Raw genomic sequence first — 43300 nt, forward strand, 5'->3', positions numbered from 1 at the left:
CCGCGACGACGCCGCCCGGCCGCACGACGCGGCGCATCTCAGCGACTGCCTTGCCGGCTTCGGGCACGAAATGGAGCACGAGCAGGGCTAGGGCGCGGTCGAACGCGCCATCCTCAAAGGGCAGGGCGCAGGCATCCGCCTGACGGATTTTTATCCGCGGATCGGTGTTGCGCCGGATTGCCTCCTCGACGAAAACGGCCGAAAAGTCGATCGCCGCGACCTCACCGAGGTCAGCGGCCTTGACGAGCGCGAAGGTCAGACTGCCGGTACCGCAACCGACGTCGAGGATCTTTTCGCCGTCGGCAAGCCCCACGAAGTCGATGAACAGCGGCGCGAGTCTTTGGCTCCAGCGGCCCATGAGCTGCTCATAGCCGGCAGCATGATGAACGTTGAAACTTGAAGTCATCGAAGCCTCCTCCCAAAGCCGTATGCTAGACTTCGGCAGCCGCTGACGAAAGCCACTTTTGGCGCGTGTTGGTTCGGCAGCCCGGAGCGCGCGAAGACATCGCCGGCCGGATTTGATGGCGCCGGCCAGCCAGCCTCCGTGGCCTCGACCACCTATTCGGCGGGCAACCCGCGGCGCTTCCATTCGCTGCGCGGCACCGGATTTCCAACACGAAAGGCAAACGACACGACTCTCATCGCGTCCGGATCGACCTCGCAGCGAAAGCTCAGATCGTACCACTGCCCGTTTGCAGGGAACGGCGCACTGGCGACGTTCATGACCGTGCCGGCCTTCAGCCGATACTCAAGCAGGCTGTTTGGGAAATAGGGGGGCGACGCGTGCACCAATTGCTGTGCGAGTTCCGTGTTGCAGAGCTGACCGATCCGCACGGCGCGCGGCACATTTTTCATCGCAGTTGTCGCTACCGGATCACCGCTTGCTGATTTTGAGAACAATCTCTTCGCTTCCTGAAGCTTCAAGGGCCTTTGCACTTTGGCGACATCCGCTGGCTTGGGCTTCGGCGGCGGTGATGCGCCAGGCGACGGAGCCTGGTCTTTCCCCTCAACCGCTGTCACGGCAGGTGGCTGTGCAAGATCCTGGCTACTGGGAACTTGCGGCGCTGGCGGTTGTTCCGAACCATCCTCCGCACTGTTGCCGTCCAGAGACTTGCGAGGACCGGCGTCCTTCTCACCGAATTGGAAGACAGGTCTCTGCGCGGCGACCTCACGGCTCGCCGGGGTCTCGACCTTGGCTTCCGGCTGCTTTTCCGGCTTGGGCGGTTCAGCGGGGGAAGGAGGTTTGGTTTTTTCCGGCGGTTTAGGCGGCGGCACGATATCCACTGCGATGGCCTGCTCCTTCTGCGGCTGCGGGGGCGACAGCGGCAGTGCGGACAAAAGAAGCGCGGCGGCGAGCAAATGCACGACCGCGGAGGCAGGCAAGGCCCACCCGAATACCCGGCGCTGATCCCGTATGTCGTCTCTCATTGTGACCGGTGTGTGGAATGAAATATTGGCGGCATCAAGCATCGATGCCGCCAGACGTCGAAATAACCCGTTGCGAATCGAAAGTCGGCGGCTGCAACACGGCGCGGCATCCAATCGTGTGGCGTCGGCGTCCGCGCAGGGGACCGGGCCAGCAGCGCATGCAGCAAGTCGTCATTTCAGGCGGCTAGCAGGCACGCCCTGCCGGCACGGTGTCGCCGGTTGAAATCACAGGGAAACCGATAGCCCGCCGTCAACCGCCAGCACGTGCCCGTTGACGTAAGCGGCAGCGTCGGAGGCGAGAAACACCACGGCTCCGCCGAGCTCCTCAGGCTGGGCCCAGCGGCCCGCGGGGGTTCGTGCCTCGACCCATTTGGTGAAGGCCTCGTCGCGCATAAGTGCGGTGTTGAGCTCGGTGGCGAAATAGCCGGGGGCGATCGCGTTGACGGTGATGCCGTGACGGCCCAGCTCAGCGGCAGTGGAGCGTGTCAGCCCGTGCAGGCCCGCCTTTGCCGCCACATAGGCGTGAATGGTGGGACGGCCAAGGATCGCTGCGACCGATCCGGTGTTTATTATGCGCCCGAACTTGTTTGGCAGCATCAGGCGCACCGCGTCGCGCATCATGCGGAAGCAAGCCGACAGATTGACGGCAACCACATGGTTGAAATCCTCGTCCTGCCATTCGACCAACGGTTTCCGATGCTGGATGCCGGCGTTGTTGACCAGAATATCGAGGCGGCCGTGGCGTTCGACGATTCCTTCGAGCGACGCCCTTGAGATCGCCGCGTCGGTGACATCGAACGGCAGGGCTTCTGCACCGATCCTTTCGGCGGCCGCGGAAAGGGCGGCCATGTCGCGCGCATTGACGATCACCGTCGCGCCGTTTTCCGCAAGTGCCTTGGCCATGGCAAAACCAAGACCACGCGAGGCACCCGTGACCAATGCGACACGGCCCTTGAGCGAGAACAATTCCGGCATTGAGATCCCCTGTGAAAAGGGCGGGAGTTTCCTCCCGCCCAAAAGCACTATTTGGCGACGCAAGTGTCGGCTGTCTCCGGAGTGCAGACATCGAGGCCCGTGTAGGTCGGGTCGGCCGGCGGAGCCTTGCCCTCCTTCATTTCCTTCAGCGCCATCATCGTCTTGTAGCCCATCTCGAACGGCCGCTGGCCGACCTGGCCAAGCGAGAAACCTTCCTTCATCTGGTCGATCTGTACCGGAAGCGTGTCGGCAACGACAAGGGCCAGGGCTTTCGAGGCGATCTTGTCCTTGTACGGTGCGACCGCGGCGCGGTTGGCATCGGGAATGAACTGCGGGAAGCCACCGGTTGGGACGAATGCGTCGAGGTTCGGGTTTTTCGCCATGATATCCTCGAACTGTTGCACCGAAAGCGGGAAATCATCGTTGGTGTAGAGCGGACAGCCTTCGATTTCGGTCCAGCCGTTCTGGCCCGTCAGCCGATCCCCGGGCGAGGCCGCCGATTTGGTGCCCGAAAGTGTATCGCGAATGCCCTGCATGCGCTCGTTGTGGTTGGCCGCCGCGGCGCCGCCGGACTGGATGCAGATCGTGCCGCCTTTGGGCTTGATCTGCATGACGAGCTTGGCGAGGTTCTCGCCGATCTCATAATTGTGCGTGCCGATATAGGCAACGCGCAGATCCTTGTTTTCGGGCAGGAGATCGGAGTCCCAGGTGAGGACCGGGATGCCGGCTTCCTTGGCGGCCTGCAGCGCAACCGCCATCGCCGCGGCGTTCGATGGCGACACGGCGATGCCGTCCACCTTCTTGGCCACGAGATCCTGCACGATCTGCACCTGCTCGTCGCCGCCGCCATGTTCGCCGGGGCCGATATACATGCACTCCACAGCGCCTTTGGATTCGGCTTCGGCCTTCTTGCAGCCGTCGCGTGCCTGGTCGAAGAAAGGATTGTTCATGTTCTTCGGCACGAGGGCGAAGGTGTATTTCGCCTGGGCGCCGGAAACGGCGAGCACCATTGCGCCAAGCGCGACGGCGGCCGTGAGCAGATGTTTTTTCATGTGACGTTCTCCTCCTTGGTGTGATGTCCCGCAGGCCTCCCGCCGGCGGGTTTCTAGCGGCGTTTTTTGGGCATCAAGACTGCCAGCGACGCGGCGAGAATCGATTTGCCGCCGGTTTGCATGCCCAAGAGAACCGCAAGAACGATGAAGGCGCCGACGAAGGCACCCTGCCAGTTTGAATCGATGCCGGCCATCAGCAGCGCATTCCTGATCACCTCGAGAAAGGCCGAACCGATGATTGCACCGAAGGCCGTGCCGGCGCCGCCCATGAGGCTGGCGCCGCCAATGACTGTCGCAGCGATCACCCGCAGCTCATAGCCTTGGCCCATGGCATTGATGGCCGAGCCGTTATAGCCGAGGAGCAGGAGCGAGGCGAGCGCGGCGGTGAAAGCCGAGAAGACATAGGCCTGGAATTTAATCCAGTTGACCGGAACGCCGGTGAGCCGTGCCGCCTCCTCATTGCCGCCGATGGCGAAGAGATGCCGGGCCCAGGCTGTGAAGTTGAATACGAAGCCGACAATCAGGGCCAAGATCACCATGGTCCAGAATTGCGACGACAGTTCTGGTATCCAATGCGGTGCCCAGTCGTTCGGACCATGCCGCGGCCATTTCCACTGACCGATCGCCTTCACGATCGGAGCATCGGGCCCGAACTGGTAGAGCATCTGGTTGGCCGAGAATACGACCGCCAGCGAGCGCGCGACGGACAGCATGCCGAGGGTGACCACAAAGGACGGCATCCCGACATAGGCGACAAAGAATCCGTTGACCGCGCCGCAGGCCAGACCGGAGAAAAGGCCCATGGCGAAGGCGACGTACCAGGGGTAATGCCAGGTGAGGAACAGGCCGGCGACGATGACCACGAGGCCCATGACGGAGCCGACCGACAGGTCGATACCGCCGGTTATGATGACGATCGTCATGCCGAGCGCCATGATACCGAAAGGTGCGAAGTTGCGCGTTACATTGGCGACGTTTTCAGAGGTGCCGAAGCTCGGCTCCATCGCAGTCATCAACATGACGAGCGCGATGAGCGCGATCGTCACCCAGAAGGGCTGACTTGAAATCACACGTTGGAGAACTGTTTTTTCCTTGGTCGGGACGAAATCCGATATGGCCGGCCTGCCATGTTCTTCGACTGAGCCCTGAACGCCAACTGACTCCTGAACACTATTCGCCACGGATGGCCCCCGTTATCAGTCCAGTGATTTCCTCGGGCGATGTTTTGTCGGCTGGCTTGTCGGCAACTTTCGAGCCCCGCCTGAGGACGATAATACGATCTGCCACGGCGAACACGTCAGGCATTCGGTGACTGATCAGCATGACGCCGACTCCTTGTGCTTTGAGGCGTCGGATCAGTTCGAGTACTTCCGCCACCTGACGCACTGAGATGGCGGCCGTTGGTTCGTCCATCAGCACCAGCTTGGCATTTGAAAGCCGGGTCCGCGCAATGGCGACCGCCTGGCGCTGCCCACCCGACATCTTCCTGACGAGGTCGCGCGGCCGGGTTTCCGATTTGAGTTCCTTGAACAGTGCTGCCGAGCGATCGATCATCGCCTGCTTGTCAAGAATCCTGATCGGCCAGAAGCCTTTCTTGATCTCGCGCCCCAGAAAGACGTTCTGCGCGGCCGTCAGATTATCGGCGAGCGCCAGGTCTTGATAAACGACTTCGATCCCCTTGGCGCGGGCCTGCACGGGCTGGTGGAAGTGGCACACCTCGCCTTCGACTACAATTTCGCCGTCGCTCGGAGGAAAATTCCCGGCCACGGTCTTGACTATCGTCGACTTGCCGGCGCCGTTATCCCCCATCAGACCTACGACCTCGCCTCGTTCCACCTGGAAGCTGACGTCGGTCAGGGCCTGGATGGCCCCGAAATTCTTGGAGACGTGGCGAACCTCAAGCACCGGCATCGCGGTCCTCCCGGGACAACATTTGTCTGTCTTGTCCCTGGTCTATGCACAGCAGCTAATCAGCGAAACGTATTCAACACAATCATTTATTAGGTCCGGCATTTATCAGGTCAGGCCTCCCGGCAGTGACACGCGTCGTCTTAGACCGCGACCTTGTAGCTGCTGCAGAACAGCGAGGCGCTCGGCCGGGCCTTAAGACAATCACCAGGCGATCCTCAGGCTTGCGCCGCTTCATATCCGTTTCGGGTGAAATGAGTGGGCATTTTGCGAGCGGTGCCAACGCCTCGGGTATGGAGCGCGGCAGAACACGTCATTCAAACACACGAGGACAGTGGCCAAGCCTGTCCCTAGCGTGCGTCGGCCAGAGCGCATGTCAGGAGATGAACCCGCATCCGGGGGAGGCGAGGATCAAGTGTTGAAAGTCCGCTCCTTAACGGCGCTGCACGAGAGGGATATTCAGTCATGAATTTCAAAGGTTTGATCAAGCGTGCCGAGACTGTGGAGAGGGCGTTCAAGGAGCTCGAAACCGATTTGGCGGATGCGTTTAGCGAATGTCTCAACGTGGACGATCAGTCGCCGTTGAACGACGTCACTGTCCCGGATGAGACTGTGTCGGATGGGAATCTCGCGGCAATGGATGACAGCTCGCAACTTGAGGCCAATGCGGATGCCTTCGAGACCGCGCGACGGCTGACGCCCCACACGCAAACCCGGCTCGCTGCCTTAAGTGCGGTCGATGGGCTCTTTCACGACGCGCAGGAGTATCTTGGGGAGATCCATGCGAAACTGTCGGAGATCGCGACCTCGCATCATCTGACAGGCGAATTCCTGAAACTCCTCCACGGCGACATTCTTCGCGCCAACGAATTGGAGCTGGCAAATACCAGCTTGACCGCGCAACAAAGAGCACTATCCGAACAGCTCCACGATGCAACCAGAAAGCAGCGCGAGCGCGACAGCGCTATCGAGGCGCTGCAGCAGCATGAGGCGAGCCTGGTCGAGGACAAGGAAGCACTTCGCGGCGCGCTGGCTGCAGCAAGGCTGGAGCTCGTCGTGGCAGGCAATGCGAGCGCAAAACGCGAGGCCGAGTTCGGCGAGCTTGTCAAAACGCTCTCGGCCAGAGCGGTCGAGGCCAACAGACGCTCGCGCGAGAACGAGATGCTGCGGGAGAAACATGTCAGCCTGTCGATCGACCTCGACAAGGCGCTGAAACGGGAGGCCGAGGCCCGGCACAGGCTGGACGAACTCTCGACTGTCCACGCCAATGACGCCGCACAGGTTTCGGAACTGCTGGCCGCGCTTGGCAAGAGCGAGAAAGAGGAAATGCGGCTGCAGAAATCGCTCGACATGGCGCAGGCCAAGCTGTCGGAAATGACGGAAGCGGCCCGCATCAGGGACGGGGACAGGGAAGCCGAACTTGCACGCGGTGTCGCGGAGATGACCGGCTTGCGTTCTGAGATCGAGGATCTCCGATCGCGACTGGAAGCCGCCTCGAACCACAACAGCGAAGCCGTCAGCGAGATCGCCAGGCTCAAGGCTCAAGCGAGCGACGCGGTGGCCGAAAAGCAAATCGCCGAGGAAAAATTGTCTGCTCTCATGAAGGAGAGCGAAAGCGACAAGATGAACCTTTCCGCGGTCAGCGCGAATTTTTCGCAGCTTTCCCTGCAGCAGGCATCCGAACAGATACAGTTCGACGTCCAGCGGCAGGAATGCGAGGATCTGCGTGCCGAAGTCGCGTCGCTTCAAGCCCGGGTCAAGGAACTGTTGCCCTATGAGCGGCTCCACAAGGTCACCAACGCCAGACCGCGTGAAGACGGCGTGGTCGAGATCACCGCTGCGGTGGCGGAGAAGGCCCGCGCCAGCAGGCGGCGCCTTCGCCTGCGCGCGGCATCCTAGCTCAGGCGCGGCTGTCTGAATTTCGACTGGTGCGAAACCGACATCCGTCAATGGATGGCGGGTCGAGCGTGAGGCTGGCCTTCCCTGCGTCGGCCTGCAATAGTGCACGCCGGTGAAGCGGAGGGGGCTGAGCATGCGGCTATTCATAAAGCGGAACCACCTCCGTTGGAGGATGTTGGCCTTCATCGCTATCATGGTGCTTTTGCCGAAAGCGGCGTCGGCCGATACCATCCCACCCGACAGGATCGCCGCGGCCCTTGCGAAGCTCGAACTACTTGCCGAAGGCGTCGTCGCGGATGGTAGCGTGCCCGGTCTGGCCATCGGCGTCGTGCATGGCGACGAGGTGATCTTCCTCAAGGGGTTCGGGCATCGCGAAGCCGGAAAACCGGAGACCGTCGATGCGGACACGGTCTTCCAGATCGCCTCCCTCTCCAAGCCGGTCTCCGCCACCGTCGTGGCGGCGCTGGTCAGCAACGGGGTCGCTTCCTGGGATTCGAAGATCGCCGACCTCGATCCGGCTTTCCGGCTCGCCGAGCCCTATCCGACCAGCGAACTCACGGTCCGCGACCTGTTTGCGCACCGCAGCGGGCTTCCCGGCACGGCGGGCGACGACCTCGAGGACATTGGCTATGACCGCGGGGAGATCCTGCGCCGCCTGCGGTTCGTGTCGCCGTCGTCGAGCTTTCGTGCCGGCTATTCCTACAGTAATTTCGGACTGACCGAGGGTGCCGTCGCCGCCGCGAAGCCGACGGGCAAGCCCTGGGAAGAGGTCGCCGAAGAGAAGCTCTATCGTCCGCTTGGAATGGCCTCGACCAGTTCGCGTCATTCGGACTTCATCAAGCACGCCAACCGCGCCGAACTCCACGCCAAGATCGATGGCGCCTGGGCCGCGAAGGTCCAGCGCTATCCGGATGCGCAGGCGCCAGCAGGCGGCGTCAGTTCCACCGCACGCGATCTCTCTCAATGGATGCGCCTTGTGCTCGGCAACGGGGCCTACGCCGGCAAGAGACTCATTGCCGCCGATGCGCTGGACCAGACACATATTCCCTTGATGGTTCGCGGCAAGAACCCCGTCTCCGGAGGCGAGGCCTTCTACGGCCTCGGCTGGAATGTCGAATTCGGCCGGCACGGGCTGGTCTGGGGTCATGCGGGCGCCTTCAGCACCGGCGCACGCAGTCTGGTGATGCTCTTCCCCGAGGAGAAGCTTGGCATCGTCGTCATCGCCAACGCCTTTCCGACAGGCGTGCCGGAGGGACTGTCCGACAGCTTCGCCGATCTCGTCTTCGACGGAACGCTGGGGAAAGATAAGGTAAAGGCATGGAATGATATCTATGCAGGCATGTTCGGGCCGGTGATTGCGGCGGCCAAGGCCACCTATGCCGTGCCGCCCTCTCCGGCAAGTCCGGCCGGGCCAGCCAGTGCCTATGCCGGCCGTTACTTCAACGACTTCATCGGCGATGCTATTGTGTCGGGCGAAGGAGAGGCTCTTGTCCTCAAGGTCGGGCCCGCCGGTGCGCGGTCCTATCCACTGAAGCATTTCGACCGCGACCTCTTCGTGACCTTCCCCGATGCCGAGATGCCGGACAGGCCCTCGGCCGTCAGCTTTGTCATCGACCCCGACGGCAAGGCGTCGGCCGTGACCATCGAGTTTCTCAACGACAATCATCTCGGCACGCTGCAGCGCGAGGGTGATTAGCCGTCGCGGGGCGGGCGAGCCTTTGCCGGTTCAGGATGCCGGGCCGAACTGGAGCAATTTGAAGCAATCGCCGCTGCCCGGCGTCGCTTGCGTCAGGAAGGGTTTCGACCGGTCGATCCATTCTTGGTGCGACCTGGCATCGGCTTCGATCTCATTGGCCGGTGCAAGCTTGACGAAACCGCGCCCCTTGCTGAACAGCCAGCATGCGCGGCCGAGAAACCGCCTGCTGCGCTGGCGCAGGAGGTCGGCATCATAAAAAATGTCGAGCACCTCCTGCTTGATCTTCCGCTCCTTTTCGGGATTGGCGATCGCAACCTCGATCGCCTCGCCGCCGATCGCATCCTGCAGGTCCTTGTAATCCAGGGCGATCTGAGTGGTGGCATATTTGATGTCGCTCTCGTCCCGGACGATGTTGAACCATAGCGTTGGGTTGAGCTCGTTGACGACGAACGATGCTTCGAAATCGCGTGATAAATTCAGGGTATCGAACCCCTGAACATCGACGTCGCGTTCGACCAGAAGGATCTGCGAAACCTGCTTGGCGAGCGCCGTCCCGTGGGCGCTGACCGCGGCATTGTTGCCGCCGAGTTCCGGACTGACATAGGCGCCGCCATCATCCAGCAGCGCATCGAATTCGCCAAGGGCCTCCACGACGGCGCCGCCGCGGGCAATACGCGCCGCCAGTTTGGCGAGAACCTGCTGGAGCTCCGTTTCGCGTTTACGCTGGTCCTGATAGTTCTGCTGGAAAAAGAAGATGAACAGGGACACGCCAATGCCGATCAGGATCACGCCCAGCTGCGAAAAGATGTTGCGATAATATTCCAGCAGCTTTTCACGATGGCGTACGTCGTCACGCACACTGTGCGCCACACGGAGATTGACGATCAGCGAAACGACCAGGAGCCCGGCACCGACCAGGATCAGGCCGCCGATCAGCAGGTAGCCGTAGCCAGAGTTCAAATCCATTCTTTGCCGCGCTCCCGAAACCCCAGACAGCGCAGACTAATACCGTTCGGCTTCAACACCTACGTTTTCATAGGAGCGCCGGCGAAGGATTCCCACCATTCGGCCGCTGTTCTTACAGCCAGGTCTATGCTCGCCGTCCGCCTCGTTTCGTAGCGGTCTTCTCGCAGCCGAATTCAGGCCGCGTGCTTGGAACCAATGACGGGCGAGACTGTTCAGCTATGACTTTGATACGACGCCGATGTGCCCGGTCGGCTGGGCATGCGGCGATCTTGAGGAGTTCTCATCATGAAGATTTCGTCCAGATTTCGTTCAGTCGCGGTTGCCGTCATCGCCGCCGCGGCAGTTAGCTTTGCCAGCGTCGCGCATGCCGACAGCGGTACGATCCGCTTCGCCATCTACAAGGCGGCCTTTTTCATCGGCGGCTCCGGAGGCGAGGGCACACTGACCTTCCATGGTCGCCGATATCCCATCTCGGTCGGCGGCATCTCGGGCGGCCTCGCCTTCGGCGCCTCCAAGACCTATTTCAAAGGTACCGTGCGCCACATACGCCGCGCCCGGGATGTGACGGGGGTGTACGGTGCAGCGGGCGGTGGCGGCGCGCTTGGCAAAGGAGCCCAGGTGATCGTCATGACCAATGACAAGGGTGCCCAACTCGAACTCACAGGCAGGCAGGTAGGTCTGCAAGTCAACGCCGATCTCAGCGGTATGAGCATCTCGCTGAAATAAGGGCAGTCATTGCATTCGTCATTCCCTGGATGGGCCGGATTTGGCCGCTCCAAACCGCAGCCCATCCATCAGCAGCGACACCAATCGGCGCGAGCGGTCGCGCCAGTCCTTGGTGTCCGGGGCCGAATAGATGCCGCCCAGCGCATGCAGCACGTCGGAGGCATCGACGTCGCTGCGGATCGAGCCGTTGGCGACCGCGGCATCGATCAGCCGCCGCAAAGCCAGCGTCACCCTGCCCGAAACGTCGGAGAACAGGGTGGAGTTGGTTGTGAGCAGGATGCGCAGGCTTGTCGACAGCCCGCGCTTGGTGGCGATGTAGTCGACGAAGCGCTGCATCCATTGTTCGAGCGCGACGTCGGGCACATGATCGTGGGCGAGTTCGTCGGCCGCCTGGCACAGTCCTTCCACTTCGCGCCGATAAACCACCTCGACCAGATGCTCGCGCGTTGGGAAATGCCGGTAGAGCGTGCCGATGCCGACGCCGGCCTGACGCGCAATCTCCTCCAGCGAGGCATCGACGCCATGCGCGGCAAAGGCTTTCGCCGCGACCTCGACCAGTGCGTCGCGGTTGCGCTGCGCGTCGGCGCGCAGCGGTTTTGCAGCGGCGGCTTCGGCCTTGTCTCCAGATATGACGGGCGGCTCTGCGGCCAATTTTTTCTCCAGTGTTGATCCGAATAGGGCAGGCCCCGTTTCAACAACGGAGACGCCTCCAACTTCGTTACGCCTCCGACAAATATAATCGCAAGTAAATACAATCACAGGATCGAGTCTGGGCCGGCGTTCCGCATCTTGCCTGTCCCGGTGGATGACGACGGAGGATATTTCCTGGCGCGGCCGGCACTCCTCATCTGTTCGGCCGATGCCCTGAGGCAAAAATGAGCCGACATTGAGCACGATCCCCTCAGGATCATTGGACTGTCCTGCCCCTACAGACAGTCCAGAGAGCACCACCGGCTTGGGCCGGTGGTGCTTTTTTACCACCCCCTTCGGCGCCCCAATGGTCCGCTCGTTGCTCTGTTTCGAGTGTTGCGGCTGAATCCGAGCGATTGTCGGCGCGCGAGCGGTTGCCGCGGCGGCTTCAGGCTTGGCATGACGGCTGCTGCCCTGCCAATTTTTTCAATTTCGATCGATTTCGATCCGGGGCTTGAACAGGGCAGAGCAGGTCCCTACGTAGTAAACGGAGGCGCCTCCGATTTGTGGAGCGCCTTTATCATGTAATCACGGGATCGGGTATGTCACGTCTTTCGACCTCGCAAGCTGCAGCCTTCCCAGAGGTCGCGCCAAGTCGAACCGAGCCCTTCCGCCCTGCCGGGCATCTGCCCCGCAAGGGGGAGATTAGCCTTCACCTAGCCATAAGCTGACCTTGCCGCTCGCCGGCCGGGCACCAGATCATCCCCTCCCGCGTCAAGCAACTGGAGCCAGACGCCCCATGACAAGCATAACCCGAACTCCAATCCAACTTCAAATCAATGGACATCGACGTGAACTGGAGGTCGAGCCGCGCGTTACGCTGCTCGACGTCTTGCGCGACCATCTCGGCCTGACCGGGACCAAGAAGGGATGTGACCAGGGCCAGTGTGGCGCCTGCACGGTCCATATCGACGGCCAGCGCGTGCTGGCCTGCCTGACGCTTGCCACTCAGGCTGAAGGCAGGGACATCACCACCATCGAAGGGCTTGCCGGGGAGGATGGCACGCTGCATGCGGTGCAGGCCGCCTTCCTCGAACAGGACGCCTTCCAGTGCGGCTATTGCACGCCGGGCCAGATCATGTCGGCGGTCGCCTGCATTCGCGAGGGCCATGCCGGTTCCGACGAGGAGATCCGCGAATACATGGCCGGCAATCTCTGCCGCTGCGGCGCCTATCCGCATATCATCGCCGCCGTGCGCCAGGCGGCCGTGGAGGCCGCGTCATGAGGGACTTTTCGTATCTCCGCGCCGGCTCCGTCGATGCAGCCCGTGAGGCAGCAGCACTTCCCGGCGCCATGCTTTTGGCCGGCGGCACGACGCTTGTCGATCTCGCGAAATGCGGCGTTGCCGAACCCGAGACCGTGGTCGACATCACCCATCTCAAGGGACTGGACACGATTGCCGTTGATGACCGGGGCGCCACGATCGGCGCGCTGGCCAGGATGAGCCGCGTCGCCGACCATGCCGATATCAAGAGTCGGTTCCCAGCCGTCTCGGAAGCATTGTGGCAGGCCGCATCGGCGCAGTTGCGCAACATGGCGACGATCGGCGGCAATTTGATGCAGCGTACGCGCTGCCCCTATTTCCGCGATCCGGCGAATTTCCCCGCTTGCAACAAGCGCTCGCCCGGCAGCGGCTGCTCGGCGATCGGCGGCGTCACCCGTGGTCATGCCGTGCTCGGCACCAGCGAAGCCTGCATCGCCACCTATCCCGGCGACCTGGCGGTTGCGCTCGTCGCCTTCGACGCGATCCTCCATCTCGGCGACCGTCAGGTCGCCGTCGATGATTTTTTCCTGCCGCCGGGCAGCACGGCCGAACGGGAACATGCGATCGAACCCGGCGAGATGATCACCGCGATCGGCATTCCCGCTTCGGCCGCCGCCCGCCGCTCGACCTATCTCAAGGTCCGCGACCGCCAGTCCTATGAATTCGCCGCGGCAAGTGCCGCGGTCGGTATCGAGTTCGAGGCCGACGGAAGGACGATCCGCGATCTGCGCGTCGCGCTTGGCGGCGTTGCCACCAAGCCATGGCGCGCCCGCGCCGTCGAAGAGGCGCTGAAAGGCAAGGTGCTCGAGCCGGAGGTCGTCAGGCAAGCCAGCCTGCTCGCCGTCGAGGGCGCCGTCGACCATGGCGCCAACCACTACAAGATCGAACTGGCGCCGCGCGTCGTCGCCCGCGCCATCCTCAAAATGGGAGAAACGGCATGACCGTTCACGAGTTGAGAACAAGACCTGGCGATGCCAAACGCGGCGACGCTTCGGACGGCGCCGTCCTCGCGGATCAGGTCGGCGGCCGGCTGTCGCGCGTCGACGGACCGGCCAAGATCACCGGTGCCGCCAAATACGCCGTCGAGCAGCAGCTCGAGGGGCTCACCTATGCGGTGCTGGTCGAGAGTACCATTGCCGCCGGCCGGGTGCAGTCGATCGACACGGCAGCGGCCGAAGCCGCGCCGGGCGTGCTGCTGGTGCTGACGCCCGACAATTTCCTGCCGCTGAGAACCGCCACGGACTGGCTGGGCACGCCGCCGCCGGCTGTTGCCTATTGCCCGCTGGCGCGCAGCATCACCTTCAGCGGCCAGCATATCGCGGCGGTGGTGGCCGAGAGCTTCGAACAGGCGGTCGCAGCCGCGGCGCTGGTCAAGATCGCCTATGACGAGGCGCCGGCGATCGTCGACCTCAGCGATCCGAAAGCCGGCGACGGCATTGCGGTCGATGCGATGACCAAGGAGTGGGGTGAGGCGGAGACCGCGTTCGCCTCGGCTCCGGTCAGGATCTGCAACGCCTACAACACGCCGCGCGAATACCAGGCGCCGATGGAGCCGCATGGCCTGATCGCAAAGTGGCAGGACGACCAACTCACGGTCTGGGAGCCGAGCCAGTGGCTCGACGGCATGGCGCGGACCTATGCCGAATGGTTCGGCGTGCCGTTCGAGAATGTGCGACTGGTCTCGCCCTATATTGGCGGCGGCTTCGGCTCCAAGGCGTTCGCCTATGGCTACGGCGCGGTGGCGGCAGTCGCCGCGAAAATGCTGGGACGGCCGGTGAAGCTGGCGGTCAGCAGGCCGCAGACCTTCACCGCCTATGGCGGACGGGCGGCGACGCGCCAGACCGTGGCGCTCGGCGCCAACGCAGAGGGTCAGATCCAGTCGATCGTGCATCGCGGCGTCAACGAGACCTCGGTCGACGGCATGTGGGTCGAGCCGCTCGGCTCGGTCACCTCGGTCATGTACGCGACGCCGAATTTCTCGTCGCGGCAGAACGTCGTGCGGGTCAACACGGTGGTGCCGGGGGCATTGCGCGCGCCGGGCGAGAACCCGAGCGCCTTCGGCATCGAAAGCGCGATCGACGAGCTCGCCTATGAGGTCGGTATCGACCCGCTGGAAATCCGTCTCAGGAACTATGCCGAGCAGGATCCGCATGCGAAGAAGCCGTGGTCGACACGGCAGCTGCGCGAGGCGTTCGCGGCCGGCGCTGAAGCCTTTGGCTGGTCGAAGCGGGCGCCCCAGCCGCGTTCGATGCGCGACGGCAACCAGTTGATCGGCTGGGGCGTCGCCGCCGGCACCTACCCGGTGCGGCGCGCCTATGGCGAGGCGGTCGTGCGCATTCTCGCCGACGGCTCGGTTGAGGTCGAAAGCTCGTCGATCGACATGGGGCAGGGCACCTACACGATCTTGGCGCAGACCGCCGCCGAGGTGCTGGGCGTGCCGGCGGAAAACGTCATCGTCAAGCTCGGCGATTCCCGCTATGCCCGTGCCGGCGTCACCGGCGGTTCGCGGCTGGCCGGGGTGATGACCGGCGCCGTCCACAAGGCGGCGAGTGCCGCGCTCGACCAGTTGGTCGGGCTCGCCATCAGTGATCCGGCTTCGCCGTTCCATACGCTGCAGGCCAACACGCTCGTCGTCGCCAATGGCCGCATTTCGTCGCCGCGCGGCAACGGCCCTGAAGTTTCCATCGCCGAACTGCTCAGCAGCGTCGGGCGCCAGCATATCGAGGCCAAGGGCGACACGATGCCGGCCAATTCGACGGTCGAGGACCGCTACAAGAACTACACCACCATAGCCATGGCGCTGCCGCACACCGAGGGCGACTATTCCCGCCACAGCTGGTGCGCGCATTTCATCGAAGTGCGCGTCGACGAGGACTTTGGCACGGTTCGTGTGTCGCGCGTGGTATCGGCGCTGGATTCGGGCCGGCTCTATAACCCCAAGCTCGCCGAAAGCCAGTGGAAGGGCGGCATCATCATGGGCATCGGCCAGGCGCTGCTCGAGGAAGGCATCGTCGACCGCCGCCACGGCCGCATCGTCAACAACAACCTCGCCGACTATCTCATCGCCACCAATGCCGACATTCCCGACATCGAGGTAATCTCAGTCGGTATTCCCGACCCGCATTCCTCGGTGCTTGGCGGCAAGGGGGTCGGCGAGCTAGGCATCGTCGGCGTGGCGCCGGCGATCGCCAACGCGGTATTCCACGCCACCGGGAAACGGGTGCGGGATCTGCCGATCACGCTGGAGAAGCTGATTTAGGCGGACGCGGTGGAACTGCCAATCTCCCCCTCGTGGGGGAGATGCCCGGCAGGGCAGAGGGGAGCGTGAAGGATCGCCAGCGTTCAGTTCAACTTTGATGAGCTGAGAACCTTACGTGGGTGCGCGAACTGCTTGATAGGCTGGAGGGACAGCGCCCCTCTCTGTCCTGCCGGACATCTCCCCCACGAGGGGGGAGATCGGCAGCTTGAACGCCCTGCCTTTTCAGGCTCACCACGACAGACTGAACGCAAGCTTGCCGAAATGCCGGCCGCCGGCCGCCATGTGGGCGTAGGCCTCGGTCGCCTGGTGCTGGCTGTAGATTGTGTCGATGACCGGATCGATACGGGCGGCGCCGATAGCGCGCGCAGCGTCGCGCAGGTCGGATACCGAACCGGTGTTGTTGCCCACCACCTTGAGTGCCTTGATGATGATCGGTAGCAGGTTCGTGGTGGCCTCGGCGCCGGTGACGAAGCCGATGGCGAACACCGTGCCGCCGGGCGCCGCGGCATTGATGGAGCGGGCGAAGGTGGCCGAGCCGCCGGTTTCGACGATCAGATCGGCGCCGAGGCCGTCGGTCAACTCGAGCACCTTGGCGTCCCAGTCCGGCGTCTCACGATAATTAATGAGATGATCCGCACCCAAGGCCTTGGCGCGCGCCAGCTTTTCGTCAGACGACGAGGTGATGATGACCGTGGCGCCGGCTGCCTTGGCCAGCTGCAGGGTCAGGATCGAGACACCGCCGGTACCGAGCAGGACGACGACCGACCCCGGCCCGGCATCGGCGGCGCGAAGCGCATTCCACGCGGTGGTGCCGGCGATCGGCAGCGTCGCTGCCGCTTCGAAGGACAGATGCGCCGGCATCGGCACGACGGCATTGGCCGGCAGCGCGACATATTCGGCGAGCGAGCCGGGCAGTGTCAGCCCGCGCATCTCTCTGGTCTCATAAGGCCGCGGACGGCCGCCGATCCAGCGCGGTTTTGCATGGGCGATGACGCGGTCGTTGATGGCGAGCCTCGACACGCCCTCGCCAATGCCGACGATCTCGCCGGCGCCGTCGACGACGGGAATGAGCGGAAAGCTCGGACCTGGATAGTTGCCGCTCGCTATCGCGACATCGACAAAATTGAGGCTTGCGGCGCGCAGGCGGATCAGCACTTCGCCGCGTTGCGGTTCAGGCGTGGGAACGGTGGCCGCGCGAAACGCGTCCAGTCTCGGGGCAGTCAGTTCGATCGCTTTCATGTCTCACTCCGGTTGATGGCCGATTGACGGGCCGGGATTGAGTGAAACTAGCTGCTGCGCTATTGGTATATAATCCTTGGCTTTTACATTTGAGCTCTGCACCTGATGCAGCAATCGCACGAACCGGCAGCATTGGTCGAAATGGCCGCCTTCGCGGCAATCGCTGAAGCACGCTCCTTCACCAGGGCGGCTGCTCGCATCGGCCGCGACGCGACGATCCTGTCGCGGCGCCTTGCCTCGCTGGAAGAGCGGTTGGGCGTGCGCCTGCTGCACCGGACGACACGAAGCGTATCGCTGACCGAGGCGGGTTCGGAATTTCTCATCCGGGTCCGCGCCATCCTGGCTGCGGTCGACGAGGCCGAGGCTGCCGCGTCGGCGCATGCCGGCGGCGGGCCGCGCGGCGTGCTGCGGCTGGCGCTGCCCGGCTCGTTCGGGCGCATGTGGATCGGCCCGCTGCTGCCGCAGTTTCTCGCCGAATTTCCCGATGTCCGTATCGAGGCCGAGTTCTCCAACCGCTTCGTAGATCTCGTCGCCGAGAATTTCGATGTCGCCGTGCGTCTCGGCGCGCTGGAGGATTCGCGGCTGGTGGCGCGCAAGGTCGCTACACGGCGGCGGCTGCTGTGCGCCGCGCCGTCCTACCTCGCCCGCCGGGGCACGCCGACTGAACCTGAAGCACTGCTGGAACACAGTTGCCTGGGCTTCTCAGGCTTCCAGACCTTTCCGGCCTGGGAGATGACCGACAGTTCGGGCCGTCGCGTCAGTATCGAGGTCTCCGGGCCGCTGGTCACCGATGATGCCGAGGTACTGGTCGAAGCCGCCGTGCAAGGCGTCGGACTGATGATGAGCACGGATTGGCTGGTCGGACGCGAGCTCGCCGACGGCCGTCTGGTGCCAGTGCTGGAGGACTGGACGCTTGCCGACGAGGGCGCCGTCTATGTCGTCATGCCTTCGGCCAAGGGGCAAGCCGCCAAGACACGTGCCTTCGCCGACTGGATCGGCAAACGCTTTGCGCCGGTCCCGCCGTGGCGGAGGTGAGGGTGGGTCGCGGCGCGTGGAGCGTCAGCGCCGTCTCTCGTAGAGGAAGGCGTCGGCGATCTATGTGAGACGACCCCCTCTGGCCGCTTCGCGGCCATCTCCCCCTCGAGGGGGGAGATTACGCGCTCAGCCGCCTCCGCCTCCACCACCCTGCTTGATGAAATGACCGAGCAGATCCATCGGCACCGGAAACACGACCGTCGACGAGCGTTCACCGGCGATGTCATGGAGAGCCTCGAAATAGCGTAGCTGCATGGCTGCGGTGCTTCGGCCAGCATCTTGCCGGCCTCGACGAGCTTTGCCGCCGCCTGCTGTTCGCCGTCGGCATTGATCACTTTCGCACGCCGCAGCCGTTCCGCCTCGGCCTGCTTGGCGATGGCGCGGACCATGTTCTCGTTGAGGTCGACATGCTTGATCTCGACATCGGAGACCTTGATGCCCCAGGCATCGGTGCGCTGGTCGAGAATCTCCTGGATATCGCTGTTGAGCTTGTCACGTTCGGCCAGCATTTCGTCGAGCTCATGCTTGCCGAGCACCGAGCGCAACGTGGTCTGTGCCAGCTGGTTGGTGGCGGTCATGAAGTCTTCAACCTGGATCACCGCCCGCTCGGCGTCGACGATACGAAAATACAGCACCGCGTTGACCTTCACCGAGACGTTGTCGCGCGAGATCACGTCCTGCGGCGGGACGTCCTGGACCACCACTCGCAGGTCGACCTTCACCATCTGCTGCACGAAAGGGATGAGGATGATAAGGCCGGGGCCCTTGACTCCGGTGAAGCGGCCGAGCGTGAAGACCACGCCGCGCTCATATTCCCGCAGGATGCGAATGGCCGCGGACAGGAACATGACCACGACGAGCGCTGCTGCCAGATAGGCCACATAACCGATGATCATTGCCTTGCTCCATCGCTTCTCACATTGCGGCGCCGTATCGTCAGCACGAGATCCCTGACATCGGCCACCTCGACGCTGTCGCCCACTGCAAGCGGTTCGTCGGCTTTTGCCCGCCAGCGCTCGCCCCGGGCGAGCACGTGGCCCTCGCTGCCCTGCCAGTCGAGGACCTCCGCCGGCAGCCCTTGCATGGCCTGTGCGCCAACACGCGGAACGTTCTTGCGGGCCGCCCACAGATAGCTGCCGGTCAACAGCGCCAGGCCGAGCGTCAGGACGGCGGCGGTGCCGATAACGGCCCACGACATCTCGAAGCCGGGCCCCTCGATCCTGAGCAGCATGGCTGCGCCCAGCAGAAACGCAGCCACGCCTCCCAGCCCAAGGACCACAGTCGGGTTCAAGGCTTCGACGACCAGGAAGATGATGCCAAGCAGCATCAAGGCAAGGCCGGCATAGCTGATCGGCAAGAGATTGAGCGCATAGAGCCCGAGCAGAAGGCAAATCGTGCCGATCACGCCGGGCGCGACCGCGCCCGGGCTCGTGAATTCGAAGACGAGGCCATAGACGCCGACCAGCATCAGGATGACGGCAATATTCGGGTCCGTGATGACGGCGAGAAGCCGGATGAGCCAGCCTGGCTCGAGCGTTTCGACCGGCAGCCCCTTCGTCGCCAATGCCTCTTTTTTGCCGGCGATCTCGACGGTCCGGCCGTCGGCCAGTTGAAGCAGTTCGGTGGTGTCGCGGGCGACGAAGTCGATGACATGCTGCTGCAGCGCCGCGCCGGCCGACAGGCTGGCCGCCTCGCGCACGGCCTTTTCTCCCCATTCGGCATTGCGCCCGCGCAATTCAGCCAGGCTGCGGATCAGGGCAACGGCGTCGTTCGTCGCCTTGGCGATCATCGCATCGCCCGCGGGTGCGTTCTTCTTGTCCTTGTCCGCCTCCGGGCCATCGTTCTTGCCGCCGGGAAACGATGGCAGCGGCCCGCCCATCTCGATCGGCGTTGCCGCGCCCAGATTGGTGCCGGGCGCCATCGCCGCCAGATGGGCGGCGTAGAGGATGTAGGTTCCGGCGCTCGCCGCATGCCCGCCGGCCGGCGCGACATAGCCGATGACGGGAACCGGCGAGGCGAGAATGCCGGCGATCATCTCGCGCATGCTGGTGACCAGCCCGCCGGGCGTATCCATCTGCAGGATGAGAGCCTGGGCATTTCGGTCCGCGGCCACCGCCAGCGCTTCCTCGAGCTGCCTGGCACTCGCCGGACCGATGGCGCCGTCTATCTCGACGCGCAACACAATTTTCTCCCGGCCGTCCGCCTCTCCGGTTGCTGAAGAGGGACAAACGGCCGCAACAGCCACGAAAGCCGCGGCAAGCAGGACCGCACGCGCGAGTTTCACGCTCAAAGCTCCACATCTAGGAATATGGGCTGGATTTTGCCGAAATCCATGATGCTTCGCGGCGGGTGACGCATCGCACCGTCCTGCTGGGCGTCGGCCTGCTCAGCGGCGGCTACCGCTCCGAGGAGCTCCGCCAATCGGGCGCGTTTCGCGTCTATGAAGATCCCGACGACATGCTGCGCCATGTCGACGAAGTCGGCGGCCGCACATGAAGGCGACCGGCGGGCTGTCGCCGTCATTCGATCACACCTATGTTTTGCGCATTGGAGCCATCTCTGGCGGGCTTCTATTGCGCGGCGTCCTCCTGGATTGTCTGTTCCTGGATACGGGCGGGTGCCCCGAGACACTGATCGTAGCCGATGGTGCAATTATTCAGACATTCGTTGCGCCCCTGGATGGATTTGACGCTGTTGTAGTCGATCGGCACAGCCTGGCATTTCTTCTGGCACGCCTGGTCCTTCTCGGCGCAATTTGTGCCGTGGCCCTTAGGGTACTTCTTCGTGGTCGCTTCAGCGTTCAATGGCATGACGGCCAGCAGCGCCAGCAGCGTCGGTATCAGTCGGAGCATACGCATGGATCCTCCCTTGCGCGTTAGACCCTCTACACTTGGAGGCAATGTTAGCGCGCCACTTCCGCTGGCCACATCACCCGTGCGGGGGATGGACGGCAGCGGGGCCGCCGCTAGCCCAGGCAATTTCCCCGTGGTCGGTTCTGATCGTCATCGCTCCGGCCGGCAGCCGATCACAAAACGCGACGACGTTCAGGCAGTCATATCGCGCGCTGGGCACGATCAGACCGTCATAATCGAGGAAATGCGCGGCCTCGCCGATGTCTTGCGACCTCGGATATTCGGCGTGCTTTTCCTGATACGAAAGCTGCCCGTAGCGCGCGGTGTCGAGGCCAAGGGTCTGCAAGGCCGCCAGGTCGAGCAGTCTGAGCGTCCGGTCCAAAGCAAGATCGATCTCGAAGAGATTGTATCTGACGCGCGAAGGGACCACTGGCTGCCCCCGCGTCAGGTGGAATCTCATCTCGCTCAAGGCACCTTCGCGCTCTTGCGAAGTGTAGAGCACGTCGAACGTTCCATCGTCCCAACGGCCACCGGAGCTCGAGCACTGGATCGGGCTGCGGCCCTGGCGCACCACACGCCAAACCGTCCCGGAGTATTCGACCGGAACTATTGCCTCGATAGCGTCGATGAGCCGGCTATCGCGTCGTTTCCGCCCGGCGATCGCCAACTAGAGAAAGACCTCGTTCTCAAGCCGATCGATGACTTTGAGCACGTCGAGAGCACGGTCGTCGTGAATGAGATCTATCGCCCTTTCACCGTTCAATTGCGGGTGGCGAGCGTAAAGCCAGGTGCGGATATCACTTGGCTCGTAGAACTCCTGCAGACGGCCGACGATATAGTGCAGGTCCGATAGAATGAGCTCGCTGCGCGGCTGGGGCTTGATGTCGCCGGCCTTCCACCTCGAAACCGTGGCCTTGGACACGTCGGTGATGTTTGCAATATCGGTTCCCTTGAGGCCGCCAAACGTACCCAATTCGTCCAGGAACCTGGGGACCGCCCGCAACGCCGTGCTCATGCTTTTCTCTCCGGCTGCCGAGCCACTTCGCGTCGGACCAGCCCTTCAATTGCGCTGTCGCATTTCGGTTTCATAAAAGGAAAATATGAAACAGGAATGTTAATGTCAATCACCCGTTCGGTGCGAAGGCCCCTGGAGCCAGCACTTCAGGCCTGAAGTAGCGCCAGCTCTTCCGCGCTCAGATGGCGTGCCTTGCCTTTGGCAAGCTCGCCGAGCTGCAATTGGCCGATCGCCACCCGCACCAGGCGCAGCACCTCGATATCGTAGGCGCCAAGCAGCCGGCGGATGTGGCGGTTGCGGCCCTCGTCGAGCACGATCTCCAGCCAGGCGGTGCTGGTGCCGCTTCCACTCGATCGAAAATCAATCGCCTGAATTGCTACAGCGCCCTGGTGTCGCCGGTAATGCCACGGGACAATTTGTTTTGTATAGTCCTTGATGCCACGTGGCCGACGATGGTTCGATGACTTGGGAAGGGAAGATCATGCGAAGCGCATTGGCGAAATTCGTCGTGGCGGGTTGCGTCGCCGCTCAGGTCGTCCTGCAAGCGGCGCAGCCGGCGTTTGCCGCGCCGTGCGGCTGGACGGCGAAACTGGAGGAAGAGGAGGGCGGCAAAGTGCTGATGGCGTCGGTCTGCGGCGGATCGAATGGCGGCGCCCAGCTGACGCTGGCCTGTTTCGGCAAGCCGACGCTGAGCTATGATTTGGGCGACAGCGGTCCGCAACTGGAACCCGGCATCGCTTCGTTCGCGTTCAAGGCCGGCGGCAAAGCGGTGACCAAGACGCTTCAACTCGAAGAAATGTACAACACCTTCACCGTGGAATTGAGCAGCACCGACCCGCTGTTGGCCCTGCTGCGCTCCAAGGGCGAGGTCACGGTCGCCTCGGGCAAATATGGCGAGAACAGCTTTCCGCTTGCCGGCTCATCCGCCGCCATCGGCAAGGTGCTGGCCCAGTGCGGCAAAGCCAAGGCTTCTGCCGACAATGACAACTGATGAACCCCTTACATTTCAATTTGAATCGCGCGAGACGTTGGTTGCGAAGATAGAGCGTGATCCCGCTAACCTCGATCCCTGGACAGGGCTTGTCGAACTGGAGGCCGAGGAAAGCAGCCTGGACACCGCGGTGTCGGTTCTCTTGCGGGCAATTGATGCTGTATCCGACAGGGAACAGCTTTGGCGGGCAGCTGCCTGACTGTCGAGTCGCCGCCTGCAGCTCAGGCCTGAAGCAGCGCCAGCTCTTCCGCGCTCAGATGGCGTGCCTTGCCTTTGGCAAGGTCGCCGAGCCGCAGCGAGCCGATCGCGACCCGCACCAGGCGCAGCACCTCGATATCATGGGCGGCGAGCAGCCGGCGGATATGGCGGTTGCGGCCCTCGTCGAGCACGATTTCCAGCCAGGCGGTGCTGGTGCCGCCGCGCAGCAACTCGATCGAGCGGGCCGCCAGCAATTCTCCGTCGACGGTCGCGCCGGCGCGCAACCGCGCCAGCATGGCCTCGTCGGGCAGCGCGCCGATCTGCACGTGATAGGTCTTGGCGACATGCGAGGCGGGATCGAGCAGGCGCTGCGCGAAGCGCGTGTCGTTGGTCATCAACAGCAGGCCTTCGCTGGCCTTGTCGAGGCGGCCGACGGGCGAGACGAAAGGCAGGTCGAGGCCTGCCAGGCAATCATAGACGGTGCCGCGGTCCTGCGGGTCGTCACGGGTGGTGACCAGCCCGCGCGGCTTGTTGAGCATCAGATAGACCTTGCGCTCGGCGGCGACGCGGCGGCCGTCGACCTCGATGCGATCGCGGCCTGGATCGACGCGAATCGAGCCGTTGCGCACGATCTTGCCGGCGACCCGCACGCGCCCCTCGGCAACCAGAAGCTCGGCCTGCTTGCGCGAGCACAGGCCAAGCTTCGACAGTGCACGACAGAGGCTGACGCCGGGAGGCTGGGCCCCGGGGGCAGGGCGTTGCCGGGCAATGTTCGGTCGCGGCGACATGATGTTGCCTGTGGATTCTTGTATACGAGCATCCCACTATAGCCGGCCGCCGGCTATGTCCACGGAAGGGAACTGCATATCGTTTGCGTCGTGCGCAGCGGCTGCGAGGACTTGCATGAAAACAGCCATTCGCCTTTGCCTGCTGCTCGCCTTCCTGCCGACATCGCCGGCGCATGCCGGCTGGCAGGCGGTCGAGAAGGTCGAGACCTATGCCATCTCAGGGCAATCCGGGCCGGAGCTCTACGCCTCGATCGGCGGGCGCGGGCCGCTGCTCGGCGAACGCCGCGTCATCGCGCATACCAATTTCAAGCTGACCTGGGTGAGGGACTACCAGCCGCAAGGCGACGCCTGCGTGCTGGTGTCGGCGCGGCCGAAGCTGATCATCACCTACACCTTGCCGAAGCCGGCCGCGCAGCTGCCGGGCGCAATCCAGAAGAACTGGGAGGTTTTCGCAGCCGGCCTCGCAGCTCACGAGAAGGTGCATGGCGCCAGCATCGTCGACATGGTGCACAAGATCGAGGCGGCCACGATCGGCCTGACCGTCCCCGACGACCGCGGCTGCAGCAAGATCAGGACGGAAGTGACGAGACGGCTCGCCGGAATTTCGCAGGCACAGCGGCAGGCGAGCCGCGATTTCGACCGGGTCGAATTCGGCCCGGGCGGCAAGCTGCGGCAGCTTGTGTTCACGCTGATGACCGGGGGATGATGCTGCGGGGCGGCGCAGGGCACCATATCTGTCGGCCAAGCTCATGCCTGCTCGGTCGGATAGAGCGTCAGGATGTTGACGTTGACCCGTGGCGGCTGCGTCACCGCATACTGGATGGCGGCGGCGATGTCCTCGCTTTCCAGCTGCTCCATGTCGCCAAGCCTTAGCTCGACCGCCTGGCGCACATCGGCGCGCATATTCTGGGTGAACTCGGTCTTGACGGCGCCAGGCTCGATGCAGGTCACGCGGATGCCGTCCTTGCCGATCTCGCGGCGAAGCGATTCCGCCATCGCGCTTACCGCGTGCTTGGTGCCGGAATAGACCACCGAAGGGTGGATATAACGGCCGGTGCCGGAAGAAACGACGACGATGTGGCCGGCGCCTTGCCGTTGCATCGACGGCAGCGCCGCATGGATCGGATAAAGCAGGCCCAGAATGTTGACGTCGACCATCCGGCGGTATTCTTCCGGCGTCGTATTGCGGAACGGCGCGGCGACGCCGACGCCGGCAACCGCAAGCAGAATGTCGAGCCGGCCGTACTCCTGCAGGACCCGTTCGACCATCGCCGTGGCTTGCGCTTCGTCGGTGACGTCGACGGCAATCGGCAGCGCGGTGCTGCCGGTCTCACGGATCCGCCTCGCCAGATCGTCCAGGCGCTCAGTGCGCCGCGCGGCAATCGCCAGCGTGGCGCCCTCGGCCGCCAGCGCCAAGGCGGTGGCCTCGCCGATGCCGGAGGAGGCGCCCGTCACCAAGGCGATCTTGCCGCTCAGTTTTCCTGTCTGCATCGTTTTCTCCTGACGCTTTGAACACGCCCTGAAGCTAGGGCGCAGACATTCTGGGAACAATGCTGGGAGTTCTTGGGCATGATACTCCGCAGCGCCGCATCCCGCGGAGTACCTCAAGGCATGCGGGACAGCGCCCTCCAGCAAGCCCATGTCTGCGCAATTTTCCTTGAGCGAACGAGCGGGGCTTGACGCGACTGGAGGTGTTGCGTCTTGATATGGGGCTGCGGGGCTTCGCATGAAAACAGCTGATCGACTATGTCTGCGGGTGGCTTGTTTGCATGCGACGCGCTTGCATGCAGCACCGCGATCCTCTGGCGACCGACCGGGCTGAGCGCAAGATGAAGGTCCTCGTCGTCTATTGCCATCCCTGCACCGACAGCTTCAACGGCGCCGTGCGCGATACGGTGCTGGAGACGCTTGCCGAAAGGGGGCATCAGGTCCACCTGCTCGATCTCCATGCGACCGGCTTCGATCCAGTCATGCGCACGCAGGAATGGCGCGGTTACCACGACAAGGCGGCGAACCTGCAACCGGTGCACGAACATGCGCAGGAGCTGATCTGGGCCGAGGCGGTCGTCTTCATTTACCCGACCTGGTGGTATGGCGTGCCGGCGATGCTGAAAGGCTGGCTGGAGCGTGTGCTGGTGCCGGGCTTCGCTTTCGAGATGCCGACCGCACGACGCGGTCCGCGGCCCAAATTGCGGCACATACGCCGGGTGGTGGCGATGACCACATGCGGTGCCACGCCGCTGATGTCGTGGATCATGGGACAGCCCGGCCGGCGAACCCTGCTGCGCGGCTTCCGCTCCGTCTGCCATCCGCTGTGCCGGACCAAATTCCTGGCGCTCTACCGGATGGACAGCGTCTCGGCCGCCGGACGCCAGGCGCATCTGCAGCGGGTCAGGAAAGCGGTTGCCGGTCTTGGCCGCGCTGATGCCATTGCCGCCACGGTGCCTGGCTGATTTGGTCGAGCGAGCCGCCGAGGGCTGCTGGCATCGCTTCGATGTGTCGGATACGATCAGTTGTACAAGTCGGCGCCGCCCCTCATCGCCCTGCCGGGCACTTCTCCCCGTATAGTGACGGGGAGAAGGGGCTGGCCGCAGCGTTGGCGTCGTTTCTGCACCGCCGATGTTTGGCGAAATCACCGATGACGAGGCCCCTCTCCCCGTCACTATACGGGGAGAGGATGCCGGCAGGCAGGTGAGGGGCAACGCAAACGCTTAGAGGGCGAATTCAAAACTGAGAGATTGCCTTGGGTCGCTGGCAGAGGCGCGTTGACTCTCTTCGCCATTTCTGGAATCCTGGAATTATGGACAAGACACTCGCCCTTTCGGCGCTTGCCGCGCTCGGCCAGGAAACCCGGCTGGACGTTTTTCGCCTTTTGGTGCGGGCTGGAGCCGACGGCGTGCCGGCGGGCGAGATCGCTTCGCGGCTCGCCGCGTTCCCGAATACGATGTCGGCCCATCTCAAGATCCTGTCGCATGCCGGCCTGGTGCGGACCGAACGGGAGGGCCGCAGCGTGCGCTATTTCGCCGATATGGCCGGCTTTCGCGATCTGCTGGCCTACCTGATGGAGGACTGCTGCAATGGCGCGCCGGAACTTTGCCAGCCTGTGATCCAGGCTGTGACCTGCAACTGCTAGAAGGGAGGTGCGCGATGAGCGAGCCATACAATGTTCTTTTTCTCTGCACCGGCAATTCGGCAAGGTCGATTCTCGCCGAGGCGATCCTGAACCGCGTCGGCGCAGGCAAGTTCAAGGCCTATTCGGCTGGATCGCATCCGAAGGGAGAGGTTCATCCTTACGCCCTTCAGCTTTTGAAAAGCCTCAACTACGACACGTCGTTCGCCCGTTCGAAAGACTGGCAAGAGTTTGCGGAGCCAGGTGCCCCAGAGATGAATTTCGTCTTCACGGTCTGCGACAATGCCGCCAACGAATCCTGTCCGGTCTGGCCCGGGCAACCGATGACGGCGCATTGGGGCGTACCTGACCCTGCAGCCGTCGAAGGCACCGAGGCGGAAAAGCATCTCGCCTTCGCCGAAGCCTACCGCATGCTCAACAACCGAATTTCGATCTTTGTCAGCCTGCCGATCAATGCGGTCGACAGACTTGCGCTGCAGAAGCGCCTCGACGAGATCGGCCGCAATCTGCCGAAGGCCGGCTGAGGTGGTTCAGCTTTCCCGACGCCTTGTTGCCGAGGCCCTCGGCACGGCTCTGCTGGTCGCCACTGTGGTCGGTTCCGGCATCATGGCTGACAGGCTGAGCAACGATGTCGCCGTCTCGCTGCTCGGCAACACCTTGCCGACCGGGGCGATCCTGGTCGTGCTCATCACCATATTCGGGCCGATCTCCGGAGCGCACTTCAACCCGGCGGTGACGCTGGTGTTCGCGCTTCGGCGTGAAATCGAAACGAACGCAGCGCTGGCCTACGTCGCCGCCCAGATTGCCGGCGGCATCGCTGGAACGTTCCTGGCGCATGCAATGTTCGAATTGCCGATCCTGGAAGTGTCGGCGACGGTGCGGACCGGAGGCGGCCAATGGATTGCGGAGCTGGTCGCCGCCTTCGGGCTGGTCTTCACCATTCTTGCCGGCCTGCGTTCGCGCCCGGATTCTATCCCTTGGTTGGTTGGGCTCTATATCACCGCCGCCTATTGGTTCACCGCGTCGACATCCTTTGCCAACCCGGCCGTCGCCATCGCCCGCGCGTTCTCCAACACTTTTGCCGGGATCCGTCCCACCGATCTGCCGGGCTTCATCGCCGCCGAGCTTTTGGGCGCGTTGCTCGCCATGGCATTGGCAGGGTGGCTGCTCGCCCAACCGAAACCAGTCGGACAGATGAAAGCTGCGCAATGACCGTCACCATCTACCACAACCCCGATTGCGGCACCTCGCGCAACACGCTGGCCATGATCAGGCAGTCCGGCGAGGAGCCGAAGGTGATCGAATATCTGAAAACCCCGCCGTCGCGCGAAAAGCTCGTCGAGCTGATCGCCGCAATGGGCATGACGCCGCGCCAATTGCTGCGCCAGAAGGGCACGCCCTATGCCGAACTTGGCCTGGGCGACCCGAAGTGGAGCGACGACGAGATCCTCGATTTTATGCTGGCGCATCCGATCCTGATCAACCGGCCGATCGTGGTGACGCCGCTCGGCACCATGCTCGCCCGACCCTCCGAAGCGGTGCTCGATATCCTGCCCAATCCGGATATCGGCCCCTTTACCAAGGAGGACGGCGAGGTCGTCGTCGACGCCAGCGGCAAGCGCGTCGCCTAGAGTATTTCGACATTTCTCGAAATTTGCTTTGACGCCACGACGGATCGCGCCTACCTATTTCGATGAAACTCGAAATAAGAAAGTTTTGAAGCCATGAAACCAGTCGATCACGCAGGGTCCCTGCCAAACATAGAGATATGGAGCAACTCCCGGCAATCGATGCATCTGCGCTGTTCGATGTGGCCGCGTCGGTCCATAAGCCTCGGATCTTGATGCTCTACGGCTCCTTGCGGGAGCGTTCCTATTCCCGCATGGCCACTGAGGAAGCCGCACGTATCTTGACCTGGCTTGGCGCTGAAGTCCGCATCTTCAACCCTGCCGGTTTGCCGCTGCCGGATTCGACGCCCGCCGATCACCCCAAGGTGAAAGAGCTGCGTGAGCTGTCGCTTTGGTCCGAAGGCCAGGTCTGGTGTTCGCCTGAACGTCACGGTTCGATGACCGGCATCATGAAATCGCAAATCGACTGGCTGCCATTGTCGTTGGGTTCGGTGCGGCCCACCCAGGGCCGGACGCTTGCCGTCATGCAGGTTTCCGGCGGCTCACAAAGCTTCAATGCCGTCAACCAACTGCGTATCCTGGGCCGCTGGATGCGTATGTTTACGATCCCGAACCAATCGTCGGTGGCAAAGGCATTCAACGAATTCGATGCGGCCGGGCGCATGAAGCCCTCGCCCTACTACAACCGCATAGTCGACGTGATGGAGGAGCTGATGAAATTCACGCTTCTTCTGCGCGAATCGGTCCGCCTATCTCACCAACCGCTATTCCGAACGCGTCGAAAGCGCGGAAGAGCTTGCCAGACGGGTAAACCAGCGGTCGATTTGAGGCAGACGATTGGCGCAAAGGGGGACGGCGATTGCCCGGTTATTCGATAATGTTCGAAATAAACGTTGACGCCCTGTCTTCTTGGAAGTATGGTATTTCCATGAAACTCGAAAAAGCAGCTGCGCAACTTGAAGCCCTCGGCAACCCGACGCGGTTGCAGCTCTACCGCACCCTGGTGCGGGCGGGCGATGAAGGGCTGCCGGTCGGGCGCATCCAGGACAGGCTCGGCATCGCCGCCTCGACGCTGTCGCATCACCTCAAGCGGCTGGTCGACACCGGCTTGGTGACGCAGGAGCGGCAGGCGACGACGCTGATCTGCCGGGCCAACTATTCCGCCATGAACGGGCTCATCGGATACCTCGCGGACGAATGCTGCGCCGACGCCACCTGTGCGCCGGCATCGGTGAAAGCGACGGCCAAGACGGCGGCGTAATTTTTTTGGCATTGTAATTCGAAACTACCGGAAGGATGGAAGATATGGATATGATCGAAAGGCTTCCCGTTGCGGTGATCGGCGCCGGGCCGGTCGGCCTGGCGGCAGCGGTCCACCTCATCGCGCAAGGTATTCCTGTCAAAGTCTACGAAGCCGGCAATGCGGTTGCATCCAATCTCAGGGATTGGGGCCATGTCCGGGTGTTCACGCCTTGGCGCTATTGCGTCGATCAGGCGGCTAGAAACCTGCTCGAGGTGCATGGCTGGCGGATGCCGGAGCCCGAGGCATTCCCGACGGCAAACGATCTCGTCGCGGACTATCTCGAGCCGCTTGCAAAGCTTCCGCAATTGTCACCGTCGGTCGAAACCGGCGCCCGCGTCGTCGGCATTTCGCGCTGGGGCGCCGACAAGGTGCTGAGCAAGGAACGCGAAAACCGGCCGTTCATGCTGGTGGTCGAAACCGCCAGTGGCACGCGGCGCGACAGCGCCCGCGCCGTCATCGATGCGTCGGGAACCTGGCAAATGCCGAACCCGCTCGGCGCCGGCGGAATTCATGCCGTAGGCGAAGCGCAATTTGCCGACCGCATCGCCTACGGCATTCCCGACATCCTCGGCCGCGACCGCAGCCTTTATGCCGGCAAGACGACGCTGGTCGCCGGCTCCGGCCATTCGGCCGCCAATGCCTTGCTGGATCTCGCCAGGCTGGCGGATATGGAGCCCGGCACGGCCTTCATCTGGACAACGCGCGGCACCGACCTGGTGCGCATCTATGGCGGCGGCGATGCCGACCAATTGCCGGCACGCGGCGAACTCGGCGCCGAAGTGCGCGAACTCGCCGAGAGCCGCGGCGTCAGACTGGTGACGGGCTTTGCAGCCGTTTCGATCCGCGATGCCGACGGCCGGCTGGTCGTCGAAGGCCAGACCAAGGACGGCTTGCAGCGGATTGGCCCGGTCGACCGCATCATCGCCGCGACCGGACAGCGCCCCGATCTGTCGCTGACGCGCGAGCTTCGGCTCGAACTCGATCCGTGGCTGGAAAGCGTCAAGGCGCTGGGACCGCTGATCGATCCCAACGAACATTCCTGCGGCGACGTGCCGCCGCACGGTCACCGCGAGCTCAGCCATCCCGAGCATGGGTTCTACACAGTCGGCATCAAGAGCTATGGCCGCGCGCCGACCTTCCTGCTGCTGACCGGGTATGAGCAGGTGCGCTCCGTCGCCGCGGCGATTGCCGGCGACATGGTTGCGGCCGACAATGTCCAGCTCGTGCTGCCCGAGACCGGCGTCTGCACCGTGCCGAGGATCGGCATTGTCGACAAGGGTTGCTGCGGCGGTCCGGCGCCGGCGGCTTCGGGCGCCTGCTGTGTCGCCGACGCCGAGGCGAAGGCGGTCGGCAAAAGCGGCTGCGGCTGCAGCGTCGCGGCATGAGCCTTCTGGCGCCTTCGCCCACCATCTTGCGCAGCCGCGGCGCGATCATCACCGCGCTTGGCCTGACGCAGATCATGGCGTGGGGGTCTTCCTACTATCTTCCCGCGGTCATCGCGCCGGCGGTCTCCTCCGATACCGGCTGGCCGCTGGCATGGGTTGTCGGCGGCCTGTCCCTCGGCTTGCTCACGGCAGGATTGATCTCGCCGCGCGTCGGGTCGTCGATCGAGCGGCATGGCGGCCGCAACGTTCTGGTGTTCAGCGCCGCATGCATCGGGCTCGGCCAGATCGGGCTGGCTCTAGCCCCTAATCTTGCGGCCTATATCGCAGCCTGGCTGGTCATCGGACTGGGCATGGGGGCTGGGCTCTACGATGCCGCTTTCGCGACGCTTGGGCGCCACTACGGCCACGGCGCGCGCTCCGCCATTACCACGCTGACGCTGTTCGGCGGTTTTGCCAGTACGATCTGCTGGCCGATTTCGGCCTGGCTTCTTGGGGAGGTCGGCTGGCGCGGCACCTGCCTGGCCTACGCTGTCTTTCAGCTGGTGATTGCGCTTCCGCTCTATCTCGTGATCCTGCCCCGCGAGGCGCCGCAACCGGCAGTCGGGCCAGGATTGCCGGTCGGGCCAGGATTGAAAGAGGTGACGCCGGCCGGCGAAGGCAATCCCGATCCGTCGATCATGATCGTGTTGGCCGCCACCCTTACGCTTGCGGCGGTGATCTCCTCGACGGTGTCGGTGCATCTGCTCACCATCCTGCAAGGCAGCGGCATGGCGCTGGCCGCGGCCGTCGGGCTCGGCGCGCTGGTCGGCCCGTCCCAGGTGGCGGCGCGCGCGATCGAGATGACCATCGCGCGCTACCACCATCCGATCCTGACCAAGTTCGCCTCGGTTACGTTTGTGGCGATCGGCGTTTCGGCGCTCTGGGCCGGCATGCCAATCATCCCGCTGGCGCTCGGCTTCTATGGCGCGGGCATCGGCCTGGAATCCATCGCGCGGGGGACGTTGCCGCTCGCGCTGTTCGGCTCGAACGGCTACGCGAAGCTGATGGGCCGCCTCGCCATGCCGAGCCTGATCGCCCAGGCGGCGGCACCCTCGGCCGGCGCATTGCTGCTGGAGCGCTTCGGCCCGCATGGGACGTTGGCCGCGCTTTCTGGTCTGGCGCTGGCCAACGTCATCCTCGCATGCGGCCTGGGCTGGCGGATGCTCCGCTGGCGGCAATCGCAGGTTCAAACCCGATAGGATTTCGACCCGCGTTCAGCGCCGTCAACTGGAGAGCGGGAGATCTTCCACGGGATCGACAAGGAAGGATGCGGCAATCAGATCGTCCGCATCGAGGCGCAGTGAGCCTTTGGCGCCGCCCATGATGGCGGCAACCTTTTGAAACGTCTTGATTTCGTGCTCGGTAATCTGGGCAGTTTGCATTCTGGATTTGAGGTCAGCGACGCGCAGCCCCAAACTGTGGGACATTCCGATTTTACGGTTCGACATGGTAAGATGCTCCTCCCCGGCCCATGTTTGTTTTGCCACCCGCCCTTATTCGCATATCCTCCGCCTGCCTAAATATGAGGCAGCGCGAATACAGCGCCCGAACGCCCGATGCAAGGGAAGGTTCCGGCGCGCAGCGGTCACGAAATAATAATACGAAGGAAGCACGGCCGATGGTCCGGCCGGAGGTAGGACTTAGGTAGGACGCCCCCCGGACAGAGGGCTCCGGTGGCTTAGCGGCTGGCGAGGACCATGCGGTTGCCTTCGCTGTCGCGAAACTCCGCCACCGTGCGCCCCGGCTGCCACGGCGCCTCATGCGGATCGGTGATGATTTCGACGCCGCCCGCCTTCAACGCCGCGCTCATTGCCCCGACATTTTCGTCGACCAGCACCAATACGGGCTCCGCGCCGGGGGCGTCGTCGGCGCGCCTGATGAAATGCAGGTTCGTCACGGCATGCGGAAATGCCAGCTCGATCCAGCGCCAGCCGCCATCGCCCATCTTCTGGTCGGCCAGGACCTGACAGGCGAGATGCCTGGTGTAGAACGCCTTGGCGCGGTCCTGGTCGAATACCGGAAGCTCGGCAAACTGGATATGCATGATCGTCGCTCCTGCTTGATGGCTGCCGCGCAGCCGCCCACGCGGGAAAGACGATGCGGGCAACCGAAAAGATTCTTCCACAAGGAGAATCTTTTCAGCGCAGCCGGTCGTCCTTCGTTCATACCAACCAGTCAGGAGACGACAATGGACTACGCGCTCATTCGATACGGTGTGAACCAAGCCGACCTGGAAGATAACCGCGCGCTGGTCGAAAAAGTGTTCGAAGCGCTGGGCGAGGCGGCACCGCCGACGGTGCGCTATCTCGTGCTCGAGCTGGACGACGGCTCGTTCGTCCACATCGTCGGCCAGAACGGCGATTCGTCGGCGCTGACCGGGCTTGCCGCCTTCAAGGCATTTGCGGAAAACCACGCCGAACGCCGTTCGACCCCGGCAATGCGATCGCCTGTCAAAGTCATCGGCAATTACCGTATGCTGGCGGATCAGGAAGCCGGGTAGCGCCTGCCATGCCGCTCGCGCAGAAACGGGATGCTACGCCGAAAATGAACAGGGCGACGTTGGAGGCGATGCTCGTCGGGTTGCGGCCAAGGCTGCATCGCTACTGCGCGCGCATGGCCGGCTCGGTGATCGACGGCGAGGACATCGTCCAGGAGATGCTGATCAACGCGCTGCAGGCGATCGACGGCGGTGCGATGGTCGAACGGCCGGAGCAATGGCTGTTTCGCATCGCCCACAATGCCGCGCAGGATCATCTGCGGCGGCGCAATCGGGAAAGGTCGCGCATGACCGAGGCCGACATGAGCGTCATCGAGGATCCCTCCGGCAGCGCCGACAGCCGGCTCGCCGCCCAGACCGGCCTGCGCTCCTTCATGCAGCTTTCGGTGCCGCAGCGCAGCGCCGTGATCCTGGTCGACGTGCTCGGCCTCAGCCTGCATGAGACCTGCGAGGTGACCGGCGCGACGCTCGCCGCCACCAAGGCCGCGCTGCATCGCGGGCGGGCGCAGCTCAAGCTGCTGGCGCTGCAGCCCGAGCAGGCGCTCGCGCCGAGGCTCGACGCCGATGACGAGCGCCGGCTGCGGCGCTATGTCGACCTGTTCAACGCGCGCGACTTCGACGCGGTCAGGGCACTGATCGCAGAGGACGTCCGGCTCGATGTCGTCAACCGCGTCCGCCTGCGCGGCAAGGCCCAGGCGTCGACCTATTTCGGCAATTACGATCGTATCAGCGACTGGACATTGTCGCTCGGCTTCGTCGACGGCAGGCCGGCGATCCTCATCCGCGACCCGCAAGCGGCCGACGGCGCCGTGCGCGGCTTCGTGCTGGTTGAATGGGCGGGCGAGGAGGTCATCCAGATCCGCGACTTCCGCTATGCGCCCTGGTGCCTGGTCGACGCGGAGATCAGGGCCGTGGAGAGGTGAGCAGAAGGCTGGAAATGGTGCGGAAATGGCGCGCGAAGGCGACATGGCCAAGGTTGCGCCACCGGACAAGTCTGCCATCGCCTCGATCACTAAGCTGAAGGGCTCCGCCCCCGATTTCGGGGACCGGTATCGTCGCGAAGAGGATCTACGGCCTACACCCGTCATGCTCGATACAGAGCGGTGCCAGCTTTCGGATCAGGCAGCCTCCTCCTGGGTGACCCAAACGCAAATTGTCACACGGCAGCAAGTTCTTAGACTGGTTCCGGTTCTCTGGAACCGGTAACCCGCTCTAACTATCTGTTTTGCCGCATTTATGCGGACGCCAAATGATTCCATTTGGCTGCAAAATGCGCTAGCCGATACGCACGCGGCGCGTCACCTGGCCATTGCTTTCCCAGTATGTGTGTTTCTTGGCAATCAAGGGATCGTCCATCGCCGGTTGAATTTGTCCCGTGGTGCTGACCGCGCGCGAGGTCACCGTGTGTTCTCCAGGAGAGGGATTTGCCCAATCCAGGGACCAAATTTTCCAGGCGTGTTCTGCCTCCTCACTGTGGTCAATGGTCGCTGGTGCCCAAGGCCCCTGATCGATTTGCACTTCGACCCGTTCGATCGGCGCCCCCCAGCCTGCTCCAATGATGGAGTAATCTGAATCTTTCCGGGTAACCTTCGCGGGCGCGGACTTTATCAGCGCTCGCCCGACCGAAGTCTCGGCCCATACGGTCTCGCCGTTGTGGTCCTCCTCCCGGATGGTGACATAGTCACGGGCCATCAGAAGGCTCATGAACCGCGTATCGCGAACCTCGATGCGTTTTAGCCACTTGACGTTGGCGATCCCGTACCAGCCTGGAGCAATGAGCCGTACCGGGAAGCCATTGGCCGCCGGCAAGGCGGCTCCATTCATTTCATAGCAGAGGAGATTGTCGGGGTTCATCGCGTCGGCGAGCGACATGCTACGAGCGAAGTTCTGCTTCATTTTTACGTCGCGTATCGGGATCTCGCCTGTGTCGGTACCGAAAAAGACGACCTCGATGCCCTTCTCCAGAACACCGGCTTCCTCGAGGATCGGGGCGAGCGGCGTCCCTGCCCAACGGGCATTGCCGATGCCGCCGGTGAAAAAGGGAAACCCGTGATTGCCCGAGCACTCCACTGTGAAAACGACCTCCTGCCGCGGTCGCGCCCTGATGTCGGCGAGCGTTAACTCCAAGGGCTTCTTGACCAGGCCTCCGATCTCCATCGACCATGTCTTCTCGTCGATCGTTGGTCGGTTGAAATGCGAGATGCTGAAGAACTTGTCGTTTGGCGTTATCCAGCTGTCCAAATCCTCCCAGACAAGCTGCTTCTGGATACCCACCGGATCGGGATTTTCGGCCGGCTGATCCAGCCACGGAATAACTTCCTCGCTCGGCCGTGTTGGAAAAGCGTAAGCCCGACGCGAGGTATAGAGAGCAGCAATTGCGGCAAGAGCCGCGCTTCCTTGAACAAGAAGTTCTCTGCGCTGAAAATCAGGCATGTTGTTTACCTCCCAGTTGATCCGGAACGGGCTGCAACGTGCCTTAGGCCGTAGCCTGATCACGGATAGGCGACACAATGTGAGGTCTGCCCATCCGGAAGTATCCGGATAGGTCAGACAATCACCGACGCAAGTCAGGCATGTGAAGCGTTGGACGAAACTCTGGCTCGCGTTTCGCATGCCAAGAGTGCGCCTTTGAGAAGGAAGTGTCCACAACTTGGACGGGACATGATGATGATTGCGGCATTCCATGCCGATTTCCGGTCCTGCCAAATCCTTGCTGCTCGGATCGCTGCCGAACGCCCCTTCTGGGGTCATTTCCGGACCTTGGCGGGTTGCGCTCGGAAACGCTTGTTTCGACCCACGTCTGCCGTTCCGATATCGCCCCGCCATCTCCGGGGGGTATGTTCACCCAAATTCGACAAGAAACCGCATTGGCCTGCCGCCTCTTGTCGCGATCACTCTTGGCGCCACAGGATGGCGGCACGGCCGGCGCAGGTGTATGATGATGGTCTAATACTTCGCATCAGGGAGGACAGCATGACGTCTTGGGAAATCAAGGGACGGGAACTCGTCAATTGCACCTGCGAATATGGCTGCAACTGTCAATTCAATGCGCTGCCCGACAAAGGCCATTGCCATGCGGTGGCGGGCATCCAGATTGACGAAGGTCATCATGGCGAAACCGCTCTCGACGGCCTGCGGATCGCCGCGATCTTCAAATGGCCTGGCGCGATCCACGAAGGCAATGGCGAAGCCATCGCTTTCGTCGACGAGAATGCAACCGACCGGCAGCGTCAAGCGCTGCTGCGCATCATGACCGGCCAGGACACCGACCCGTTCGCGACGATGTTCGCCGTCTACGCCTCAACCGTGACAAAAATGAATGAGCCGGTTTTCACCAAGATCGATCTCGACCTCGATATCGACGGCCGCAGGGGCCGCATCTTCGTCAAGGACTACATCGAAACGGTCGGCGAACCAATTCGCAACAAGGTGACGGGCGCGGACTCGCGCGCTCAGATCGTGTTGCCGAACGGCTTCGAATATGCGGTCGCCGAGATCGGCAGCGCTTCAAGCACAACCAGCGGGCCGGTTCAGGTGAATATGAAGGACAGTTACGGCCAGTTCGCCCGGCTGCATCTCAACAATCACGGGGTGGTGCGGGCCTGACGCGCCGCATGGACGGTGGGTCGCCACTGGAACGGCTGCTCAGACGCGACCGCGTCATCACGATTGCGGGCGTGGCGGCGCTGTGCCTGCTGGGCTGGCTTTATATCGTCGCCGGTGCAGGGCTCGGCATGAATGCGTGGGAGATGACGAGGGTCGCGCTATTCCCCCACCAGCAAACCGCCGACATGACCTCCGATATGTCTGGCATGGACATGCCCGGCATGGACATGAGCGCAATGGCCACGGCGACGGAACCGCGGGTCTGGGGGGCGGCGAACTGGGCGCTGATGATCGCCATGTGGTGGGTCATGATGATCGCCATGATGTCTCCGAGCGCGGCGCCGACTGTCCTGCTCTATGCGCGCGTGCATCGCCATGCGCTCGCACAAGGGCAGATCCAGGACAAGCTCGCGCCCACCGGCGTATTCATGGCAGGCTATCTCCTGGTCTGGCTGGGGTTCTCCGTCGCGGCAGCTGCGTTGCATTGGCTGCTCGAACGCGAGGCATTCGTTACCGCGGCGACGATGAGTTCGCAGAGCCGCTGGCTTTCAGGCATCGTCCTGATCGCCGCGGGCCTGTATCAGCTCTCGCCGCTCAAGAACGCCTGCCTGTCGCATTGCAGGAAGCCGACGGCGTTCCTTTCCCGCCACTGGCGTCCCCACACACTTGGCGCGCTGCGTTTGGGCGCGCTGCACGGGGCGTTCTGTGTCGGATGCTGCTGGATGCTGATGGCGTTATTGTTCGTGGGTGGCATCATGAACCTGGTGTGGGTTGCCGGGCTCGCCATTCTGGTGCTGGTTGAAAAGGCGTTTCCTGCCGGCCAGTGGGTCGGCCGGGCAGCCGGCATCGCCCTGATCGCCTGGGGCAGCGCAACGCTTTTGGTGTGACGGCCACGTAAAGTGCATCGCACCGCCCCAGCCAGGCCGGCTCACAACGCGTCGGGGCGGACCGGCGGTGACGTCAAGCTTACGCAGGCATTCAGGCGTCAAGGAACTTTGAATCCTGGCGTCCGTTTATCCGAATGTCGGGTATGAAGGGCTCCGCCATGAATGTCGGCGACGAAAGGACTGTATCCGTTTGGGCGAGAACCGAAGTCGCGCCTGATGCGGTTCCGCTCGAGCGGAGTGAACAGGTCGATGTCGTGGTCGTCGGATCTGGCATTGTCGGACTGTCGGTCGCCTACGAACTGGCCATCGCCGGGCAAAAGGTGGCGGTGCTCGATCGCGGCCGGATCGGAAGCGGCATGACGGCCCGCACCACCGCGCACCTGTCATCGATCTGCGATGACTATTTTTCGGAACTGATCAAATTGCGCGGCGAGGAACTGGCGCGGATTTACTATCAAAGCCAGTCGGCCGCTATTGACCGTATCCAATCGATCCTGGAGGCGGAGGGTATGGCGTGTGATTTCCGCCGCCTCGACGGTTTTCTGTTTCCGGCGTCGGGCAGGAAGGAATCCGTCATCGAGCGCGAACTGGACGCCGCTCTGAAGATCGGGGTCGACGTCGAGAAAACCGCAGGCGTGCCGTTTGCAGGCTTTTCGGATGGACCGATCCTTCGCTACGCCAATCAGGCGACATTCCACCCGCTCAAATATCTCCGCGGGCTGGCTGCCGGCATCCGCGCGCACGGCGGCGCGCTTTATGCGGAGACCATCGTCGATAAGGTCGAGGAGACCGACGGCGGCGTGCGCGTAAGCACGGTCTCGGGCTTTGCCGTGTCTGCCAGGTCGGCCGTTGTCGCCACCAACTCGCCGATCAACGATCGGGTCGCGCTCCATACCAAGCAGGCGCCGTATCGGACCTACGCCATGTCGTTCGAGATCGCGCGCGACGTTTTGCCGGATGCACTCTATTGGGACACGCTGGACCCCTATCACTACGTCCGTCTGCAGCCTGGCGAAGGCAAGACCGACTTTCTGATCGTCGGTGGTGAAGACCATAAGACAGGGCAGGCCGACGACGCCGACCACCGCTTCACGGCCCTGGCGGCCTGGATCAAAAAATTGGTGCCCGATGTCGGCGCGGAAGCCAATCGATGGTCCGGGCAGGTGATGGAGACGGTCGACTATGCCGGGTTCATCGGCCTCAATCCCGGTGATCGGCGAGTCTTCGTTGCTACCGGCGATTCCGGCCAGGGCATCACCCATGGGGTCGTGGCAGGCCTGTTGATTTCGGACCTGATTCTGAAGGGGGAAAGCCCCTGGCGGGAACTTTACGAACCCTCTCGCAAGACGGTACGGGCGATCGCCGATTATCTAGCGGAGAATGCGACAGCGATCAGGAGTTTTGCCGAGTATGTCGCGCCTGGTGAAATCGATTCCGCCGACAAGCTGCGGCCGGGGCAGGGCGCCATCGTCCGCGAAGGTCTTACCAAAGTCGCGGCCTTTCGCGACGAGGACGGCACGCTCTACAAACGCTCGGCCGCATGTACCCATGTCGGCTGCCATGTCCATTGGAACTCGCTGGAACGCTGCTGGGACTGCCCCTGCCACGGCTCGCATTTTGCCGTCGATGGCACGGCTTTGAACGGGCCGGCCGTATCGCCCCTGGCTCCTGCCGGATAATCTTTTTTCGCCCCGGCCGCGCAGCTCACAATTCCTTTTCGGCGAGCTCGCGAAACGCGTCGGGAACGGACCGCGACAGTCCGAGCGCGACCGAGGCGTAGCCGACCGCCTCCCAGCCGAAGCGGTCGCGGATCTTGTCGACGGCGCGATCTGCGGTCCAGCGCGCCGCGCCCTTCCTGGTGCCGGGGCGGCGGCGGTCGTCGGCGAGCCCGAGCGGCAGTTCCAGTTGCAGGCCGGCATGCTGCTCCAGATGCGAGACAGCGATCGCCAGCAGCGAGATTGTCTTTTCGTGCGGATGGTCGATGAGCACCTTGCGCACCAGCGCCTCGGCGATCTCGGCCAGCATGGCGGTTGCCGATATCGGCTGGTCGAGCGTGATCGAGCGCGTCACCGAGCGCAGGTCGGCAAAGCGGACGCGAACCGTCACCGTGCGGCCGGGGCGGGATTTCGCCCGCAATCTTGTGGCGACCCTATCGGCCAGATGCAGCAGCGCAGGCACGAAGACCTGCTCCTCGGCCGGTTTTCGGCCGAGCGCCGATTGCGCGCCGGCCGAGCGCGCCCGGCGCTGCGTCTCCAGCTTGCGCGGATCGCGGTTCCACGCCAGCGCGTTGAGTTTTTCTCCCGCCGCCGGCCCGAGCAGGCGCTCCAGCGCGCCATCGTTGGTCTTCGCCAGCTCGCCGATGGTGTTGACGCCGATGCCGGCCAGCCGCTCCCTGGTGACCGGGCCGACACCCCACATCAGCTCGACCGGCAGGTGGTGCAGGAACTCCAGCTCGTGGCGCGGATCGACCACCACCAGCCCGTCGGGTTTTGCGACCTGTGAGGCGATCTTGGCCAGATGCTTGGTGCGGGCTACGCCGACCGAGATCGGCAGGCCGAGCTCTGCCCGCACGCGGTGGCGGATCTTGCCGGCGATCTCGGCCGGCGAGCCGAACAGGTGGGTGCAGCCGGCGACGTCGGCAAAGGCCTCGTCGATGGAAATCCGCTCGACCACCGGCGTGAAATCGCCCAGCACCTTGATTGCCGCATCGCCCAGCCGCTGATAGTCCTTGAAATGGCCGCCGACGAAAATGAGTTGCGGGCAGAGTTCCCGCGCCCGCCGTCCCGGCATGCCGCCGCGCACGCCGAACGCCTTGGCTTCATAGGATGCGGCGAGCACTACCCCGCCGCCGACGGCAATCGGCTTGCCGCGCAAGGCCGGGTCGAGCAGTTGTTCGACCGAGGCATAGAAGGCATCCAGATCCGCGTGGAGGATGTTGGCTTCCATCCGGCCCGTTCGCCCGCGGCGGTTCAAACGCCGCCTTGTCTAGAGTTTTGATGAGAACATAAAGAGAACATTGTGGGCGGATTGTCAAGCGGCGCGGAGGGCAGGTGAAGGGCAATTGTTTCAGTTTGGCGCCCTCTGTCTGCCTGCGTTCCAGCGTTGGTGGTTGGCGAAAGTCGAAGCAACATCCAATCTCCCCCCTTGCGGGGGAGATGTCCGGCAGGACAGAGGGGGGTGGGACGGATCGCCAACTTCGACTTCAGTTGTTGCCAACTCGAATCAGCCTGAGGGTTTGGCTCCGATTGGTTGACAGGTCGGAGGGACAGCACCCCCCTCTGCCCTGCCGGGCATCTCCCCCGCAAGGGGGGAGATCGGCAGCTTCGCCGACGGCGCCTGCTGCAGCGACCTACAGCGCCATCTTGTAGCCGAGATGGCTGGCGGTGAAACCGAGGCGCTCGTAGAAGGTGTGCGCTTCCCGTCGACTGTTGTCCGTGGTGAGCTGAATGAGGCTGCAGCCGCGCGAACGGCACGCTTCAATCGCCCATTCGATCATCAGCTTGCCGACGCCGCGAGAGCGCCATTGCCGGGCGACGCGAACGCCTTCGATCTGGCCGCGCCAGGCGCCTTTCCTCGAAATGCCTGGAAGGAAGCTGAGTTGCAGCGTTCCGACCAATTGCCCGGCCTCGACGGCCACGGCCAGCAACTGGTTGGGATCGGCATCGATCGCGCTGAAGGCATCGAGATAGGATGGCGCGAGCGGCGTGGACGGGTCTTCCCGGTCTGCGCCGAGCGCATCGTCGGCAAGCATTGCAACGATCGCCGGCAGGTCGGGCGCCTGGGCACGACGGAATTCGATCTCGCTCATCGCGCGGAGACATACGGCGCAGTGTTGGCGATCGCAATATCCGTTTTGACTGCAAGGGGGGCGCGCGTCTTCAGGCGGCCTCCAACGCCCAGAGGCGATAGCCGTAGCGGCGGAAGAAGCGGGCGAAGAGGCGCTGCTGCCTGGCGCGGGCGAGGTCGGCGCTGCGCCTTTCCTGTCGCCAGTGCGGCATGTTGCGGAACATCGACAGGAAGCGGGCGGCGTCCTCGATCGCCTCCTCGGCCGACTGCGCCGGGCGGATCGCCGCCAGGAACAAAGCGCGGCTCGGCTTCATCCGGTCGATCGCCGCCTTGCGCTGGCGATGGCCCTGGCGCGCCGTGCGGATGCCGTCCTGGCGGATGGCCGCGAAGGCGGCAAGCATGGCCGGGCTGTCGCCGGCATAACCGCAGGCCTGGGCGAACTGGGCGAGGTCCATCGTCACTCCCTTGCATTCGGTGGACGGAGCGGCCGCGGCTGCGCCGATTCCAGCTTGCATGGTATAGAAGCATAACTCAAATAAATGAACAAGTGAAACTTTCACGTTGGTGTAAGCGGAACCGACTCGACTCCGCCTCGAAAACCGATAATGTGAACAAAGCAGGAACAACGATGGGGATGGCCATGGCATTAGCGGGCAAGGAAGCGACGATCGCCGATGTCGTCTCGATTGCCGTCGAGTGCATCGATTGCGGCCGCAACAGGTGGTGGAAGCCGGCCGAGCTCAAGCGGCATGGGGTGAGGCCGGAGACACCGCTATCAGCACTTTCCGGGCGCCTGATCTGCAAGGCCTGCCGGGCCGACGGCCTGCCGGGCGCCGCCGTTTCGATCCAGGCTGCCTTCATCGACGACCGGCAGCGAGCCCGCGCCGAGGCGCGCCTGCTCAACGGTCGAGAGCTGGAGCAATCGAGGCGGGCTTGAGGGGGAGGGCGTGCTGCTCTTCCCTTCTCCCCTTGTGGGCCTGTTGCGTAATTCGCTGATTGTGATTCTCTGAGGTGGACGGTCTGAGGGAATCGCGATGGCAGTGAAGCAGACGGGCCAG

45 protein-coding genes and 4 pseudogenes (1 of these 49 running past the window's edge) are annotated in these 43300 nt (G+C 63.4%); 26 read left to right on the plus strand and 23 right to left on the minus strand.

The genetic code is table 11. From position 1 onward, the window contains the following. The 6 genes from NKJ09_RS19565 to NKJ09_RS19590 form a co-directional block, all read right to left on the minus strand. Positions 1–406: the 5' portion of a class I SAM-dependent methyltransferase gene (locus tag NKJ09_RS19565; protein ID WP_352494419.1), read on the minus strand. The gene continues 395 nt to the left of window position 1, outside the view; only the first 406 of its 801 coding nucleotides appear in the window; its start codon is at positions 404–406; the stop codon falls past the left edge of the window. 152 nt (positions 407–558) lie between these two features. Next, on the minus strand, positions 559–1470 hold the full coding sequence (locus NKJ09_RS19570) for a DUF930 domain-containing protein (RefSeq protein ID WP_352494418.1): 912 nt from the start codon (positions 1468–1470) through the stop codon (positions 559–561). A 183-nt stretch (positions 1471–1653) separates the two neighbouring features. Next, on the minus strand, positions 1654–2403 hold the full coding sequence (locus NKJ09_RS19575) for a glucose 1-dehydrogenase (protein WP_352451446.1): 750 nt from the start codon (positions 2401–2403) through the stop codon (positions 1654–1656). Positions 2404–2450: 47 nt separating this feature from the next. After that, positions 2451–3455: a sugar-binding protein gene (locus tag NKJ09_RS19580; protein WP_352494417.1), complete on the minus strand. Its 1005-nt coding sequence runs from the start codon at positions 3453–3455 to the stop codon at positions 2451–2453. A gap of 53 nt (positions 3456–3508) precedes the next feature. Continuing rightward, positions 3509–4636 (minus strand): ABC transporter permease, encoded by a 1128-nt coding sequence (locus NKJ09_RS19585; protein WP_502899474.1) that lies wholly within the window; start codon positions 4634–4636, stop codon positions 3509–3511. After that, positions 4626–5366, minus strand: coding sequence for an ATP-binding cassette domain-containing protein (locus tag NKJ09_RS19590; RefSeq protein ID WP_254819718.1), 741 nt, complete (start codon positions 5364–5366; stop codon positions 4626–4628). Before NKJ09_RS19590 ends, NKJ09_RS19585 begins: the two co-directional genes overlap by 11 nt. Before the next feature lie 462 nt (positions 5367–5828). Here NKJ09_RS19590 and NKJ09_RS19595 point away from each other — a divergent pair, with 462 nt between their 5' ends. Continuing rightward, entirely contained in the window at positions 5829–7262 is a 1434-nt protein-coding gene (locus NKJ09_RS19595; RefSeq protein WP_352481675.1) for a coiled-coil domain-containing protein, read from the plus strand. Between the two features lie 172 nt (positions 7263–7434). Beyond that, positions 7435–8958, plus strand: a complete 1524-nt coding sequence (locus NKJ09_RS19600) for a serine hydrolase (RefSeq protein ID WP_023722354.1) — start codon at positions 7435–7437, stop codon at positions 8956–8958. Between the two features lie 30 nt (positions 8959–8988). Here NKJ09_RS19600 and NKJ09_RS19605 read toward each other — a convergent pair whose 3' ends face one another. Next, positions 8989–9924 carry a hypothetical protein gene (locus tag NKJ09_RS19605; RefSeq protein ID WP_023722353.1) on the minus strand — a complete coding sequence of 312 codons (936 nt, stop codon included), beginning with the start codon at positions 9922–9924 and terminating at the stop codon, positions 8989–8991. A gap of 285 nt (positions 9925–10209) precedes the next feature. Here NKJ09_RS19605 and NKJ09_RS19610 point away from each other — a divergent pair, with 285 nt between their 5' ends. Beyond that, positions 10210–10650 (plus strand): lipid-binding SYLF domain-containing protein, encoded by a 441-nt coding sequence (locus tag NKJ09_RS19610; RefSeq protein WP_023677323.1) that lies wholly within the window; start codon positions 10210–10212, stop codon positions 10648–10650. Positions 10651–10668: 18 nt separating this feature from the next. Here the strand turns inward: NKJ09_RS19610 and NKJ09_RS19615 are convergent, their stop codons facing one another. Next, complete coding sequence (locus NKJ09_RS19615; protein ID WP_023722352.1) at positions 10669–11301, minus strand: TetR/AcrR family transcriptional regulator; 633 nt, start codon at positions 11299–11301, stop codon at positions 10669–10671. 778 nt (positions 11302–12079) lie between these two features. Between NKJ09_RS19615 and NKJ09_RS19620 the strand changes: the two genes are divergently transcribed. From NKJ09_RS19620 to NKJ09_RS19630, 3 genes are read left to right on the plus strand one after another with little or no spacing between them, the layout of a single operon-like run. Continuing rightward, positions 12080–12565, plus strand: coding sequence for a (2Fe-2S)-binding protein (locus NKJ09_RS19620; protein WP_352494416.1), 486 nt, complete (start codon positions 12080–12082; stop codon positions 12563–12565). Then, complete coding sequence (locus tag NKJ09_RS19625) at positions 12562–13545, plus strand: FAD binding domain-containing protein (RefSeq protein WP_352494415.1); 984 nt, start codon at positions 12562–12564, stop codon at positions 13543–13545. The genes NKJ09_RS19620 and NKJ09_RS19625 overlap by 4 nt, the downstream gene beginning before the upstream one ends. Then, positions 13542–15863, plus strand: coding sequence for a xanthine dehydrogenase family protein molybdopterin-binding subunit (locus NKJ09_RS19630; protein WP_352494414.1), 2322 nt, complete (start codon positions 13542–13544; stop codon positions 15861–15863). Before NKJ09_RS19625 ends, NKJ09_RS19630 begins: the two co-directional genes overlap by 4 nt. A gap of 228 nt (positions 15864–16091) precedes the next feature. Here NKJ09_RS19630 and NKJ09_RS19635 read toward each other — a convergent pair whose 3' ends face one another. Further along, on the minus strand, positions 16092–17102 hold the full coding sequence (locus NKJ09_RS19635) for a zinc-dependent alcohol dehydrogenase family protein (protein ID WP_352494413.1): 1011 nt from the start codon (positions 17100–17102) through the stop codon (positions 16092–16094). Positions 17103–17207: 105 nt separating this feature from the next. On the opposite strand from NKJ09_RS19635, the gene NKJ09_RS19640 reads away from it, so the two are divergent. Next, positions 17208–18137, plus strand: a complete 930-nt coding sequence (locus tag NKJ09_RS19640; RefSeq protein WP_352490004.1) for a LysR family transcriptional regulator — start codon at positions 17208–17210, stop codon at positions 18135–18137. Positions 18138–18263: 126 nt separating this feature from the next. Here the strand turns inward: NKJ09_RS19640 and NKJ09_RS19645 are convergent. Further along, positions 18264–19033: pseudogene (locus tag NKJ09_RS19645) on the minus strand (slipin family protein). Further along, positions 19030–20421 carry an NfeD family protein gene (locus NKJ09_RS19650; protein ID WP_352494412.1) on the minus strand — a complete coding sequence of 464 codons (1392 nt, stop codon included), beginning with the start codon at positions 20419–20421 and terminating at the stop codon, positions 19030–19032. The pseudogene NKJ09_RS19645 and the gene NKJ09_RS19650 overlap by 4 nt, the downstream one beginning before the upstream one ends. An 86-nt stretch (positions 20422–20507) precedes the next feature. Here NKJ09_RS19650 and NKJ09_RS19655 point away from each other — a divergent pair. Further along, positions 20508–20633 (plus strand): annotated as a pseudogene (locus tag NKJ09_RS19655) (HAD family hydrolase); the annotation flags it as partial. 74 nt (positions 20634–20707) lie between these two features. On the opposite strand, the gene NKJ09_RS19660 reads toward NKJ09_RS19655, so the two are convergent. The 4 genes and pseudogenes from NKJ09_RS19660 to NKJ09_RS19675 all read right to left on the minus strand — a co-directional run. After that, positions 20708–20995 carry a hypothetical protein gene (locus tag NKJ09_RS19660; RefSeq protein WP_352494411.1) on the minus strand — a complete coding sequence of 96 codons (288 nt, stop codon included), beginning with the start codon at positions 20993–20995 and terminating at the stop codon, positions 20708–20710. A 70-nt stretch (positions 20996–21065) separates the two neighbouring features. Then, on the minus strand, positions 21066–21656 hold the full coding sequence (locus NKJ09_RS19665; protein ID WP_352472172.1) for an RES family NAD+ phosphorylase: 591 nt from the start codon (positions 21654–21656) through the stop codon (positions 21066–21068). After that, positions 21657–22004 (minus strand): antitoxin Xre/MbcA/ParS toxin-binding domain-containing protein, encoded by a 348-nt coding sequence (locus NKJ09_RS19670; RefSeq protein WP_023680350.1) that lies wholly within the window; start codon positions 22002–22004, stop codon positions 21657–21659. A 146-nt stretch (positions 22005–22150) separates the two neighbouring features. Then, positions 22151–22348 (minus strand): annotated as a pseudogene (locus NKJ09_RS19675) (pseudouridine synthase); the annotation flags it as partial. 137 nt (positions 22349–22485) lie between these two features. Here NKJ09_RS19675 and NKJ09_RS19680 point away from each other — a divergent pair. Together NKJ09_RS19680 and NKJ09_RS19685 are read left to right on the plus strand one after the other, a co-directional pair. Then, the gene (locus NKJ09_RS19680) at positions 22486–22995 is read left to right on the plus strand and encodes a hypothetical protein (RefSeq protein ID WP_352472171.1); all 510 of its coding nucleotides are present in this window, start codon (positions 22486–22488) and stop codon (positions 22993–22995) included. Then, positions 22985–23194, plus strand: a complete 210-nt coding sequence (locus NKJ09_RS19685; protein ID WP_352472170.1) for a hypothetical protein — start codon at positions 22985–22987, stop codon at positions 23192–23194. Before NKJ09_RS19680 ends, NKJ09_RS19685 begins: the two co-directional genes overlap by 11 nt. Positions 23195–23216: 22 nt before the next feature. Here NKJ09_RS19685 and NKJ09_RS19690 read toward each other — a convergent pair whose 3' ends face one another. Continuing rightward, positions 23217–23981: a pseudouridine synthase gene (locus NKJ09_RS19690; RefSeq protein ID WP_352472169.1), complete on the minus strand. Its 765-nt coding sequence runs from the start codon at positions 23979–23981 to the stop codon at positions 23217–23219. Positions 23982–24096: 115 nt separating this feature from the next. Between NKJ09_RS19690 and NKJ09_RS19695 the strand changes: the two genes are divergently transcribed. Then, complete coding sequence (locus NKJ09_RS19695; RefSeq protein ID WP_352494410.1) at positions 24097–24687, plus strand: DUF922 domain-containing Zn-dependent protease; 591 nt, start codon at positions 24097–24099, stop codon at positions 24685–24687. 41 nt (positions 24688–24728) lie between these two features. Here NKJ09_RS19695 and NKJ09_RS19700 read toward each other — a convergent pair whose 3' ends face one another. Continuing rightward, complete coding sequence (locus NKJ09_RS19700; RefSeq protein WP_023722917.1) at positions 24729–25472, minus strand: SDR family oxidoreductase; 744 nt, start codon at positions 25470–25472, stop codon at positions 24729–24731. A 293-nt stretch (positions 25473–25765) separates the two neighbouring features. Between NKJ09_RS19700 and NKJ09_RS19705 the strand changes: the two genes are divergently transcribed. The 9 genes and pseudogenes from NKJ09_RS19705 to NKJ09_RS19745 all read left to right on the plus strand — a co-directional run bounded on the left by NKJ09_RS19705 (position 25766) and on the right by NKJ09_RS19745 (position 32665). After that, positions 25766–26434 carry an NAD(P)H-dependent oxidoreductase gene (locus NKJ09_RS19705; protein ID WP_352494409.1) on the plus strand — a complete coding sequence of 223 codons (669 nt, stop codon included), beginning with the start codon at positions 25766–25768 and terminating at the stop codon, positions 26432–26434. Positions 26435–26781: 347 nt separating this feature from the next. Continuing rightward, entirely contained in the window at positions 26782–27114 is a 333-nt protein-coding gene (locus NKJ09_RS19710; RefSeq protein WP_023722919.1) for an ArsR/SmtB family transcription factor, read from the plus strand. 14 nt (positions 27115–27128) lie between these two features. Continuing rightward, a complete protein-coding gene (locus NKJ09_RS19715; RefSeq protein WP_352494408.1) occupies positions 27129–27635 on the plus strand; it encodes an arsenate reductase ArsC in 507 nt (168 codons plus the stop codon). A gap of 1 nt (position 27636) precedes the next feature. Continuing rightward, positions 27637–28323 carry an aquaporin gene (locus NKJ09_RS19720; RefSeq protein WP_352494407.1) on the plus strand — a complete coding sequence of 229 codons (687 nt, stop codon included), beginning with the start codon at positions 27637–27639 and terminating at the stop codon, positions 28321–28323. Continuing rightward, positions 28320–28742 (plus strand): arsenate reductase (glutaredoxin), encoded by a 423-nt coding sequence (gene arsC, locus NKJ09_RS19725; RefSeq protein WP_352494406.1) that lies wholly within the window; start codon positions 28320–28322, stop codon positions 28740–28742. Before NKJ09_RS19720 ends, arsC begins: the two co-directional genes overlap by 4 nt. Positions 28743–28879: 137 nt before the next feature. Next, a pseudogene (gene arsH, locus NKJ09_RS19730) lies at positions 28880–29567 on the plus strand (arsenical resistance protein ArsH). Between the two features lie 100 nt (positions 29568–29667). Beyond that, on the plus strand, positions 29668–30000 hold the full coding sequence (locus NKJ09_RS19735; RefSeq protein ID WP_352481662.1) for an ArsR/SmtB family transcription factor: 333 nt from the start codon (positions 29668–29670) through the stop codon (positions 29998–30000). Positions 30001–30050: 50 nt separating this feature from the next. Then, on the plus strand, positions 30051–31427 hold the full coding sequence (locus NKJ09_RS19740; RefSeq protein WP_352494536.1) for an NAD(P)-binding domain-containing protein: 1377 nt from the start codon (positions 30051–30053) through the stop codon (positions 31425–31427). Next, the gene (locus tag NKJ09_RS19745) at positions 31424–32665 is read left to right on the plus strand and encodes an MFS transporter (protein WP_352494405.1); all 1242 of its coding nucleotides are present in this window, start codon (positions 31424–31426) and stop codon (positions 32663–32665) included. Before NKJ09_RS19740 ends, NKJ09_RS19745 begins: the two co-directional genes overlap by 4 nt. Before the next feature lie 24 nt (positions 32666–32689). Here NKJ09_RS19745 and NKJ09_RS19750 read toward each other — a convergent pair whose 3' ends face one another. Both NKJ09_RS19750 and NKJ09_RS19755 read right to left on the minus strand, forming a co-directional pair. After that, entirely contained in the window at positions 32690–32914 is a 225-nt protein-coding gene (locus NKJ09_RS19750) for a hypothetical protein (protein WP_031195360.1), read from the minus strand. 230 nt (positions 32915–33144) lie between these two features. After that, a complete protein-coding gene (locus NKJ09_RS19755; RefSeq protein WP_023722928.1) occupies positions 33145–33510 on the minus strand; it encodes a VOC family protein in 366 nt (121 codons plus the stop codon). Here NKJ09_RS19755 and NKJ09_RS19760 point away from each other — a divergent pair. Both NKJ09_RS19760 and NKJ09_RS19765 read left to right on the plus strand, forming a co-directional pair. Further along, the gene (locus tag NKJ09_RS19760) at positions 33505–33966 is read left to right on the plus strand and encodes a hypothetical protein (protein WP_352494404.1); all 462 of its coding nucleotides are present in this window, start codon (positions 33505–33507) and stop codon (positions 33964–33966) included. The genes NKJ09_RS19755 and NKJ09_RS19760 overlap by 6 nt on opposite strands. Positions 33967–34010: 44 nt before the next feature. Then, on the plus strand, positions 34011–34886 hold the full coding sequence (locus tag NKJ09_RS19765; RefSeq protein ID WP_031195362.1) for a sigma-70 family RNA polymerase sigma factor: 876 nt from the start codon (positions 34011–34013) through the stop codon (positions 34884–34886). Positions 34887–35238: 352 nt separating this feature from the next. Here the strand turns inward: NKJ09_RS19765 and NKJ09_RS19770 are convergent, their stop codons facing one another. Continuing rightward, positions 35239–36396 (minus strand): sulfite oxidase, encoded by a 1158-nt coding sequence (locus tag NKJ09_RS19770; protein ID WP_031195363.1) that lies wholly within the window; start codon positions 36394–36396, stop codon positions 35239–35241. Positions 36397–36936: 540 nt separating this feature from the next. Here NKJ09_RS19770 and NKJ09_RS19775 point away from each other — a divergent pair. The 3 genes from NKJ09_RS19775 (at position 36937) to NKJ09_RS19785 (ending at position 40135) form a co-directional block, all read left to right on the plus strand. Further along, positions 36937–37569 (plus strand): DUF1326 domain-containing protein, encoded by a 633-nt coding sequence (locus NKJ09_RS19775; RefSeq protein ID WP_029351172.1) that lies wholly within the window; start codon positions 36937–36939, stop codon positions 37567–37569. Positions 37570–37577: 8 nt separating this feature from the next. Further along, positions 37578–38456, plus strand: coding sequence for a DUF2182 domain-containing protein (locus NKJ09_RS19780; protein ID WP_023722934.1), 879 nt, complete (start codon positions 37578–37580; stop codon positions 38454–38456). Between the two features lie 158 nt (positions 38457–38614). Continuing rightward, the gene (locus tag NKJ09_RS19785; protein ID WP_352494535.1) at positions 38615–40135 is read left to right on the plus strand and encodes an FAD-dependent oxidoreductase; all 1521 of its coding nucleotides are present in this window, start codon (positions 38615–38617) and stop codon (positions 40133–40135) included. Between the two features lie 25 nt (positions 40136–40160). Here NKJ09_RS19785 and dinB read toward each other — a convergent pair whose 3' ends face one another. The 3 genes from dinB to NKJ09_RS19800 form a co-directional block, all read right to left on the minus strand. After that, complete coding sequence (gene dinB / locus NKJ09_RS19790; RefSeq protein WP_352494403.1) at positions 40161–41402, minus strand: DNA polymerase IV; 1242 nt, start codon at positions 41400–41402, stop codon at positions 40161–40163. Positions 41403–41805: 403 nt separating this feature from the next. Then, a complete protein-coding gene (locus NKJ09_RS19795; protein ID WP_023722937.1) occupies positions 41806–42264 on the minus strand; it encodes a GNAT family N-acetyltransferase in 459 nt (152 codons plus the stop codon). Positions 42265–42334: 70 nt separating this feature from the next. Then, complete coding sequence (locus NKJ09_RS19800) at positions 42335–42697, minus strand: hypothetical protein (RefSeq protein ID WP_031195368.1); 363 nt, start codon at positions 42695–42697, stop codon at positions 42335–42337. Positions 42698–42876: 179 nt separating this feature from the next. Between NKJ09_RS19800 and NKJ09_RS19805 the strand changes: the two genes are divergently transcribed. After that, complete coding sequence (locus tag NKJ09_RS19805) at positions 42877–43179, plus strand: hypothetical protein (RefSeq protein WP_023722939.1); 303 nt, start codon at positions 42877–42879, stop codon at positions 43177–43179. Positions 43180–43300: the final 121 nt, after the last annotated feature.

It is taken from the genome of Mesorhizobium sp. M0189 (assembly GCF_040322135.1).
Classification (GTDB): domain Bacteria; phylum Pseudomonadota; class Alphaproteobacteria; order Rhizobiales; family Rhizobiaceae; genus Mesorhizobium.

What these genes read in the sequence shown, in the direction of transcription:
- NKJ09_RS19760 (WP_352494404.1), top strand. Translation starts at nt 33,505, where the DNA reads ATGCATGATCGTCGCTCCTGCTTGATGGCTGCCGCGCAGCCGCCCACG.
- NKJ09_RS19800 (WP_031195368.1), bottom strand. Translation starts at nt 42,697, where the DNA reads ATGGACCTCGCCCAGTTCGCCCAGGCCTGCGGTTATGCCGGCGACAGC.
- NKJ09_RS19595 (WP_352481675.1), top strand. Translation starts at nt 5,829, where the DNA reads ATGAATTTCAAAGGTTTGATCAAGCGTGCCGAGACTGTGGAGAGGGCG.
- NKJ09_RS19575 (WP_352451446.1), bottom strand. Translation starts at nt 2,403, where the DNA reads ATGCCGGAATTGTTCTCGCTCAAGGGCCGTGTCGCATTGGTCACGGGT.
- NKJ09_RS19570 (WP_352494418.1), bottom strand. Translation starts at nt 1,470, where the DNA reads ATGCTTGATGCCGCCAATATTTCATTCCACACACCGGTCACAATGAGA.
- NKJ09_RS19630 (WP_352494414.1), top strand. Translation starts at nt 13,542, where the DNA reads ATGACCGTTCACGAGTTGAGAACAAGACCTGGCGATGCCAAACGCGGC.
- NKJ09_RS19580 (WP_352494417.1), bottom strand. Translation starts at nt 3,455, where the DNA reads ATGAAAAAACATCTGCTCACGGCCGCCGTCGCGCTTGGCGCAATGGTG.
- NKJ09_RS19620 (WP_352494416.1), top strand. Translation starts at nt 12,080, where the DNA reads ATGACAAGCATAACCCGAACTCCAATCCAACTTCAAATCAATGGACAT.
- NKJ09_RS19745 (WP_352494405.1), top strand. Translation starts at nt 31,424, where the DNA reads ATGAGCCTTCTGGCGCCTTCGCCCACCATCTTGCGCAGCCGCGGCGCG.
- NKJ09_RS19775 (WP_029351172.1), top strand. Translation starts at nt 36,937, where the DNA reads ATGACGTCTTGGGAAATCAAGGGACGGGAACTCGTCAATTGCACCTGC.
- NKJ09_RS19780 (WP_023722934.1), top strand. Translation starts at nt 37,578, where the DNA reads ATGGACGGTGGGTCGCCACTGGAACGGCTGCTCAGACGCGACCGCGTC.
- NKJ09_RS19590 (WP_254819718.1), bottom strand. Translation starts at nt 5,366, where the DNA reads ATGCCGGTGCTTGAGGTTCGCCACGTCTCCAAGAATTTCGGGGCCATC.
- NKJ09_RS19750 (WP_031195360.1), bottom strand. Translation starts at nt 32,914, where the DNA reads ATGTCGAACCGTAAAATCGGAATGTCCCACAGTTTGGGGCTGCGCGTC.
- NKJ09_RS19805 (WP_023722939.1), top strand. Translation starts at nt 42,877, where the DNA reads ATGGCCATGGCATTAGCGGGCAAGGAAGCGACGATCGCCGATGTCGTC.
- NKJ09_RS19635 (WP_352494413.1), bottom strand. Translation starts at nt 17,102, where the DNA reads ATGAAAGCGATCGAACTGACTGCCCCGAGACTGGACGCGTTTCGCGCG.
- NKJ09_RS19785 (WP_352494535.1), top strand. Translation starts at nt 38,615, where the DNA reads ATGAATGTCGGCGACGAAAGGACTGTATCCGTTTGGGCGAGAACCGAA.
- NKJ09_RS19770 (WP_031195363.1), bottom strand. Translation starts at nt 36,396, where the DNA reads ATGCCTGATTTTCAGCGCAGAGAACTTCTTGTTCAAGGAAGCGCGGCT.
- NKJ09_RS19610 (WP_023677323.1), top strand. Translation starts at nt 10,210, where the DNA reads ATGAAGATTTCGTCCAGATTTCGTTCAGTCGCGGTTGCCGTCATCGCC.
- NKJ09_RS19740 (WP_352494536.1), top strand. Translation starts at nt 30,051, where the DNA reads ATGATCGAAAGGCTTCCCGTTGCGGTGATCGGCGCCGGGCCGGTCGGC.
- NKJ09_RS19715 (WP_352494408.1), top strand. Translation starts at nt 27,129, where the DNA reads ATGAGCGAGCCATACAATGTTCTTTTTCTCTGCACCGGCAATTCGGCA.
- NKJ09_RS19755 (WP_023722928.1), bottom strand. Translation starts at nt 33,510, where the DNA reads ATGCATATCCAGTTTGCCGAGCTTCCGGTATTCGACCAGGACCGCGCC.
- NKJ09_RS19600 (WP_023722354.1), top strand. Translation starts at nt 7,435, where the DNA reads ATGTTGGCCTTCATCGCTATCATGGTGCTTTTGCCGAAAGCGGCGTCG.
- NKJ09_RS19685 (WP_352472170.1), top strand. Translation starts at nt 22,985, where the DNA reads ATGACAACTGATGAACCCCTTACATTTCAATTTGAATCGCGCGAGACG.
- NKJ09_RS19625 (WP_352494415.1), top strand. Translation starts at nt 12,562, where the DNA reads ATGAGGGACTTTTCGTATCTCCGCGCCGGCTCCGTCGATGCAGCCCGT.
- NKJ09_RS19795 (WP_023722937.1), bottom strand. Translation starts at nt 42,264, where the DNA reads ATGAGCGAGATCGAATTCCGTCGTGCCCAGGCGCCCGACCTGCCGGCG.
- NKJ09_RS19765 (WP_031195362.1), top strand. Translation starts at nt 34,011, where the DNA reads ATGAACAGGGCGACGTTGGAGGCGATGCTCGTCGGGTTGCGGCCAAGG.
- arsC (WP_352494406.1), top strand. Translation starts at nt 28,320, where the DNA reads ATGACCGTCACCATCTACCACAACCCCGATTGCGGCACCTCGCGCAAC.
- dinB (WP_352494403.1), bottom strand. Translation starts at nt 41,402, where the DNA reads ATGGAAGCCAACATCCTCCACGCGGATCTGGATGCCTTCTATGCCTCG.
- NKJ09_RS19705 (WP_352494409.1), top strand. Translation starts at nt 25,766, where the DNA reads ATGCAGCACCGCGATCCTCTGGCGACCGACCGGGCTGAGCGCAAGATG.
- NKJ09_RS19695 (WP_352494410.1), top strand. Translation starts at nt 24,097, where the DNA reads ATGAAAACAGCCATTCGCCTTTGCCTGCTGCTCGCCTTCCTGCCGACA.
- NKJ09_RS19690 (WP_352472169.1), bottom strand. Translation starts at nt 23,981, where the DNA reads ATGTCGCCGCGACCGAACATTGCCCGGCAACGCCCTGCCCCCGGGGCC.
- NKJ09_RS19735 (WP_352481662.1), top strand. Translation starts at nt 29,668, where the DNA reads ATGAAACTCGAAAAAGCAGCTGCGCAACTTGAAGCCCTCGGCAACCCG.
- NKJ09_RS19710 (WP_023722919.1), top strand. Translation starts at nt 26,782, where the DNA reads ATGGACAAGACACTCGCCCTTTCGGCGCTTGCCGCGCTCGGCCAGGAA.
- NKJ09_RS19660 (WP_352494411.1), bottom strand. Translation starts at nt 20,995, where the DNA reads ATGCGTATGCTCCGACTGATACCGACGCTGCTGGCGCTGCTGGCCGTC.
- NKJ09_RS19680 (WP_352472171.1), top strand. Translation starts at nt 22,486, where the DNA reads ATGCGAAGCGCATTGGCGAAATTCGTCGTGGCGGGTTGCGTCGCCGCT.
- NKJ09_RS19670 (WP_023680350.1), bottom strand. Translation starts at nt 22,004, where the DNA reads ATGAGCACGGCGTTGCGGGCGGTCCCCAGGTTCCTGGACGAATTGGGT.
- NKJ09_RS19605 (WP_023722353.1), bottom strand. Translation starts at nt 9,924, where the DNA reads ATGGATTTGAACTCTGGCTACGGCTACCTGCTGATCGGCGGCCTGATC.
- NKJ09_RS19700 (WP_023722917.1), bottom strand. Translation starts at nt 25,472, where the DNA reads ATGCAGACAGGAAAACTGAGCGGCAAGATCGCCTTGGTGACGGGCGCC.
- NKJ09_RS19640 (WP_352490004.1), top strand. Translation starts at nt 17,208, where the DNA reads ATGCAGCAATCGCACGAACCGGCAGCATTGGTCGAAATGGCCGCCTTC.